Source organism: Bifidobacterium sp. MSK.17.10 (genome assembly GCF_019129655.1).
GTDB classification, from domain to species: domain Bacteria; phylum Actinomycetota; class Actinomycetes; order Actinomycetales; family Bifidobacteriaceae; genus Bifidobacterium; species Bifidobacterium adolescentis.
Map to the genome: position 1 here is coordinate 1 of NZ_JAHOJD010000003.1, position 57,671 is coordinate 57,671.

The 57,671-nt window shown below is 59.7% G+C and carries 44 protein-coding genes and 4 tRNA genes (1 of these 48 running past the window's edge); 26 read left to right on the forward strand and 22 right to left on the reverse strand.

Translation table 11 applies throughout. From position 1 onward, the window contains the following. Positions 1-484: hypothetical protein (locus tag KSX58_RS02825; protein ID WP_217752039.1), on the reverse strand; the 484-nt coding region annotated here is incomplete at its 3' end. A 25-nt stretch (positions 485-509) separates the two neighbouring features. Beyond that, positions 510-3,470, reverse strand: coding sequence for a glycoside hydrolase family 3 protein (locus KSX58_RS02830; RefSeq protein WP_217735761.1), 2,961 nt, complete (start codon positions 3,468-3,470; stop codon positions 510-512). Positions 3,471-3,721: 251 nt separating this feature from the next. Here KSX58_RS02830 and KSX58_RS02835 point away from each other — a divergent pair, with 251 nt between their 5' ends. The 7 genes from KSX58_RS02835 (at position 3,722) to KSX58_RS02865 (ending at position 11,403) form a co-directional block, all read left to right on the forward strand. Further along, on the forward strand, positions 3,722-5,776 hold the full coding sequence (locus KSX58_RS02835; protein WP_055309217.1) for a serine/threonine-protein kinase: 2,055 nt from the start codon (positions 3,722-3,724) through the stop codon (positions 5,774-5,776). 56 nt (positions 5,777-5,832) lie between these two features. Beyond that, positions 5,833-6,816 (forward strand): thioredoxin domain-containing protein, encoded by a 984-nt coding sequence (locus tag KSX58_RS02840; protein WP_003807126.1) that lies wholly within the window; start codon positions 5,833-5,835, stop codon positions 6,814-6,816. 112 nt (positions 6,817-6,928) lie between these two features. After that, a tRNA-Thr gene (locus KSX58_RS02845) sits at positions 6,929-7,002 on the forward strand. Between the two features lie 282 nt (positions 7,003-7,284). Next, the gene (locus tag KSX58_RS02850) at positions 7,285-8,808 is read left to right on the forward strand and encodes a G5 domain-containing protein (RefSeq protein WP_039776060.1); all 1,524 of its coding nucleotides are present in this window, start codon (positions 7,285-7,287) and stop codon (positions 8,806-8,808) included. Positions 8,809-8,874: 66 nt separating this feature from the next. Beyond that, positions 8,875-9,786 (forward strand): 16S rRNA (adenine(1518)-N(6)/adenine(1519)-N(6))-dimethyltransferase RsmA, encoded by a 912-nt coding sequence (rsmA, locus tag KSX58_RS02855; RefSeq protein WP_085392686.1) that lies wholly within the window; start codon positions 8,875-8,877, stop codon positions 9,784-9,786. Then, positions 9,783-10,709, forward strand: coding sequence for a 4-(cytidine 5'-diphospho)-2-C-methyl-D-erythritol kinase (locus KSX58_RS02860; RefSeq protein WP_021912893.1), 927 nt, complete (start codon positions 9,783-9,785; stop codon positions 10,707-10,709). Before rsmA ends, KSX58_RS02860 begins: the two co-directional genes overlap by 4 nt. A gap of 61 nt (positions 10,710-10,770) precedes the next feature. Next, complete coding sequence (locus KSX58_RS02865) at positions 10,771-11,403, forward strand: LytR C-terminal domain-containing protein (RefSeq protein ID WP_021912892.1); 633 nt, start codon at positions 10,771-10,773, stop codon at positions 11,401-11,403. 130 nt (positions 11,404-11,533) lie between these two features. Here the strand turns inward: KSX58_RS02865 and KSX58_RS02870 are convergent, their stop codons facing one another. Beyond that, positions 11,534-12,952, reverse strand: coding sequence for a CCA tRNA nucleotidyltransferase (locus KSX58_RS02870; protein ID WP_021912891.1), 1,419 nt, complete (start codon positions 12,950-12,952; stop codon positions 11,534-11,536). Between the two features lie 84 nt (positions 12,953-13,036). On the opposite strand from KSX58_RS02870, the gene KSX58_RS02875 reads away from it, so the two are divergent. The 5 genes from KSX58_RS02875 (at position 13,037) to trxB (ending at position 20,754) form a co-directional block, all read left to right on the forward strand. Then, on the forward strand, positions 13,037-13,714 hold the full coding sequence (locus KSX58_RS02875) for an NUDIX hydrolase (RefSeq protein WP_021912890.1): 678 nt from the start codon (positions 13,037-13,039) through the stop codon (positions 13,712-13,714). 86 nt (positions 13,715-13,800) lie between these two features. Next, positions 13,801-15,837, forward strand: a complete 2,037-nt coding sequence (locus KSX58_RS02880; RefSeq protein ID WP_237976386.1) for a DUF6049 family protein — start codon at positions 13,801-13,803, stop codon at positions 15,835-15,837. After that, positions 15,834-17,573, forward strand: a complete 1,740-nt coding sequence (gene murJ, locus KSX58_RS02885) for a murein biosynthesis integral membrane protein MurJ (RefSeq protein ID WP_003807145.1) — start codon at positions 15,834-15,836, stop codon at positions 17,571-17,573. The genes KSX58_RS02880 and murJ overlap by 4 nt, the downstream gene beginning before the upstream one ends. A 40-nt stretch (positions 17,574-17,613) precedes the next feature. Then, entirely contained in the window at positions 17,614-19,641 is a 2,028-nt protein-coding gene (locus KSX58_RS02890; RefSeq protein WP_217735764.1) for a hypothetical protein, read from the forward strand. A gap of 171 nt (positions 19,642-19,812) precedes the next feature. Beyond that, a complete protein-coding gene (gene trxB / locus KSX58_RS02895) occupies positions 19,813-20,754 on the forward strand; it encodes a thioredoxin-disulfide reductase (protein WP_085392687.1) in 942 nt (313 codons plus the stop codon). 54 nt (positions 20,755-20,808) lie between these two features. Here trxB and KSX58_RS02900 read toward each other — a convergent pair whose 3' ends face one another. From KSX58_RS02900 to rpmH, 8 genes are all read right to left on the reverse strand, one after another. After that, the gene (locus tag KSX58_RS02900) at positions 20,809-22,095 is read right to left on the reverse strand and encodes a ParB/RepB/Spo0J family partition protein (RefSeq protein WP_085392688.1); all 1,287 of its coding nucleotides are present in this window, start codon (positions 22,093-22,095) and stop codon (positions 20,809-20,811) included. Between the two features lie 2 nt (positions 22,096-22,097). Further along, a complete protein-coding gene (locus KSX58_RS02905; RefSeq protein ID WP_223895891.1) occupies positions 22,098-23,078 on the reverse strand; it encodes a ParA family protein in 981 nt (326 codons plus the stop codon). 242 nt (positions 23,079-23,320) lie between these two features. Continuing rightward, the gene (gene rsmG / locus KSX58_RS02910) at positions 23,321-24,055 is read right to left on the reverse strand and encodes a 16S rRNA (guanine(527)-N(7))-methyltransferase RsmG (protein ID WP_085345629.1); all 735 of its coding nucleotides are present in this window, start codon (positions 24,053-24,055) and stop codon (positions 23,321-23,323) included. Between the two features lie 78 nt (positions 24,056-24,133). Further along, the gene (locus tag KSX58_RS02915) at positions 24,134-24,661 is read right to left on the reverse strand and encodes a R3H domain-containing nucleic acid-binding protein (protein ID WP_011743917.1); all 528 of its coding nucleotides are present in this window, start codon (positions 24,659-24,661) and stop codon (positions 24,134-24,136) included. Positions 24,662-24,805: 144 nt separating this feature from the next. Further along, the gene (gene yidC, locus KSX58_RS02920) at positions 24,806-25,840 is read right to left on the reverse strand and encodes a membrane protein insertase YidC (protein WP_055309215.1); all 1,035 of its coding nucleotides are present in this window, start codon (positions 25,838-25,840) and stop codon (positions 24,806-24,808) included. Next, positions 25,840-26,145 (reverse strand): membrane protein insertion efficiency factor YidD, encoded by a 306-nt coding sequence (gene yidD / locus KSX58_RS02925; RefSeq protein WP_204367728.1) that lies wholly within the window; start codon positions 26,143-26,145, stop codon positions 25,840-25,842. Before yidD ends, yidC begins: the two co-directional genes overlap by 1 nt. Before the next feature lie 23 nt (positions 26,146-26,168). After that, positions 26,169-26,534: a ribonuclease P protein component gene (gene rnpA, locus KSX58_RS02930; protein WP_003807160.1), complete on the reverse strand. Its 366-nt coding sequence runs from the start codon at positions 26,532-26,534 to the stop codon at positions 26,169-26,171. 20 nt (positions 26,535-26,554) lie between these two features. Further along, complete coding sequence (rpmH, locus tag KSX58_RS02935; RefSeq protein ID WP_003807168.1) at positions 26,555-26,689, reverse strand: 50S ribosomal protein L34; 135 nt, start codon at positions 26,687-26,689, stop codon at positions 26,555-26,557. 317 nt (positions 26,690-27,006) lie between these two features. Between rpmH and dnaA the strand changes: the two genes are divergently transcribed. From dnaA to KSX58_RS02970, 7 genes are all read left to right on the forward strand, one after another. Next, a complete protein-coding gene (gene dnaA / locus KSX58_RS02940; protein WP_003807173.1) occupies positions 27,007-28,506 on the forward strand; it encodes a chromosomal replication initiator protein DnaA in 1,500 nt (499 codons plus the stop codon). 495 nt (positions 28,507-29,001) lie between these two features. Next, positions 29,002-30,126 (forward strand): DNA polymerase III subunit beta, encoded by a 1,125-nt coding sequence (dnaN, locus tag KSX58_RS02945; RefSeq protein WP_217752040.1) that lies wholly within the window; start codon positions 29,002-29,004, stop codon positions 30,124-30,126. A 78-nt stretch (positions 30,127-30,204) separates the two neighbouring features. Further along, positions 30,205-31,416, forward strand: a complete 1,212-nt coding sequence (locus KSX58_RS02950) for a DNA replication/repair protein RecF (protein ID WP_038443743.1) — start codon at positions 30,205-30,207, stop codon at positions 31,414-31,416. Continuing rightward, entirely contained in the window at positions 31,416-31,901 is a 486-nt protein-coding gene (locus KSX58_RS02955; protein WP_055054864.1) for a DUF721 domain-containing protein, read from the forward strand. Before KSX58_RS02950 ends, KSX58_RS02955 begins: the two co-directional genes overlap by 1 nt. 292 nt (positions 31,902-32,193) lie before the next feature. After that, complete coding sequence (gene gyrB / locus KSX58_RS02960; protein WP_117838105.1) at positions 32,194-34,320, forward strand: DNA topoisomerase (ATP-hydrolyzing) subunit B; 2,127 nt, start codon at positions 32,194-32,196, stop codon at positions 34,318-34,320. Positions 34,321-34,361: 41 nt separating this feature from the next. Then, positions 34,362-37,076 carry a DNA gyrase subunit A gene (gene gyrA, locus KSX58_RS02965; RefSeq protein ID WP_021912818.1) on the forward strand — a complete coding sequence of 905 codons (2,715 nt, stop codon included), beginning with the start codon at positions 34,362-34,364 and terminating at the stop codon, positions 37,074-37,076. 74 nt (positions 37,077-37,150) lie between these two features. Beyond that, on the forward strand, positions 37,151-37,687 hold the full coding sequence (locus KSX58_RS02970) for a DUF3566 domain-containing protein (RefSeq protein ID WP_085392691.1): 537 nt from the start codon (positions 37,151-37,153) through the stop codon (positions 37,685-37,687). Positions 37,688-37,919: 232 nt separating this feature from the next. Here the strand turns inward: KSX58_RS02970 and gdhA are convergent, their stop codons facing one another. Beyond that, positions 37,920-39,266, reverse strand: a complete 1,347-nt coding sequence (gdhA, locus tag KSX58_RS02975) for an NADP-specific glutamate dehydrogenase (protein ID WP_003807188.1) — start codon at positions 39,264-39,266, stop codon at positions 37,920-37,922. 190 nt (positions 39,267-39,456) lie between these two features. Between gdhA and KSX58_RS02980 the strand changes: the two genes are divergently transcribed. Next, on the forward strand, positions 39,457-39,900 hold the full coding sequence (locus KSX58_RS02980; protein WP_021912819.1) for an MscL family protein: 444 nt from the start codon (positions 39,457-39,459) through the stop codon (positions 39,898-39,900). A 163-nt stretch (positions 39,901-40,063) separates the two neighbouring features. Here the strand turns inward: KSX58_RS02980 and KSX58_RS02985 are convergent. From KSX58_RS02985 to KSX58_RS02995, 3 genes are all read right to left on the reverse strand, one after another. Beyond that, positions 40,064-40,136: transfer RNA gene (locus tag KSX58_RS02985), tRNA-Ala, on the reverse strand. Between the two features lies 1 nt (position 40,137). Continuing rightward, a tRNA-Ala gene (locus tag KSX58_RS02990) sits at positions 40,138-40,210 on the reverse strand. A 42-nt stretch (positions 40,211-40,252) separates the two neighbouring features. Beyond that, a tRNA-Ile gene (locus tag KSX58_RS02995) sits at positions 40,253-40,326 on the reverse strand. Positions 40,327-40,531: 205 nt separating this feature from the next. Between KSX58_RS02995 and KSX58_RS03000 the strand changes: the two genes are divergently transcribed. Next, a complete protein-coding gene (locus tag KSX58_RS03000; RefSeq protein ID WP_011742567.1) occupies positions 40,532-41,128 on the forward strand; it encodes a M48 family metallopeptidase in 597 nt (198 codons plus the stop codon). 13 nt (positions 41,129-41,141) lie between these two features. Here KSX58_RS03000 and KSX58_RS03005 read toward each other — a convergent pair whose 3' ends face one another. The 4 genes from KSX58_RS03005 to KSX58_RS03015 form a co-directional block, all read right to left on the reverse strand. After that, entirely contained in the window at positions 41,142-42,482 is a 1,341-nt protein-coding gene (locus KSX58_RS03005; RefSeq protein WP_041777183.1) for a hemolysin family protein, read from the reverse strand. Between the two features lie 77 nt (positions 42,483-42,559). Beyond that, entirely contained in the window at positions 42,560-43,255 is a 696-nt protein-coding gene (locus KSX58_RS03010; RefSeq protein ID WP_217752041.1) for a carbonic anhydrase, read from the reverse strand. A 384-nt stretch (positions 43,256-43,639) separates the two neighbouring features. After that, positions 43,640-43,840, reverse strand: coding sequence for a DUF6199 family natural product biosynthesis protein (locus KSX58_RS10580; RefSeq protein WP_034879698.1), 201 nt, complete (start codon positions 43,838-43,840; stop codon positions 43,640-43,642). Positions 43,841-44,543: 703 nt separating this feature from the next. Further along, positions 44,544-47,300: a phosphoenolpyruvate carboxylase gene (locus KSX58_RS03015; protein ID WP_217735765.1), complete on the reverse strand. Its 2,757-nt coding sequence runs from the start codon at positions 47,298-47,300 to the stop codon at positions 44,544-44,546. A gap of 201 nt (positions 47,301-47,501) precedes the next feature. Here KSX58_RS03015 and KSX58_RS03020 point away from each other — a divergent pair, with 201 nt between their 5' ends. After that, positions 47,502-49,334: a threonine/serine exporter ThrE family protein gene (locus tag KSX58_RS03020; protein ID WP_011742578.1), complete on the forward strand. Its 1,833-nt coding sequence runs from the start codon at positions 47,502-47,504 to the stop codon at positions 49,332-49,334. A 57-nt stretch (positions 49,335-49,391) separates the two neighbouring features. Then, the gene (locus tag KSX58_RS03025) at positions 49,392-50,987 is read left to right on the forward strand and encodes a sodium/proline symporter (RefSeq protein WP_172620208.1); all 1,596 of its coding nucleotides are present in this window, start codon (positions 49,392-49,394) and stop codon (positions 50,985-50,987) included. A gap of 309 nt (positions 50,988-51,296) precedes the next feature. Here KSX58_RS03025 and trpS read toward each other — a convergent pair whose 3' ends face one another. Continuing rightward, positions 51,297-52,397: a tryptophan--tRNA ligase gene (gene trpS / locus KSX58_RS03030; protein ID WP_217735766.1), complete on the reverse strand. Its 1,101-nt coding sequence runs from the start codon at positions 52,395-52,397 to the stop codon at positions 51,297-51,299. A gap of 126 nt (positions 52,398-52,523) precedes the next feature. Between trpS and KSX58_RS03035 the strand changes: the two genes are divergently transcribed. Next, complete coding sequence (locus KSX58_RS03035) at positions 52,524-52,895, forward strand: DUF3073 domain-containing protein (RefSeq protein WP_011742581.1); 372 nt, start codon at positions 52,524-52,526, stop codon at positions 52,893-52,895. A gap of 135 nt (positions 52,896-53,030) precedes the next feature. Here the strand turns inward: KSX58_RS03035 and KSX58_RS03040 are convergent, their stop codons facing one another. After that, entirely contained in the window at positions 53,031-53,468 is a 438-nt protein-coding gene (locus tag KSX58_RS03040) for a sterol carrier family protein (RefSeq protein ID WP_011742582.1), read from the reverse strand. 328 nt (positions 53,469-53,796) lie between these two features. Here KSX58_RS03040 and KSX58_RS03045 point away from each other — a divergent pair, with 328 nt between their 5' ends. Further along, entirely contained in the window at positions 53,797-56,253 is a 2,457-nt protein-coding gene (locus tag KSX58_RS03045) for a glycogen/starch/alpha-glucan phosphorylase (protein WP_138296899.1), read from the forward strand. A 327-nt stretch (positions 56,254-56,580) separates the two neighbouring features. Here KSX58_RS03045 and KSX58_RS03050 read toward each other — a convergent pair whose 3' ends face one another. Beyond that, a complete protein-coding gene (locus KSX58_RS03050) occupies positions 56,581-56,811 on the reverse strand; it encodes a hypothetical protein (RefSeq protein ID WP_021913506.1) in 231 nt (76 codons plus the stop codon). 140 nt (positions 56,812-56,951) lie between these two features. Between KSX58_RS03050 and KSX58_RS03055 the strand changes: the two genes are divergently transcribed. After that, a protein-coding gene (locus KSX58_RS03055; protein WP_003807241.1) for a rhomboid family intramembrane serine protease crosses the window boundary here: on the forward strand, positions 56,952-57,671 show its 5' portion. 69 nt of this gene lie beyond the right edge of the window; 720 of the gene's 789 nt are visible here — the first part of the coding sequence; it begins with the start codon at positions 56,952-56,954; its stop codon lies beyond the right edge, outside the window.

Genomic DNA, 57,671 nt, shown 5'->3' on the forward strand with positions numbered 1-57,671 from the left:
TTGAGTTCTCAAACCACCACCACTCACCCACCTCGCAATCCGGAACCATCCGGACCACTCGCTGAGCGGCAGCAAGAGATAAACTTACAGCACGATCGCGATCCGCGCAACCCGGGCCGCATGAACAACGCGTGAACCGTTGGAAATCCAACGTTCCATCGGCGTGTCGAAAACGAGCCAAACGCGACCTGAAACCGTCGATGACACCATCATAGGACGCTAAAACCACGGCCAGGTGAACGCGAAAACAACAACCCACGGCGTGTCGGAATCGCAAAGCCAAATGCGGATGAAGCGAAGACGCGAACAATGCAGCCATCTGCGCTATGACCGCGATATGAGATCCATAGCCTGACAACCGCACCAATGCAATATCAGGAAATACAGCGCCAAGAAAAAGCAGCACACGGATCCGAACGAAGGCAATGAGATACAAAAGCCGGGAGGCTCCATGTTCCACGGAGACTCCCGGCTTGGTATTCAATTATTGGTTTTCAGTTATCAGCCAATCACTCGGCCTGAGCGGGCTCTGCAGCCGGCTCAATCGTGGCGACGGCCTTCTTGCGGCTCAGGTAGCGCTTGATGGTCAGGAACTCCAGACCGATCACGAGCACCGCAACCACGCCCCAAGCCACGTACATGGCGGTCTTCCAGATCGGGGTGGCGACCTTCGGCTCGCCATTCGCGTACTGCCAGCTGTTGGCGGCCGTGTACAGGATGTTGTGCGCGGCCTGACGCATGGCCTTCACGGAAGTGGCGGACTTATCGGTGATGTGGTTGGTGATCTTGGTGGTGGCAAGCATCGAATCGTTGCCCGCACGCACTTCCTGATCGGCGTTCTGGTAGCCGTAGCCGCCGAAGTAATCGGTCAGGACGAAGCCTTTGAAGCCCCACTCGTCACGCAGCACGGTCTGCAGCAGGTTGCTGGAAGCGCCGGCGTAGGTGTAGCCGATGTAGTTGAAGGAGCTCATCACGGCCTGGGCGCCGCCTTCCTTCACGCTCATCTCGAACGGCTTCAGATAGGTTTCACGGATGGACTGCTCGTTGGCCCACGTGCACACCATGTTGGTGCGGTTGGTCTCCTGGTCGTTGAGTGCGAAGTGCTTCATGAAGGAGTACACGCCCTTGGACTTGGCGCCGGCGATTTCGTTGGAGGCCATCGCACCGGAGAGCAGGGAGTCCTCGGAGAAGTACTCGAAGGTACGACCGGAGAATGCCGAACGGTGGATGTTCATGGCCGGAGCGTACCAACCAGCCACGTGCATGTCGTGAGCCATGTCGCCGATCATCTCACCGAACTGCTTGGCGAGATCACGGTTCCAGGTGCAGGCGAACGCGGTGGAGGCCGGGAAGCCGATGGAGCCAACACCGGTGAAGTTGTTGTTCAGCGAGGCCGGGCCGTCGGCGTCGGTCAGCTGGATCTTGCCGACGGACTTCACAGCCGGAGTGCCGTAACCACCATTGGCGATCAGGTTGTCCATATCGTCGAAGGTGAGCTGGTCGAGCAGCTTGTCCCAATCGGCGTCGTCATAATCCTTGCCATACATCTGGTACAGCTTCAGGCCATTCTTGGCACCGGTGGTCGGCATCTCGTCCGAATCGTTGTCATACTTCTTCGGATCGTAGTTGCTGTTGTTGGTGAACTCGGCCTTGGCTTCGTCGCTCATCGAGAAGTTGGTCGGAGCGGCGGTGGCCTTGGCATAGTTCGCGAAGTGGCCCGCGCGAGACAGGTACGTCACGTCGCCGGCGGCGTAATCGAACTCGTTGGTGGCGGCCACGGCATCGCCGTTATGGGTGTTCGAGTCGGAATTGTAGGTGACGGTGTCCTTCACGGTGACCTTCTGATGGTCGATCACGTGGTGCGAATCGGACTGGATGGAGATGTCGTAATCGCCCTGCTCCAGCACGTACGCCTTAGCGTCCTTCTGGTCGTAGGAGGCCATGTCGTCATCGTCGAACTCGATCTTCACGGTCTGGGAAGCGCCCGGCTCGAGCTTCTTGGTCTTTTCGAACGCAACCAGGTTCTTGGATGCCTTCTCGATGCCGCCATCGGTGTACGGCGGGTTGTAGTAGACCTCGACCACGTCCTTGCCGGCCTTATCGCCGGTGTTGGTGACGGTCACATCGAACGAGATCTTGCCGTTCTTGTAGGAGACCTTGCCCATCTCCTGCTTGAACGTCGTGTAGGACAGGCCGTAGCCGAACGGGAACATGACGGTGTCGTCGTAGTTGATCAGACCTTCGTCGGCGGCGGTCTCATAGAACTTGTAGCCAACGTAGATGCCTTCGACGTAGTTGACGAACGTCGGGGTCACCGTGACCTTGTCGCCACTGAAGCCCATGTAGGAAGCAGTGAGATCATCCGCATTGTCGTAAGTGAACTTGCCGTTCGTGCCGACGGACGAAGCGTTGCCGGCGGCGGTGCCATCGGTGTTGTTGAACACAGCGGTCTTGGTCAGGTCCTTCGCGAACGTGTCGGAGGTCTTGCCGGACGGATTCACATCGCCGGCGAGCACCTCACCCAGTGCGGAGAAGCCGGTCTGGCCGGCCGGCGGGCACCACAGCACGGACTTGATCTGCGGATACTGGGACAGGAAGTCGAACTGGAACGCGTTGGCGCCGTTGTAGACGAGCGTCACCTTCTTGAAGTTCTTGGTGACCAGGTCGATCATGTCGCGCTCGGTCTGGGACAGCTGCAGGAAGTGCTCGCCATCCTTGAAATCTTCGTAGTCCTTGGAATTGTTGTTGTAGGTGATGCCCTTCGCCTTCATGTTCGTCGGCAGGTCAGCGCCTTCGCCGCCGACGCGGGTGATGGTGATGACGGCTTCGTCGGAGAAGTCCTTGGCGTCGGAGATCAGCTTGTCGGAATACTGCTTGGCCGGAACCTCAGGCAGGGTCCAATCCTGCGACCACATAGCCACCATCGGGCGGTCCTTGCGGTAGTCGGTGTACAGCTTGGTCAGCTCGGAATTGGTTTCGATGCCGGCCTGCTTCATGCCGTCAAGCATGGAAACGGTCTCGTACTGGTCGGACATGGAGCCGGAGCCGGTGCCGCCGTAAACCGGGTTGGTGGAGCCCCAACCGAACACGTTGACCTTCTTGTTGGACAGCGGCAGGTTGGAATCGTCGTTCTTCAGCATGGTGATGGCTTCCGACTGCACTTCCTTGGCCAGCTCGTTGGCTTTGGAAACGGTGGTGTCGGACAGCATGTACTTGGTGGTGGTCGCGTTGTTGAGCAGCGTGGAAAGCGGGCCGGTCAGCATCATGGACACGGCCACGACGATGCCGACAAGCGCCACCAGCCAGGATTCGGAATGGACGATCTTACGGGTCGCCACGTCCTTGACCGTCTTCTTGTTGACGGCAAAAGTGATAATCAGCGCGAGCGCGAACAGCACGCCAATCGCAATAAGGTACGGCGTCAATGAGCCGATGACGTTCATAACGTCAGCCATGTTGATTTGCAGCATGGTCTGCCTCCTCCTTGATTCTCATAACCAAACGACACGTAGGCTCCGATGCCTTTATCGGAACCGCGAAACCATTCAACACTGCCCCGCATCTCATGGTTTCGGTGAAGTGGCTGCAGATGCGTGCGGCAAGTGAAGACACTTCTTCATGTCGATGATTCGATTTCATCAGACTTCAACGTGCGGCACATGGCGTTTTCCCCAGCCTGTCAATTCGCGTGCATAATCTGCACGCCAAGTACGATGGAAGTATGAGCGACTTAAGCGCATTGAATCTGGAAGCAGGCAGCCTGGTTGGCGGCTACACATTGATTTCCCGGCTTGGTTCGGGTGCCATGGGCTCGGTATGGCGTGTGCGGGACGATGGCGGCCATCAATATGCGATGAAGATTTTGCGCGATTCCCTCTCCGACGACGATTCCCCGCAGCAGCAGCGCGACGAGTTGACCGCACGCGAGCGCCTGCGCAGGGAGGCGATGGCGTTGCAGAAGGTGCGGCATCCGGGCGTGTGCGGCATTGTGGATATGGAACTTGACGACGCGTTGGCTTTTATTGTGACCGAGTTGATCGAAGGCAAGAATCTGCGTGAGGATGTGCGCGTCAATGGCCGATATGTGGGCGACGATTTGGAACGGCTGGCACGCAAGCTGATTGAGGCGGTGCGTGCCGTGCATGCGGCCGGCATCGTGCACCGCGATATCAAGCCGACGAATGTGATGGTGTCGAGCACCGGCCCGGTATTGGTGGATTTCGGCATCGCTATGGGCGAAGGCGAAAGCCATGTGACGCGTACCGGTCTGGTGATGGGCACGCCGGGGTTCATCGCGCCGGAAATCATTGATGGCGCGGAATCGGATGAAATGACCGATTGGTGGTCGGTGGCGAGCGTATTGGCGTTCGCCGCTACGGGTGAGCCGGTGTTCGGCACGAAGCCGATGATGACCGTGTTGGAACGTGCGGCGGCAGGCAGCGCCAATCTTGCGGGACTTCCTGCGGGCACGATGGCCGCGTTCCGTTCGGCGCTTAATCCGGATCGGACGAAGCGGTGCACGCCGGACGATTTGCTGCAGGCGATCGCCGTGGATGCGTTGAATCCGCAGGCGTGGGTTGCGGCCGACAATGGTGGCGCAGCGGATGGCGATACGGAGGCGATGCCCCCTTTTGTTGAATCGCCCGACAATCCGCGCACGTTGTGGCGATTGCAGGACGACATAACCGGCGAAAACGCCATCAGCACGCGCACGATGCCAAGGCTCAGCGAAGCAACGCAGGCGATCGGGCAGCCCGATGTGAGCGCAACTCAAGTAATCGGGAAACAAGTGACCAGCCAATCCGACGCGAGCGCAACGCAGGTGATCGCACCTGTTGACGATGCCGAGACCAGTGTGCTTTCCGACGCACTTCCCAACGTGGACAACACGCGCACGATGCCGCAATCGCAAGGCACGCGGGCGATGCCGACAGGCACGCAGGTAATGCCGCAATCCATGCCGTCAACACAAATGCTGCCGGCCCAGAACGCATGGAATCCAGCGGAAGCGCCGACGCAAGTCGACCCGACCATCAAACCCGCGTTGCAACGCATCGCCATGCGGCAGCCACCGTCCGTCATACCGCAGGCCACGGTGGCCGCGGCGCAGCAATCGCCCGCAATGTCATTCCCGCCGGTACCCGGTATGGATGGGCCGAACGTTGCGGAAGCACCCAATCCCGCCGATGTGAAGCGTGGCGCGATGTTGGGCCGGGGCATGCTCCCCTGCGCGCTGATGGCGATTCCCGTGGCCGTCTGCGGACTGTTCTCACTGTGGACGGCGATGGCAGCCGCGTTGCTGTTCGCCTGTGCGCTGGCCACCATCGGATTCAACACGGAGGCGCAGCTCGAGCGCGAAGGCAAACGTGGCGGCGAGAAGAAAAGTTCCGACTGGCTGCTGCGATTGGCGGGACTGCCCTGGCACATCGTGAAGGGCTTCGGCGTCGCCATCGTGCGGACGCTGATCATGTTGGCCGTGGCCGCGCTGGGTTTGTCGCTCACCACGGTCGTGCTGCAGCTTCCGTATGCCGTGATGGATACGTGGATATTTGGATTGACGATTCCGATGCCGACGCTGCTTGGCGGTCCGCTTTCCGAAAGCGGGCTGGCGCAGGCTGCGTTCTGCGCGATCGGCTGGCTTGTGGCCGTGGCCGCTCCGGGCGCGATCGTACTGCGATTGGGCGGCGGCGCACTGCGTAAACAGCCGTATCTGCGCCACTTGAGCGAGCTGCCGACGCAATCGCAAGGCAATACGGAATTCCCGGCGAATCGATAGCAAGGCATCGCTAGTATGGTGCCCAGCATAACAACGTGAGGTCGAAAGGAATATCGATGGCCCAGAACAGCAAGGATGCGCAGAAGCGTACCAGCCGCGCCGAGCGTAGGGCCGCTGAGGCCGCAGCGATGAAGGCGCGCGCCGAGCAGATGGAGAAGGAACGCAAGCAGCAGACGATCATCGGCGGCATCGTGGTGGCGGTGCTGGTGATTCTGGTGGCGATCGGCGCGTTCACCGTGTACCACAACATGCATAAGAAGGCCGAAACGAAGGCTTCCACCGAAACCGTGCAGGAAGCGTACACGGCGTTGCAGAAAGTGAAGAACACTCCGAAGCTCGTCGATAAGAAGGGCGGCCTGCTGATTTCCAAGAACGGCTACGGCAAGGCTGTGGAGGGCGCGCCGACCGTCGAGCTCTACATGGATTTCCTGTGCCCGGGCTGCGGCAACCTGCACCGCCAGTTGGACGCCGACCTGCAGAAGATGGTCGATGCCGGCCAGATCAATCTGGACCTGCATTTCATGGCGTTCATGGACCGTTGGTCCACCGACGAGTATTCCAGTCGCGCGGCGAACGCGGCCATCTACCTGGCCGAGCATGACAGCGACCCGAACCATCTGATCTCCTTCCTGGAGAAGGTCTACGCCGAGGATTTCCAGCCGGAGGAAGGCTCCGCATACAAGTCGGTGAGCGACGCCAAGATCAAGGAGCAGATGATCGCCGCGGGTGTTTCCAAGGATGTTGCGGACAAGGCGTTTGGCCGCGATTATCAGGAATGGCTTGATGCGATCGACACTTACACGCCGAAGCGTTCCGAACTGTGGCATCAGTCCGGCAGCTACAAGGGCAGCATGACCACGCCGACCGTGATCATCAACGGCAAGTATTGGGATATGGACCAGCTGACCACCGCCCAGACGACGGTTAAGGACGGTCTGTTGGAATCGATCGGCCTGAAGGACAGCGAAGTCGGCGTTGCCGGCAAGATGCCGTCCATCGGAGCCAAGAAGGGGCCGATTTCCGTCACCACGGGCGAATAACCCCTTACGGGCAGCCGGCGCGTCTCAACCCGCAATGCTAAGTTGACTGCGGTGGAAGCGCTGGTTATGCTATTCATCGTTCCTCTGTTGTTTTCATAGCAAAAGAGGACATGCCTCCTTAGCTCAGATGGCCAGAGCGGCCGCCTTGTAAGCGGCAGGTCGTCGGTTCGATCCCGACAGGAGGCTCGAACCCGTATGACGGGCTTGGACCTCTTACCATGGGTAAGTGCTCCAGAAGTCTTCCCCCAACTTGAGACTTCTGGCAAAGCGGACGAGACGTCCCCCAACCTGTCTCGTCCGACCGGGGGCAGGACATCCCCTTCTCTCCTGCCCCCTTTTTATTTTTTCGCTTTTCGCACCTGCTTTCAAAAATGTGGCGGTATGGATAAAACCATCGGAAAGCACGGCGACCGTTCCAGCTGAGCCGTTACAATAACGGCGTTGTAGGCAGCGCTGAAAAGAGGATAAATGACGAGAAGGTGGACCCCTCGGAGATTCGTGACGCTTCGTCGTGTCCGCGTCATGGCATGCGTGGCCTCATTGACTTTGACTTCGGCGTTGGCGTTTGGTGTGGGCGCGCGCAAATCCGTGGCGTTGACCGTCAATGGGGAGACCACCACGGTGACCACATATGCGATGAGCGTGGACCGTCTGCTGCAGGAGCAGGGCGTGAAAGTCAAAACGCACGACCTGGTGGAATCGACCAGCCCGACCAGCATGCTGAAGAACCATGATGTGGTGAACGTGCAGAGCGCATACCAGACCACCATCACCATCGACGGCCAGGAAGTGCCGTTCTGGACGGTCGCGTCCAGCGCCGAGCAGTTGCTGGACTTCTTCAACCAAAACGAAACCGAAGCGGCGAAAATCACCGTCAATATCAGCAACGTCTACAACAAGCTCACCGGCGGTCTCATCATCAACCAGAAGGGGCCCGTCACCGTCATCGCGGACGGGAAAAGCTCGGTGGCGCCGAACGGCAAGCTGCCCGCTGCCTCCATTCTTGACGCCAAAGGCATCACGTTGGGCAAGGAGGATCGCGTCAGTGTCGAAAAGGACGGCAAGACGACCATTCTGCGCGTCCGCCGCGTGACGCATGGTGAGGAGACCCGCACGAAGGAAGTGCCGTTCGGCACGCAGACCATCATCGACCCGAACCTGCAGCCGGGCGAAGTCACGGTACGGCAGGAAGGCGAAAACGGCGAAATCCAGCAGACGTACGCCGTCACCTACGTGGATGGCGTGAAGGAAAGCGAGACGCTGACCGGAGAGAAAACCACGAAAATCGCCATCGACAAAGTCATTGCGGTCGGACCGGAAAAAACTACGGACGATACCGACAAATCCGACAAATCCGACAACAGCGGCAACGGCAACAGCAACGGCGATAACGGCGATTCCGGCAAGACGGACGACGGCAAGAACGATTCGGGTAAGAACGACTCGAATAAGTCCGATTCGAATAAGTCCGATTCCGACAAAACCGATTCGAACAAGTCGGATTCCTCGGATAAGAACAATTCGAACAACAACTCGAATAACAATTCCAACAACACCGAGAAGGACGATCCGGCACCGACCCCCACACCAACCCCTGCACCGCAGCCGACTCCCGCACCCCAGCCCAAACCGCAGCCCACGCCGCAGCCGAGCAATCCTTCCGCAGGCTGCCGCTTGTACCATCCTTCCGCGGCACAGGCACAGGCCTACGCTTCCGGCGCGGCGGCGCAGCGCGGCTGGACCGGCCAGAACTGGACGGATCTGGTCAAACTCTGGAATCGCGAATCCGGATGGAGCTGGAGCGCGGAAAACGTGTATTCGGGCGCATACGGTATTCCACAAGCGTTGCCGGGCAGCAAAATGGCCACGTTCGGCGCGAATTGGAAGGACGATGCCGCCGTGCAGATCGACTGGGGTCTGAGCTACATCGCACAGCGGTACGGCAGCCCGTCCGCGGCGTGGCAGCACTCCGAACAGACCGGATGGTACTGATCCGGCTAATCGCCAACGATTTTCGTACCGGCATGAACGGATAATGAGGGAATGACAGAAGAGGGAATGACGGAAAACGTGAACGAGCATACGCAGGGCCATTTGCTGGGGGCGGCCGACATCCGACGCATCGCCGCCGACGCGGGTATCAGCCCAACGAAGAAATTCGGGCAGAATTTCGTGATTGATCCGGGAACCGTGCGTCGCATCGTGCGCGAGGCCGGCGTGACCGCCGACGACCATGTGCTGGAAGTCGGTCCCGGACTGGGTTCGCTGACGCTGGCGATTCTGGAAACCGGCGCCACGATGACGGCTGTGGAAATCGACCCGCCGGTCGCCGAACGCCTGCCGAAAACCATCGCCGAATTCATGCCGGACGCCGTGGACCGCTTCCGTGTGGTCAACCGCGACGCACTTACCGTCAATCCGGAGAATCTGCCCGATTTCAAGGATGACGATTCCTTCACGCTGGTGGCCAATCTGCCGTACAACGTGGCCACGCCGATTCTGCTCACCCTGTTGGAACGTTTCGACAATCTGGGCACCTTCCTGGTGATGGTGCAGAAGGAAGTGGCGGACCGTTTGAGCGAGAAGCCCGGTTCGAAGATCTACGGCACGCCGAGCGTGAAGCTCGCATGGTACGGCACCGCGGAACGCGTGGGCGTCATCGGCCGCAACGTGTTCTGGCCGGCCCCGAACGTCGATTCCGCGCTGGTGCTGTTCAAGCGCTACCCGGGCGGTCACGCCCCCGCCGCGGACAATGCGGACGGTTCCGTGGTGGATCGCGAAACCGTGTTCCGTTTGATCGACGCGGCTTTCGGGCAGCGCCGCAAGACCCTGCACGCCGCATTGAAGAAAATCGTGCCGTCCGAAGCGTTCGAGAAGGCCGGCATCGACCCGACCCGTCGTGGCGAGACGCTCACCATCGACGAATTCGTGGCGTTGGCACGCGCGTTGGATGAGGTGTTCGCGTCATGAGCACCATTGATTCGCCCGCCATCGGAACGGCCACCATCAACGCCGTGAGCGTGGACTGCCCGGCGAAAACGAATCTGACCCTGCATGTGGGCCCGTCGCATGCCGAATGGGGCGGCCGTCATGAACTCGACACCATCTATTGCGCGGTCGGCGTATACGACACCGTCACCGCCACGCGCAAAGCGCCGGGAAGCGGCTTCTCGCTGAATCTCGAGGGCGCGTATCTGGGCGACCTGGCCTCTTCCGGCAGCGATATGCGCCGCAACCATGCCGTGCTGGCATTGTTCGCCATGGCCGAAGCGAGCGGCCATGAGCCGGACGTGGCGTTGAACATCGACAAGCGCATCCCCGTCGGCGCGGGCATGGCCGGCGGTTCCGCCGATGCGGCGGCGACGATTCTGGCATTGAACACGTTGTGGGATCTCGATTGGCCGATCGAACGCCTGCAGGAAGTCGCGGCCACGCTGGGCGCGGACATGCCGTTCTGTCTGACCGGCGGTTACGCGCGCGGCACCGGTTTCGGCGAACGCATCGAACAGCTTGATGACGATGGCGATATCGTACGCGATCTTACGGAACGTGGGTTTACCGGCCATCTGCTGGTCGGCGCATACCGTGCGGAACTGCGCACGCCGGAAGTGTATGCCACATTCGATCAGATCGGTGCCGGCGATGGCGATGAGAACCACCTGCAGAAGGCGGCGGTCTCCCTGCATCCGCGTAGCGGACAGGCGATCGAGGAAGCCTTGCGTGCGGGAGCCAGCCAGGCGTTCGTCTCCGGTTCCGGCCCATCCGTCATCGCGTTCGTGCCGACGGAGGATGCGGCGGACGCCGTGCAGCGGGCATGGCAGGACAGCCGTTGCGTCGATCGCATCATCGCCACGAACGCCCCAGCCCGACCGATTGTGCATATCACCGCATGACACATATCACCGCATGACAGTAAAGTTGATGGCAATTGGTTTGTTCAAAAGGAATTCGTAAATGACCCAGGCTAACGACGAGCGCGCCGCGCGCAAAGAGTACATTCGCCGCCGTCAGAAGACGGTGTTCAGCATCGTCGGAGCCGTCATGGTGGTCGCCATGGTGGTGTCCCTGCTGTTCTTTTTCCATGTCGGAGGCCTGGGCAACGTCAAGTCGGCCGCCGTACAGCCGAACTACGGCCAGCAGGCACCGTGCCCCATCAAGGAAGCCGACGGCAGCAAGGCCAAGTATGTGGAGAATCGCAACATCACGCTGCGTGTGCTCAACGGCACGAAGTTCTCCGGCTTCGCCAAGGCGGTGAGCGACGCGTTGCAGAACCGCGAGTTCAACCCCCAGACGCCGGACAACTACACCAAGAAGGTGGATCGCACGATGATCGTCTTCGGCAAGAACGGCGTGAATCAGGCGTACACCGTGGCAAGCAATTTCACCGACGCCATGCTGGTTATGGACGACCGTCAGGACCAGCTGATCGACGTCATCGTGGGCGCCACATTCGACAATCTGCAGGATACGAAGAAGGTTCCCGCCGCAGGCAAGGCGATCACCGGCATCCAGGGCTGCGTCGCGGTGGACAAGATGACCGACCTGCCCAAGGCGCCCGAGCATGATGCGGTGAATCCGCAAAGCTGACCGCCAATCGAAATCGATATAGGCAATATGAAAAACCCGCGCTCCCCCAATCGGGAACGCGGGTTTTCGTATTCGAGCTGTTCCAAGCACACTGTTCCATGCATGCGGCGAAACCACCGCATGTCAATCGCTATTCGCTCTGCTCCTTGTACCAGCGTTCCAGCTCGGCAACGGCCACGTCACGCTCCACCGGACCGTTATCGAGGCGGTATTCCAGCATGTGCTTGTACGCCTTGCCGACCATCGGGCCTGGTTCGATACTTAGCAGCTGCATGATCTCGTCGCCGTTGAGGTCAGGACGGATCGCGTCGAAGTCTTCCTTTTCTTTCAGGTCGCGTACACGCTGTTCCATCTCGTCCATGGCCGCCGAGAACATCATGGCCTTGCGCTTGTTCTGCGTGGTCGTGTCGGCGCGCGTAAGGCGGTTCAGACGCTCGTACAGCGGGCCAGCGTCCTTGACGTAGCGGCGGACCGCGGAATCCGTCCACGGCTCCTCCACGTAGCCGTGGAAGCGCAGATGCAGGTTGACCAGCTCGCTGACGTCCTCGACCATGTGGTGGTCGAAATGCAGTGCCTTCAAACGCTTGCGTGTCATCTTCGCGCCGACGGCGTCATGACGGTGGAAGCTCACCTTGCCGCCCGCTTCGAAACGACGGGTCTTCGGCTTGCCGATGTCGTGCAGCAGAGCCGCCAGACGCAGCGTCAGGTCCGGGGCCGGCACCGGACCGTCGGGACCGGTTTCGAGGGCGACGGCGCGTTCGATGACGATCATGGTGTGTTCGAACACGTCCTTATGGCGATGGTGCTCGTCGATTTCCAGCTGCAGCGCGGGAATTTCCGGCAGCACGATGTCGGCAAGACCAGAATCGACCAACGCTTCGATGCCGGCGCGCGGGCGATCGGACAGCAGCAGCTTGACCAGTTCGTCGCGCACACGTTCGGCGGAGACGATTTCGATGCGATCGACCATGTCGGACAGCGCTTCGGCGGTTTCCGGCTCGATGCGGAAGCCGAGCTGCGCCACGAAACGCACGGCGCGCATCATGCGCAACGGATCGTCGTCGAACGACTGCCGCGGATCGACGGGGGTACGCAGCACGCCTTTGGCCAAATCGTTCGCACCGCCGAACGGATCGACGAATTCGAGTTCCGGAACACGCAACGCCATCGCGTTGACGGTGAAATCGCGGCGGGAAAGATCGCCTTCCAGCGTGTCGCCGTAATTGACTTCCGGCTTGCGCGAGTCGGGGTCGTACGTGTCGGAACGGTAGGTGGTCACCTCCACTTTCACCTCGGTGCCGTCCTCACGCCTGCGCATCGCGCCGAGCGTGCCGAATTTGCGGCCCATATCCCAGAAGCCATCATGCCCAAAACGGCGCAGAATATGCTCAAACTGCTCGGGACGCGCCGATGTGCAGAAATCCAAATCATGCGATTTGCGATGCAGCAGCAGGTCGCGGACAGGACCCCCGACCAGTGCCAGTTCATAGCCTTCCGCAGCAAACATACGTCCTAATTCAATGGCCTCTGGCCACACTTCGAAGTTCACGCCATACCTTTCAGCACCACAAGTTTTCCGTTTACCAGCATACCGTTACCCCACCTGCACACAGAATTGAGTATGGTTGGAATCATGATTACGCCCGCAGACCTTGCACGCATGCTTGCCCATGCTGCGGACGACCATGCCCAAAATCCGCTGGAACCGGACGAACTGCTGTACACATCGCAGTCGGTTTCGCTGCAGCAGCTGCAACAACTACAGCAATTGCAGCAGCGCACGATCATCACGCCGAGCGCGCCTACGCCGGCGATGATGCCGCGCCGGCGCACCGCGGATGGTCCGACCACGTTCGCATCGCTTGACGCGCAGGAGCTGCCGGTGGTGCGCGAGTATTCGGCGGGCGGGCTGGTGTTCGACGACAAGGGTCGCGTGGCGATCATCGCACGTCATTCACGCAGCGGGCATTTGGAATGGTGCCTGCCGAAGGGACATATCGAAAAAGGCGAAACGCCGCAGCAGACGGCCGTGCGCGAAGTGCATGAGGAAACCGGCATTCTGGGCGAGGTGGTCGATTCCATCGCCACCATCGACTATTGGTTCACCGGTACCAGCCAACGCGTGCACAAGCTGGTGCACCACTTCGCGTTGCGGCAGATCGGCGGCGAGCTGACCGTCGAAGGCGATCCCGACCATGAGGCCGAAGACGCCATTTGGGTGGATTTTGCTGATTTGGACGATGTGCTGAGCTATCCGAACGAACGGAAGATAGCATGGTTGTACGCAAGGAAACTCAACAGACAGGCGTAATAGTGAATCAATCCGCACAACGGCACGTTTCGCGTGGCCTTCGCGCGTTATCATCCATCCTCGCCATGGTATTGACCATGGCGTTGATGTTGTTATACGCACCCACGCCATCGGCAAGGGCCATGGAATCGACCACATCGGCGGAGTCGACGGACGGTATGTTGTCCATCAACTCTTCCACGGCCGTATTGACGGACACCTCCGGATACCATCTGAACGCCACGGTGACCAACACGACCGGACAGGAGATTCCCGCGGGAACGCTGACGCTGGCCATGAACGCCTTCTACACGTTCGTTTCGCGCAACGACATCCAGGATTGGTCTGAAGGCAACGGGCGAATCCCCACCCCGCAATCCGTGGGACAGGCCGATGTGCCCGCGTTGCAGCCGGGAGCCAGCGCCAACGTGAGCATCGACGCGGACGCCCATCAGGAATCGCTCGCGGCCATCAACTCTTGGGGGCCGAAGCCGGTGCTGCTGAGCTATTCCGCCAACGGAACCCCCCTTGCTCAATCGCATACGTTCGTGACGCGCACCGGCGCGGGACTCCACACGCCCAGCACGCCGGCGCTGCACATCACCGTCGCCCAGCCGCTGGCCGCCAACGGGTGGACCACCGACAGCAAGCTGCTTGGACAGCTGGTCGATGAAGGGGGTATTTCCTCCTCGAAACTGGCGAAAATCGCCATGCCCAGCAAGGATGACGACGCACGGCTCAAATCGTTGCAGCAGACCTTCGCCAAGCACGACATGCTGCAGGTCGTAGGAGATCCGACCTACCTGCAGGCGATGGCGATGCCAACGCGGGTCGACGGCATCACCCAGCCCGCATTGTTCGACATGACCGCCTACAGCGCCATGAACAACGCTCCGGCCTACAGCGCAGCCGGTATCAACGACCGTCAATGGTCCGCAGCCAAAGCCCGGAAAACCTATCAATCGGCATTGGGCGACAGCAACGCGGACATCACCGCATACGCGTGGCAGGGCAACGGCAATTGGACCCTACAAGCGTTGACGAAGGCCCGCCAGCAGGGGTACGGCACCGTCATCGCCACGCATGACTTCGAAGAGGACGATGCGGCTACCGTACGTACCGGCAAGACGGTGGTCTCCACCGATGCCGGGGACATCACCGTGCTTTCCGCGCAGAATGTGCTTTCCGGCCTGGCCCAAGGCAAGGCGACCAGTGACGATGCCAACGCCGACAGCGAGGGAACCACGGCCGGCAGATTGGCGCGATTCGTCGCGCAAAGCGCGTTCTACCAGATGGAACAGCCTTATGCGGAACGCAACCTGCTGGTCTGTCTGAACGAGGATTCCGACCCCAGTGTTGTGGACGCACTGATGAGCGACATCGAGCAGTCGCCGTGGCTGAACCTCACCGATCTCGCCACGTTGAAGGATGCCGACATCTCCGAAGATGCGGCCAGCATGTCAACCGACCTTCCCCAAACGGACGGCCTTACCGATGGCATGCGCAGCGACGTCCAGCAGACTCTGAGCGCGCTGGCGAACTCATCGAGCAACATCAAACGTTTCAATACGTCGATCCTCGTCAAGCCGAACGGAAAAGACGAATCCGACGTCAACACCTGGAGCAGGCAGCTGACGAACGCCCACACCATCATGGCCCTGCACGCGTTGGGCGGCGAGAGCCCTTCCAGAAGCACGATGGCGGAAGGCGCGAACCAGCTCGCGGCCCTGCTGATCAACGGTGTGGCGATCACGCCGACGGAAAGCGTGAACGTGGTCAGCGAAACCGCGAAAATGCCGGTGACCATCAGCAACAGCCACCCGTACCCGGTAAAGGTGAAGGTCTCGTCGCTGACCGATTCCATGCAGATCGTCACGTCCCGATTCGACACCGTGCAGGTGCCGCCCCACGGCGAGGCACAGGTGGCGTTCACCATCCGTGTGTCCACGTCCGGCACCGCCAACGCCACCATCAGCCTGTTCGACAGGAATGGTGCAGCGTTTGGAGCCACGCAGGTCACCCACATCACCAGCGCGCTGCAGATCAGCGACAAGAGCGGTTTCGTCATCATCGGCTTCGCCGTGCTCTTGGGCGCTGTGGGACTGTGGCGTCAATTCAACCGTAAGAAGGATCCCGACGAATGAGTTCTTCCGTTGGCCGTAACTCACTGATCATGGCCTCCGGTACCGCCGCTTCGCGCGTGACCGGCCAAATCCGCACCATCCTGCTTGCCTGGGCCTTGGGCACCACCGGCTATGCCGCCAACGCCTACCAGGCCGGTTCGATGATTCCGCAGGTCATCTACACACTGGTTTCCGGCGGCATCTTCAACGCGGTGCTTGTGCCGCAGATCGTGCGCACGCTGAAATCGAAGGACGCCGAAACCAAGCTCAACAAGCTCATCACCCTTGCCATCACCTTGTTGTTGGGTGTGACGCTGCTCATGGCCGTTGCCACGCCGTTGTTGACCAAACTGTATGTCAACGGCAGCGCCGAAACCATGGCCCTCGCCACCTCCTTCACCTTGTGGTGCATGCCCCAGATCTTCTTCTACGGCCTGTATACGGTGATCGGGCAGATTCTCGCGGCGAAGGACCATTTCGTCACGTATGCGTGGAGCTCGGTCGGCGCGAACATCATCAGCTGCATCGGTTTCGGCGCGTTCATCGCGATGTTCGGCAGGGCCACGGAACGTCCGCTGGACTTCTGGACGCCGACGAAAATCGCGCTGACCGCCGGCACTTGGACGCTTGGCGTGGCGTTCCAGGCGCTGGTGCTGTTCATTCCTTTGACGAGAATCGGCCTGAAATACCGTCCGAAATTCGGCGTTCACGGCATCGGACTGCGTTCGATGGGACCGGTCGCCGCGTGGAGCCTCGGCATCGTCGGCGTCGATCAGATCGTCAACATCATCGTCACCCGCGTGGCCACCAGCGCGCCGTTCAAGGCTTCGGAACAGCTGCATATGAGCCAGTTGGACGTGGCCGGCAACGCCTCGTATCAGAATGCGTACACCATCTACATGCTGCCGTATTCGCTGATCGCCGTGTCCATCGCCACTGCGATCTTCCCGAAAATATCGAAAGCCATCGCGGACCGCAATATCGACGAGGCGCGCAAGGATCTGAGCTCGGCCCTGCGTAATCTCAATCTCATCATGTGCTTCTTCGCAGCGGCGTTCATCGTGCTTCCGTTGCCGATCATCCTCGCACTGCTGCCGTCCATCAGCGTGCGTGAGGCGCTGCTCATCAGCGCGCCGCTCGCCGCTTTGGGCATCGGCCTGCCACTTTCCAGCTCGTATTTGGTCATCCAACGCACGTTCTACGCGTTCGAAGACGGCAAGCATCCGTTTATTTTCATGGCGATCACCATGGCCATCCAGGGTGGCGTCATCATCGCGTCGACGTTCATTCTGCCGCCCACGCAGTGGATCACCGTCATCGGATTGGCGATTTCGGTGAGCTTCATCCTGCCGTATCCGCTGCTTACGCACATGCTCCGCTCCCGTTTCGACGGCGATGTGGACGACAAGCGCATCATCACCGCCTATGCGAAGGCGCTGGTGGCCACGATAGCCGCCTGCGTGATTGGCCTGCTGTGCCGCAACGGCGTCTACCGGCTGGTCGGAGCGCATATCGGCCCCGACGACGGCACTATGAACTGGGGTCAGGCGGTTCTGTCCGCGATACTGCTCACCATCGTCATCGCCATCGTCTATCTGGCGTGCCTGTGGGCGCTGCGTGCCGAGGAGCTCACTTCGGTCGTGGGCATGCTCGCCGCCCGCATACCAGGGCTTGGCAACAAGCCTAAGTCTGGCGGAACGGCCAGCCCCAACGGTAAACTTGAGCAAAGTACCGCCGAAAACGGCGACCAAGAATAACAGCGTAGGTAGAACAATCGTTACAGAGTTGAAGGAAACCATGAAACCTCAACTGGGAGATACCATCAGCAACCGCTATGTGCTGGTTTCGCCATTGCGCGAGGAAACCGGCTTGCAGGTTTGGAAGGCAAGCGATCACGTGCTTGCCCGGGATTGCCAGCTTTTTATCGTCAACAACCGCAAGGCTTTGCAGGACGTCAATGCGACGGCCTCCATGCTGGCGATTTCCCACGACGCCCATTTCACGCAGGTGCTGCAGCTTCAGCACGTGGGCGAGGTGGCGTTGGTGATCACGCAGCTCGATGCCGGCATGTCGTTGAGCGAGTATCTCACGCAGTCCAGCAAGCCGCTGAGCTTCACCGCGATCCGTTCCATTCTTGGTGAGGTCGTCGAAGCCCTGCACGTGTTGCAGAAAGACAATCTCACGCATTTCTCGATCAGCACGGACACCGTGCGATTGACCCGCAACGGCATTGAAATCGCCGACGCGCCGGTAAGCATCATGCTGGCCGATACTTCGCGCGTGCAATCCGTGGGAAACCAGGAGCAGCTTGCGATTCGCCAGGTCGCTTCCCTGCTGTATTCCCTGCTGACACGCACGCCGTCGACGCTGTCCACGAACTACCATCTTGACGCGATTTCACCGAACGTGCCGATGGAGTTCCGCGTGATTTGCAAGCGTGGTCTGGATCTCAAGGAGAAGGACGGTTTCCCGACCGTTCCGATGGCCACCATCGCCGAATTGGAGGCGTTGCTGGGCGACTACGAGCCGCTGGCGAAGCTTAACGGCCCCGATATTGCGTTACCGTCCGCGGATTCGGAATGCTCGATTGTGAACGTGCCCCTGCTGCAGATTCTCGAGCAGGATGCCATCGCCTTGCCCGATACGCTGGCTGAAACCGGAAGCATTCCGGAAATGACGTTCGAAGCGCCTGAACCACACACTGATTTCTCCGACAGCAAGGAAGCCTTGGCCAAGGGTATGGCCGCGACCGGCGGTGCCGTGAAATCGCTGTGGAACAACAGCCGCGAACTACTCAGCGAAGAGGACCTCGACGGATCCTCCGAAGATGTGGATTCGCCGTTCTCCTTCCCCATCCGTGTTTCCACGCCGTCGCCGCAGGGCGATTATCATACGGACGATTCGCAATTGGAGAAGACCGGTCGCATTCCGGTGATCGGACCTGACGGACGGGTCATCGAGCCGGGCGAGGAATCCGCACGCGCGTTGAAGGCGGAGCAGGAAGCGATCGACGCGGCATATCAGAACGAAAACGGAGCCCCCGTTGCGGTGCCGCCGAGCTTTGCCCCTAAAGCCTCTTCCTCCAGTCCGGCCGAGGTCGCCAATGCCAAATTGTTCGGCAAGCTCACCACCAAGGTCGTGGCCATTGTGGTCGCGTTCATTGTGGTGGCCGTCGCATTGGGATTCGCCATTCATGGTTTGACCAAGAAGCCGGATGACGGCATCACCAATACGAATTCCAACAATCCGTGGCCGGAAATGAACCTTGACGACGTGCCTTTCGGCAATAATGGCGATTCCGGCAATGGCAGCAGCTCCGCCAGCGATGCAAACAACGATTCCAACGATGCCAACAGCTCCGACAACGGCAGCTCCGATTCCAGCAAGCCGAAGAAAACCACGAAGAAGAGCCATTCCGCCAAGAAGGACGTCGACAAGGTGGTGACTTCGGATAAGAAGGTGCGGAAGGTTCCGGAACCGAAGATGCCAGAGAACACGACTCCGTATGAGATCGACAACCGCCAGTTCCTGTCCAATCCGGACGGACAACAGGGTTACGGTTATTACCTCCACCTCAGCCAGCCCCAGAAAGCGTATCGCATGGTCATCAAGATCCGTTCTTCCGGCGGCCAGGGCTACATTCGCGTGAACGCCAAGTCCAGCCCGAACCAGGGTGAACAGGTCGCCCAGTTCGAGTTCGACGCCAGCGGCACCACCGAAATCAAGTTCAACAAGGCCGTGGAGACCCAGGACATCCTCTTGTGGGTGCCGTTCGACAGCCTTCCCGGCAACCAGCTGTACATCGATTCGGTGCAGATTTTCTGACGCATCGGCAGACAAGGAGGGTGTGCGGATTGTTCCGCACACCCTCCTTTTGTTTCACGTGAAACAACGTGACGGATAGCTGACTTTTTTGAACGCCTTTTTGACGCTTTTTTGAACGCCATCTGCAAAACCGCCCGCAACCGTCGTGGAAACTGCATTACAGTAGCAACCATGAATGATATGCGTGATGTGGTGATTATCGGTTCCGGCCCGGCTGGCTATACTGCCGCGATCTATCTTGGCCGCGCCGGCTTCGAGCCGCTGGTCGTCGCCGGCGCGCTGACGCCCGGCGGCCAGTTGGTCAACACCACCGAAGTGGAGAATTTCCCAGGCTTTCCCGATGGCATCATGGGTCCGGATCTGATGGACAATATGCGCAAGCAGGCGGAACGGTTCGGCACGCATATCGTTTGGGACGATGTTGTTTCGGTTGCTTCGAATGCCGATTCCGGCATCAAAACCGTCACCCTTGACGGCGGAGACGTGTACGACGCACGCGCGCTGGTCATCGCAACAGGCTCAAACTATCGTAAGCTGGGCGTGCCAGGCGAGACGGAATACGCAGGCAAAGGTGTCTCCTACTGCGCCACCTGCGATGGTTTCTTCTTCCGCAACAAGCCGATTGTGGTGGTCGGCGGCGGCGACAGCGCTTTCGAAGAAGCTGATTTCCTGTCCCGTTTCGGCTCGTCCGTCACCCTTATTCATAGGCGTTCCACGTTCCGTGCTTCCCGCATCATGGTGGAGCGTGCGCAACGCAATCCGAAAATCGATTTCATGCTTGACGCTGTGGTGCAGGAGATTCGCGGCGACGAGAACGGCGTACAGGAGGTGGAGGTGCGCAACACCGCCACCGAAAAGACCTCTGTAATCCCCGCTAACGGCGTTTTCATGGCGATTGGGCACACTCCTGCCACTGCTTTTCTTAACGGGCTTGTAGACGTCGATTCCGCCGGTTATATCACGGTCGATGGCGCCAGCACGCGTACCAGCGAACCCGGCGTTTTCGCCGCGGGAGACTGCGTGGATAGCGTCTATCGGCAGGCCATCAGCGCGGCGGGCATGGGGTGTCGCGCCGCGCTGGACGCGCAGGCTTATCTCGATTCGCTCAAGTAAGGCTCAAATCGTTCAAATCATTATCGCTCGCCGAGCTCGATTGGCTCGGTTCGTTCAGCTCTGCTGCTGCATAAGCAGGTCGACGATGCGTTTCATATCGTCTTCCGATTTGAACACGATTTCGATTCGCCCGTGCTTCTTCGATCCCTTGATGGAGACCTTGGTGCCGAAACGCCGCTCCAGACCAACCTGAACGGGGGTACCAGCCCACGGATTGAGCTTGCTGGCCTTCGGCTTCTTGGGCTGGTCGCTTTCGGCGGCCTTCATCGACACGATTTCCTCGGTGCTGCGTACGGACAGTCCCTCGGCGATGATGCGCGTGGCCAGCTGTTCCATATCCGCTTCCGTCGGCAGTCCCAGCAGCGCACGCGCGTGGCCCGCGGACAGCAGTCCGGATGCGACCTTCTTTTGCACGGCGGCCGGCAGGTTGAGCAATCGCAAGGTGTTGGCGATTTGCGGACGGGATTTTGACACCGACTTGGACAGTTGGGCCTGCGTCAGGCCGAAATCGTCGATCATCTGCTGGTAGGCAGCCGCCTCTTCCAGTGGATTCAGCGCGACGCGATGCAGGTTTTCCAGCAGTGCGTCACGTAGCATGTCGTCATCGGCGGTGGTTTTGACGATGGCCGGAATCGTTTTCAGGCCGGCGATCTGCGATGCGCGCCAACGACGTTCGCCCATGATGAGCTCGTACATGCTATCCATGCGCCCGTCGAACATGTTGTGCGGTTCGGCCGGTTTGGCTGCGGCTTCCCTGCGGGCGGCTTCGATTTGCGATTGCGGACGCTTGCGTACGACGATTGGCTGCAGTACGCCGACTTCCTTGATGGATTCGGCTAGCTCGCGCAGGTCGTCTTCATCGAAAATGGTACGTGGCTGATGCAGATTGGGACCGACGTCGCTCAAACGCAGTTCAACCAGATATCCACCCTGCACGGGAAGCAGTTCCGGTTCGTCCTTCTTATGTTCGGTCGGCGTGGTTTCACGTGAAACACTCCCCTGCTGCTCGCCCTGTTCGGAAGCTGGCTGAGCGGTGGAGCCGAAGAACATGTCCGCGGGATGCGCGCTTTCGTTCAACGAAATCGACGGCATGCTGGCACGACGATGCTGGTTTTTCTTGGTTGTTTCACGTGAAACAGCATGCTTCATCCCCTGCACGGCGTTCACCGATGCCTGTGCGGTAGCGGACGCGCTCTTGGATTCCACATGCCCATCAGTCTTGGAAGCCTTGACTTCCTTGGCGGCAGCGGCAGGCGCCGCATGCTCCTGATGCTGCGGCTCCCCCGGAAGAGAAGGAAACAGTGCGCCAAGACCTTTACCCAAACGCGACTTAGTTGCCATGATCAGTTCTCATTCCTTCTTGCATCGATTGCCTGCAGCACCGTATCGGAACGACGCGAAAGTTCCAGCGCGGCTTCGCAGTACGCGATCGCACCCATGCCCTTGGGGTCGTATGCGATCACGCTTTGGTTGAAGCTTGGCGCTTCGGAAATCTTCACCGTGCGCGGAATGGTGGTGTCGAGCACGATTGTCGGATAGTGCTTCTTCACTTCCCCATGCACTTCGCGGCTCAGCAGCGTGCGCTTGTCGTACATGGTGATGAGCATCGTGGAGACCAGCAGCGACGGATTGTAATGTTCCTGCACCAGTCCGATGGTGTTGATGAGCTGGCCCAAACCTTCCAAGGCGTAATACTCGGCCTGAATCGGAATCAGCATTTCGTGCACGGCGCACATGGCGTTGATCACCAGCAGACCCAGGCTCGGCGGGCAGTCGATGATCACGTAATCGTAATGCTCTTCGCTGGTGGCGAGGAACTCGTCCACCGCGTTCTTCAGCAGCGAGTTGCGATCCGCCATGTCGGCGACCTCAAGTTCGGCGCCACTCAAATCGATGGATGCGGGGACCACGTCGAGGTTGTCGAAATCAGGGCACGTGCACTTGACTTCCGCGATGCGCTTGCGTCCTTCGATGACGTCATACACCGAAGGCTGACCGGAGGCGTGCGGGGCACCCAATGCCGTGGAGGCGTTGCCCTGCGGATCCATATCAATAAGCAGGACCTTGCATCCGAAACGGGCCAGGGCCGCGGACAGGTTCACCGCGGATGTGGTTTTGCCGACGCCACCTTTCTGGTTGGCGACTGCGATCAGGCGCGTTTGGGCCGGCTTCGGGCAGACCGCATGCTCCAATGCCTTGTATCGCGTCGATTCATCAGCGATTTGCGCGCCTACGGGGGATGTCGAGCCTTCGAAGATTCGCTTGATGGTTTCCGTGGCGGATTCCATCGACGTCAAATTGTCTGGTTCTTCAGGTCCAGTCATGAACTAGCCTTCCTATACATATTCAACAATCAAGTTTCATCATTTGGGTGGACAGATTTTCACCTGTTCACGGCCATGTGCACCATTGTGAACAACGGTGGATAGTTGGTGGATAACTCATCCGACTACCCAAAAGTTATCCACAGAACAATCGTTGCAATTCCAAGCTCCTTCAAGATGCTTCGTAACACATTTCCGCGATTGTGGATACTGTGGATAACTCACGCGATTTTGTGGATAACTTATCGCTTGTCCACCATCAGCACATGCGTCGGTTCCAGACCCGGACCGACCTCGGCCTCCACCACGAGGGGATGGATACCGCCGTTTTTGGAGATCTCTTTGGTGGCCTTGACGATTTCCTCCTGCGCGGATCGTCCTTTCAGGGCAACCAGCCGTCCGCCTTTGTCCAGCAACGGCAGCGTCCATCCGGATAGTTTGGTCATCGGCGCGACCGCACGGCAGGTCACCACGGCAAACGGATGCCTGACCGGGATGGGATTTCCGTCGAGATCGACGGCATCCTCTCCCCTGCCCTTCCGGCCACCGTTCGAACCGCGGACGGCTTCGATTACGGCGTTGGCTCGGGAGCGCACTATCGAGACATTGTCCAATCCCATTTCGTCAACGCACTCATGAAGCCATTCGATACGGCGTTCCATCGGTTCCACCAAAGTGAACTGGTGGTCCGGCAGGCAGGCGGCCGCCACGATACCGGGGAATCCTCCACCACTGCCGATATCCGCCACCGTCTTGAATTGCCTCTTGGCCGTTGCTTCACGGATGAACGGTACGATGGCCGCGGAGTTCAGAATATGCCGTTCCCAAATAATGCCGACATCGCGTGGCCCTATCAGCCCGCGCGGCTCTCCTTCCGCAGCAAGTTTCACGTGAAACACCTTCAACTTGCCCAATGCATCGCCAAGCACTTCCTCAAGAATCGGCGACCCATCCAATTCGTCATTCACATCACTCATGCACACCATCCTAATCTACAGGCATCAAAAAAGCGCCGCGAGAAACTCGCGACGCTTCATGTTTCACGTGAAACTATTTCAGGCTTCGTCGATCTCGTCGGCGTCATCGGCTGCGGAAGCCTTGACGTACACCGTGACGTAACGATGCGGTTCTTCGCCATGGGACCGAGACTTCATGCCTTCCTCGCGCACCACATCATGGATGATCTTGCGTTCGAAGGAGTTCATCGGCTTCAGATCCACCGGCTCGCCAGTCTCGCGCGCCTCGTCGATGGCATCCAGCGCAAGGTCGTGCAGGCGCTGGCGCTTGCGCTTCAGATAGCCGTCCACGTCCACGATGAGGTGGGACCGCTCGCCGGTCTTCTGCTGTACGGCGAGTCGGGTGAGCTGCTGCAGGGCGTCCACGACTTCGCCGTTACGTCCGATCAGATGTTTGATGTCGGTGTCGTCGTCGGCAACGATCTGCACGGTCGGACGGTTGTTGCGCACGCCCATTTCGATATCGCCCTCGTAGTCGACGATGTCAAGCAATCCTTCAAGGTAATCGGCAGCGATGTCAGCTTCGTCATTGAGCTGATCGATGGTTTTCTCAGCATCCTGCGCCATGGTGTTTTACTCCTTTGAGCGGGGTTCGTATTATTTCAAGTCTACTGAAAGTCTACTGATTGGGTTGTATCATATGGGCGATTCGCCCGATACAAAAGCGGTGTGTCCTGCGTTTCACGTGAAACACAGGACACACACTTGATGTTATTTCTTCTTCTTTTTGCGGCTTGGCTGCTGACGCTGGAAGCCGTTCTTTTCCTTCGCCTCCGCGGCCTTCTTGGCTTTCTGCAGCTCCTCCTCTTCGAGGGACGGCAGACCGGCCTTGGCGCGACGGGCGTTCTCGTGGGCGTGGTCGCGCTTTTCCTTCGCTTCGGCGGCCGGGGATCCCGGAGTCGGGAAGACGTGGATCTGCCAGACGGAACGCAGCAGGTTGCAGATGTTGTTGGTCAGCCAGTACACCAGCACTGCGAACGGCATGGCGACGCCGGAGAAGATGTACATGATCGGGAACATCCACAGCATCATCTTCTGCATCATTTCAGTCTGCTTGTTCGCAGCGCTCTGGGCCATGTTGCGCTTCATGCTGTTGTACTGCATGAGCCACAGGCAGAAGCACATCAACGCCACGAAGATGCCGATGATGATCTTGCCGTGGATGTCGGCGGTGGTGAAGTTCTCGGCCACGTTCACGCCGAACACGTTGGTGGAGGTGAACTGCTTGGCGGTGGCGATGTCGAAGGCGCCGAGGCCGGAACCGTTCCTGAACTTGCCACGGGCGATGTATGGAATGGCCGACAGGGTGTAGAACATGCACATGAACACAGGACCCTGCACGAACATAGGCAGCATCGATGTGCAGCCGCCCATCGGGTTCGCGTCATTGTCCTGGTAGAGCTTCATCATCTCGCGTTGCAAAGCCTCTTTGCTGGCGGGATCGTTCTTGCCCTTGTACTTGTTTTGGATGCGCTGCATCTTGGGCTGCAAAACGGCCATCTGGGCCTGCATCTTGCGCATGCCCTTCATGGACTTGTAGAACAGCGGGAACACGCACGCCTGGACCACAATCACCAGGAACACGATGGACATGACCCACGAGAAACCGATCTCGTTCATGCCCAGCATCACCATGAATCGGTGGAATCCGGCCATAATCTGCGTCATGAGCCACTCGACGGGGTACAGGAGCTTGTACAGCCAGCCCCAGAAACCACTATCGAGGAGGAATTGATCTTTATTCATTACAGGCCATTCTCCTTATCGCCTATAGGTTCATCTACATCCAGAGGCGTGAGACGAGGCTCCTCGTGTGCCTTCGACCACGAACATCTGTAAAACAAGGAATAGAGCTGTGGAACGTCGTCGATTCCTCCACGGTTCCACTGGTTGCAACGAAGAAGGCGTAATAACGCAAGAAGGCCACCTTTAAGGCAGCCAAATCGTTCAATCGCCTGAATCGCATAATTGGAGCAGCTGGGATAATACCGGCACCGAGGTGCGGTATGGGCGGAAATATGTTTCTGATACCAGCGGATGAGCCGCACCATCCAATTGCGATGATGCCCCTTGCTCATTGCCGGGAAGCGGTTTTACGTTTCACCGCTTCGAAACACGATGCCATCTGCTGCTCAAGCGACAGGAAATCGGCACGTGCGGCACTTGGCTTGGCACGCAACACGATATCGCAGGATTCAGGTAATAGTGATTCGTACTTTCGTGCAAGCACACGGAAACGCCTTTTCACGGCGTTGCGCGTGACCGCGTTGCCAACAGCTTTGGAAACGGCCAAGCCGACACGGCGGCCTTGCACCGTCGCTGTATCGCCCGTTACGACATCGTCGTGCATCAGATAATGCACGACGATGTCTTCTCGCGATACCCTACGACGGCGTTTGAGCACCGCAACAAAATCGCGATGGCTTTTCAGCCGTTCCACCGCTCTATGCCACTAAAAAATCAGGCAGCGAGGGACTTGCGGCCCTTGGCGCGGCGACGGTTGATCAGAGCGCGGCCTGCGCGGGTGCGCATGCGCTGACGGAAACCGTGCTTCATGTGGCGACGGCGGTTGTTCGGCTGGAATGTCCTCTTCATAATTAATGCTCCCGGTGTTTTTAGCCATGCCAAGGCACGGCTCCTCATGAGTCAAGCTCTACTAAACTACTCTGACCCCTGAACAGATTGTCGCGTCGTCCATTTTTCTTCACATTTTCATGGGGATTCCCCGCATAAAACAATCCACATAATCGTTGCGATTCCGCCGAATTCCCCACAAAAGTTATCCACAAACTACAACAATGTTATTCACATTTCAATCTTTTCAACACGCATGCCGGTGGATAACTCGGGGAAAAGAGAGTACAAATATACAGTTGCACATCAGTGGTACGTCTGTCGAGAAAGGATTATCCGTGGCTGATAACACGACAACAGATCCTCTCGAGCAGGCTCGTGGGGTGTGGTCCGACGCTTTGGCCCTGCTGCACCAGAATCCGTCGCTGTCCGTACGCGACAAAAGCTGGCTGGAGAACGTCTATCCCGAAGGCATGTGGGGTCCGACCATCATGCTGTGCGTGCCCAGTGAGGCGGCTCAGCAGGCTTTGCAGACCGAATTGAACAAGCCGTTGATGGAGGCGTTGCGCGAATCCGCCGAACAGGACATCTTCCCCGCCTTCAAAATCGTTGAAATGAAGCCGAAAACGGAGGAACAGCCGGAGGAAACCTATCCGCGCTTCTCCCCCGCGAAATCGCCGGCGAAGTCCCCTGCGAACGAGACGATGCAGGGCCAGTTGCCGATTCCCGCGACGATGCCGCCGGAACAGGACCATTTCCAGAGCGGCCAGAACAGGCCGCTGCTCGACCCCGAAACGCATTTGAACAAGAACGCCACCTTCGACACCTTCGTGCCCGGCGATTCCAACCGTTTCGCACGTACCGTGGCGCTGGCCGTGGCGGAGGGTTCCGGCCATGATTTCAATCCGTTGTGTATCTACGGAGGCTCCGGCCTGGGCAAAACCCATTTGCTGAACGCCATCGGCAACTACGCGCTGGTCAAGGACCCCAATCTGAAGGTCCGCTACGTCACCAGTGAGGAATTCACCAACGAATTCATCGAGGCTCTGGCCGATACGAACCAAAGTTCCGGCCAGATCAAGGAATTCAACCGCCGCTACCGCGAGGTCGACGTGCTGCTCATCGACGATATCCAGTTCCTGAGCGGCAAGGACGCGACCCTTGAGCAGTTCTTCCACACGTTCAACACCCTGCATCAGGCCAACAAGCGCATCGTGATCGCCTCCGATGTGCCGCCGAAGGACCTGCAGGGCTTCAACGAACGTCTGATCTCCCGCTTCGAATCGGGCCTGACCGTGGACGTCAAACCGCCGGATCTGGAGACGCGAATCGCCATTCTGCGCATGATCGCCACCATGAACGGCTCCAATATTCCCAACGACGTGTTCAACCTGATCGCGGAACGGTTCACCGAGAACATCCGCGAGCTGGAAGGCGCGCTGAACCGTGTGACCGCCATGGCGTCGCTGAGCAACCAGCCGGTCACCAAAGCCCTTGCGGAGCAGACTTTGCAGGACTTCTTCACCACCGACGTGGAAATCAAGCCCGCGGACATCATCACGCAGGTGGCCAAGTACTTCTATTTGACGTTCGACGACATCGTCGGCCGTTCGCGTACCAAGAAGATCGCGCTGGCACGCCAGATCGCCATGTATCTGGTACGCGAGCTGACCAGCATGAGCCTCAACGACATCGGCCTGGTCTTCGGTGGCAAGGACCACACCACCGTGATGCACGCGTATACGCGCATCAACGACGAGATGCAGGAGAAGCAGGAGATCTACAACTACGTGACCGAGTTGACTCTGCAGCTCAAGCAGCGTTCCAACGACAAGTAACGGAAGCAACCACAACAAACGGCGTATTTCCAACGGTTTTCCTTAGGCTGGTAAATTATTTACCAGCCTTTTTACTATCCGCGTGACACGCCCGGACAGAATTTCTTGTACATCGAGTTTTCCACATACATATCCACATTTCGGGGAAAGGTCTGTGGAAAAGCCGTTGGAAACACGGAAAACGGCAGTGTATAGCTCGTGGATTATTCACAGTGAATTGTGGATAAGTTTTGCGCGGCCATGAGCCTGTGGATAACCCATGCCCTTATCCACATTCGACTCAGAAGTTATCCACAGATGTCGCCTCGTACTGAGACGTTGCTGCGCTTGGGCTGAACGAGCTTATCCACACTATCCACAGGGCTTATTATTACGAAAGTACGTTTTTCTTACTTTCATCGTCATTCTCGTAATGCGGGGAATTCCCCACGCTTTCGTCGTCGTTGCTCTTATCGCTAGAATGGCATGTGGATCGAACGAAACGAGGAATACCCCATGAAAGTCGAAGTCAATTCCCAAGCTCTTGCCGATGCCGTGGCATGGACCACACGTGTCATCGACGCACGTCCCGCAACCCCGATTCTGGCGGGCATCCGTCTGGAAGCCATTGACGGCACACTCCAGCTTTCCGCCTTCAACTACGCCATTTCCGCACGCCATCACATCGAAGCCGGCGTGGATGAGGCCGGTAGCGTTCTGGTGCTGGGCAAACTGCTTGCCGACATCACCAAGTCGCTGCCCGCTGCGAAAACCTATCTTTCCACTGATGGTTCCACGATGACCATCACGTCGGGCAAGTCGACCTTCACCATGCAGCTCATGCCGGAAAGCGAATATCCGGATCTGCCCGTGGTGCCGATGAAACTGGGTCAGGTGGACTCCCCCACCTTCGCTCAGGCCGTCAACCAGGCGTCCGTCGCGGTCTCCCGTGAGGAGAACCGTCCGGTGCTCACCGGCATCCGCGTCCAGTTCCAGGGCGACAAGGTCATCATGAGCTCCACCGACCGTTTCCGTCTGGCCCGTTCCCGCTTCACCTGGACGCCGGAGGATGCGACCATCAGCACCACCGCTTTGGTCCGTGGCTCGCTGCTGCGCGACATGGCGCGTTCGCTGGACGAGCATCAGAACGTCACCATCGATTTCGATGCGGACAACCCGTCCCTGCTGGGCTTCGAGAACGCCGGCCGCGTGTCCACCTCCCAGCTCATCGACGGCGAATTCCCGGCCGTTGACCGCCTGTATGCCGATGAATACCCGATTCATGCCGTCATCAACAAGCAGGCCCTCATCGACGCCATCAAGCGCGTTTCGCTGGTCGCCGAACGTAACGCCCCGATCCGCATGGTCTTCTCCGGCCAGGAGCTGACGCTGTCGGCCGGCACCGCCGACGAAGCACAGGCGAAGGAGATTCTCGACATCGACATGGACGGCGAGGACATCACCGTGGCGTTCAACCCCTCCTATCTGGTCGACGGCCTGAGCGCCATCAGCGAGCCGTTCGTGCGCATGAAGATGACCACCGCGGTCAAGCCCGTGGAATTCAACGGCCAGCAGGAAGCGGATTCCGACGAATCCATGGACTACCGTTACCTGCTCGTTCCGATGCGCTTCAACAACTGATTTCGTTCCACCTGTGGCCCGGACGGCAAGTTCCCGTCCGGGCCACCATGCCATCACCTTCAAGGAATTCCGGTTTTCATGCATATCTCCCGTCTCGCGCTCGACCATTACCGGTCATGGGACCATTGCGTGCTTGATTTCGAACCGGGAATCAACATTCTCCAAGGCTCGAACGGCCTAGGGAAAACCAATATCGTGGAAGCCGTGGAAGTGCTGTCCACCGGCTCCAGCCACCGCACCTCGTCATCGCTGCCGCTGGTCGAAAAAGGCCACCCTTCCGCCACTGTCCGGGCCAACGTCGAAGATGCGGGCGAACAGCGCACATATGAGATTACCATCGCCGCGCGAGGCGCCAACAGGGCGCGCGTGGACGGCGGAAAATCGCAATATATGAGGGATATCGTGGGTTTGGTCCCCTCCGTGTCCTTTACCCCCGAAGACCAGCGGTTGGTGTCTGGCGATCCGGCCACCCGAAGGAACTTCCTCAACCAGGCGGCTTCGCTGCTGTTGCCCCGTTATGCGCAGTCGTTGCAACAGTTCACGCACGTTGCCAAACAGCGTGCCGCATTGCTCAAACAGCTGTCCGACGGCTCCGGCATCGATCCCGAATACGGGCGTCAGGCCGTGCTGAGCGGTCTGGAAGTGTGGACCGGCCAATTCATCGCCCTCGGCGTGCAATTGACCAAGGACCGGAACGATGTGATCGGACTGCTGCGCGAGCCGTTCACCCGTATCTATGCTTCGTTGGCGGGCGAAGAGGAACAGGCCGACCTGGTGTATGAGCCGTCCTTCGACGAGGTGCTTCTGTTCGACGAGCCGGCCGCGGAAATCAGCCGTCATTTCCAACGCATTTACCCCGGCGAAGTGGCCCGTGGGCAGAATCTGATCGGACCGCAGCGCGATGATCTGACATTGCGGCTCAACGACATGCCAGCCCGCGAATTCGCTTCGAACGGCGAGATGTGGACAATGGCGTTGGCCTTGAAAATGGCGCTGTACGAAGTGGTTTCGGCGCAGCGCGACGTCAAGCCGATCGTGATACTCGACGATGTGTTCGCCCAGCTCGACGAGTCCCGTCGCGGGCAGATCCTCGACTTCGCGCGACGGCAGGACCAGGTGCTGATCACCGTCGCCGCGGCAAGCGATATTCCGCAAGGCGAGGCGCATGTCATCGACGTTGCCGCGCTGCGTGCGCAATCGCAGGAGACGGACGGTGATATCGCGGCGATGGCGGCCATGCTTGCCGCCGGACGTGGCGCGCAATCGCAAGGAATCGAGGCCGAATCCTAATGCCGAAACCACCAATCTGCGAACTGCTGAACCTCGACCAACGCAAACTGCCGGCCGAAGTGTTCGACCGCATCAGCGACCGTGCCGGGCGGCTCAAGGAACGCGAGGAACGCGCGCGCAAGGCGTGGGAAAGCTTCGGTAAACCCGGACGCGATCCGGAAACCGTCGGCAGCCTGTTCAATCTGCTGGCATCGAACGGCGCATGGATGCCCCACCTCAAAATGGCGCAGATGCGCGACCATTGGGACCAGGTGGTGGGCGTGGAGAACGCGAAGCACTCCTACCCCGCCAGCCTGCGAGACGGCGTGCTGACGATACGTTGCGACAGCCCGGCCTGGACCACCACCCTGTCGTATATGACGCCGTTGCTGACGGACACCATCCGCAGGAAACTCGAAGGTCTGACCATCAATGAGGTGAGGGTCACCGGCCCGCAGAGCCAAGGGTTCAGCCGTGGGCGTATCTCAAGGAAGATTCGCTACTGAGGGCTATTGCGAAGTCGACTTACAATCGACCTCTCTGACAGGAGAGATCGATTGTGGCGCGCGTGAAACAGGCCGTTGCGACGGGGTTTACGGAGGTTTTCCGGCTCGTCGGACGCGTTCGGAACCATGCCGAAGCCGTTGAAAACCGTTGAATTCCAAGGACAAATGTCTATAGCGCGCTGTCCCCCTCCATGAGTAGAATATCCAGCAGTGTATGTAAACGCCTAGAAGGGGCCTTTATTTGCGTTCTAGGTGGTATCACCTGCGGAAATGACCCTTGATGGCGGGAAAAATGCAGGAAGGAATCTCTGTGGCAGACCTTGATGCGGATTCGCTGAACGAATCAGCTGAAAACACGCAGGAAGATCAGATTCAGGATCAGATCCAGAACGACCAGCTCGAAGATGCGCAACTTGACGATTCGCTGTCTCCGGAACACTACGACGCGTCCGATCTGAGGGTGCTGGAAGGCCTTGAGGCGGTGCGTATCCGCCCGGGCATGTATATCGGCTCCACCGGCCCCCGCGGCCTGCACCATCTGGTGTATGAGATCGTCGACAACTCCGTCGACGAGGCGCTTGCCGGCTACGCGTCGCACATCGAAGTGACGATTCTGCCGGACGGCGGCGTGCGCGTGGTGGACGACGGCCGAGGCATCCCGGTCGACGAAGTGCCGGGCGAAGGCATCTCCGGTGTCGAAACCGTGATGACCAAGCTGCACGCTGGCGGCAAGTTCGGTGGCGGCGGCTACGCGGTCTCCGGCGGCCTGCACGGCGTGGGCATCTCCGTGGTGAACGCGCTGTCCACCCGCGTGGACATCGAAGTGCGCCGTCAGGGCTTCCACTGGACCCAGACCTACATCGACCAGAAGCCGACCGCGCGTCTGCTCAAGGGCAAGCCGATGGAGGAAGGCGAGTCCACCGGCACTTCCGTGACCTTCTGGGCCGACGGCAAGATCTTCGAAACCACCACCTACGATTTCGAGATCCTGCGCAACCGCTTCCAGCAGATGGCGTTCCTGAACAAGGGCCTGAAGATCTCCCTGACCGACCTGCGCGAGCCCGACCAGGCTGGCGATGAAGTGTCCGGCGAGGATTCCGAAACCGAAGACAAGTTCCAGACCGTCACCTACCAGTACAACGACGGCATCAAGGACTACGTCGACTACCTGGTGAAGTCCCGCAAGGCCACCCCGGTCGAACCGGACGTCATCGACTTCGAGGCCGAGGACCTGAAGATCGGCATCTCCGCGGAAATCGCCATGCAGTGGACCACCGCGTATTCCGAAGCCGTGCACACCTTCGCCAACACCATCTCCACCACCGAAGGCGGCACCCATGAGGAGGGCTTCCGCGCCGCGCTGACCTCGCTGGTCAACCGTTACGCCCGCGAGAAGAACATCCTCAAGGACAAGGACGAGAACCTGTCCGGCGACGACGTGCGCGAAGGCCTGACCGCCGTCGTGTCCGTCAAGCTCACCAACCCGCAGTTCGAAGGCCAGACCAAGACCAAGCTCGGCAACTCCGAAGCGAAGACCTTCGTGCAGCGCGTCATGACCGACAAGCTCGGCGACTGGTTCGACGCCCACCCGAACGAGGCCAAGAACATCATCCAGAAGGCCATCGAGGCCTCCCGTGCGCGTCTGGCCGCCAAGAAGGCACGTGAGAACACCCGCCGCAAGTCGATCTTCGAATCGGCCGGCATGCCGGACAAGCTCAAGGACTGCCAGTCCAACAACCCCGAAGAATGCGAGCTGTTCATCGTGGAGGGTGATTCCGCAGGCGGCTCCGCCATCCAGGGACGCAACCCGATCACGCAGGCCATCCTGCCTCTGCGAGGCAAGATCCTCAACACCGAGCGCGCAAGCCTGGACCGCATGATGAAGTCGGACACCATCGAATCGCTGATCACCGCCGTCGGCGGCGGCTACGGCGAGGACTTCGACCTCAACAAGGTGCGCTACCACAAGGTCATCATCATGGCCGATGCAGATGTGGACGGCGCGCATATCGCAACCCTGAACCTGACGCTGTTCTTCCGTTACATGCGCCCGATGATCACCGCCGGCTACGTGTACGTGGCCATGCCGCCGCTGTACCGCCTCAAGTGGACCAAGGGCCCGCACGACTTCGTGTACACCGACGCCGAACGCGACCGCGTGCTCGCCGAAGGCAAGGCCGCCGGCCGCCAGCTGCCGAAGGGCGAAGGCATCCAGCGCTACAAGGGTCTGGGCGAGATGAGCTACCAGGAACTGTGGGAGACCACCATGGATCCTGACCATCGCATTCTGAAGCAGGTGCAGATCGAAGACGCGGCCGCGGCCGACGAGACCTTCTCCATGCTCATGGGCGACGAAGTCGAACCACGTCGTCTGTTCATCCAGCGCAACGCACGCAACGTCAGCTGGATCGACGCGTAAACGCGTAGGGTTTCGCAGGACTTCAAAGCAAGGATTAGAAATTGGCAGACGAAAACAACAGCAACGAAGACGGCCAGTTCGTGCCTGACGGCTCCATGGAACCGTTGAGCCCGCAGGAGGCCGACAACACCGATTATGGCCTGATGGTCGGCGAACGCGTCCAGAAGAAGGATCTGCAGCAGGAAATGCGCGAATCCTATCTGGCGTACGCCATGTCCGTCATCGTCGATCGTGCCCTTCCGGACGTGCGAGACGGCATGAAGCCGGTGCACCGCCGTGTGATCTACGCGATGTACGACGGCGGCTACCGCCCCGACCGCGGCTACTCCAAGTGCGCACGCGTCGTCGGCGAAGTCATGGGCAAGTACCATCCGCACGGCGATTCCGCCATCTACGACACGTTGGTGCGTATGGCGCAGTCGTGGTCGATGCGATACACGCTCGTCGACGGCCAGGGCAACTTCGGCTCCCCCGGCGACGACCCGGCAGCCGCAATGCGTTACACGGAATGCCGTATGGCGCCGCTCGCCATGGAAATGGTGCGTGACATCGACAAGGACACCGTCGATTTCCTGCCGAACTACGATGGCAAGACGCAGGAGCCGACCGTGCTGCCGGCCCGCTTCCCGAACCTGCTGTGCAACGGCTCGTCCGGCATCGCCGTCGGCATGGCGACCAACATTCCTCCGCACAACATGCGCGAGGTGGCAGAAGGCGTGCATTGGGCGCTCGACCATCCGGACGCGAGCCGTGAGGAACTGCTCGACAACCTGATCCGCATCATCAAGGGACCGGACTTCCCTACCGGCGCCACGATTCTCGGCCATAAGGGCATCGAACAGGCGTACCGTACCGGCCGTGGCCTCATCACCATGCGAGCCGTGGTGAACACCGAGGAGATCAAGGGCCGCATGTGCCTCGTGATCACCGAACTGCCGTACCAGGTTAACCCGGATCGTCTGGTCGTGTCCATCCGCGAAGCGGTGCGCGACGGCAAGATCCAAGGCATCGCCGACATGCGCGACGAAACCTCCGGCCGTACTGGCCAGCGCCTCGTGCTCGTGCTCAAGCGCGACGCCGTGCCGAAGGTCGTGCTCAACAACCTGTACAAGCATTCCCAGCTGCAGCAGACCTTCGGCGCGAACATGCTGGCACTGGTCGACGGTGTGCCGCGCACGCTGTCCCTGGATGCGTTCATCCGTCATTGGGTAAACCACCAGCTCGAAGTCATCGCACGCCGTACCGCCTACCTCAAGCGCGAGGCTGAGGAACGCGACCACATCCTGCAGGGCTATCTGAAGGCCCTTGACATGATCGATGAGGTCATCGCCCTCATCCGTGCCTCCGAGTCCGCGGAGACCGCCCGCACGGGCCTTATGGACCTGCTTGACGTGGACGAGGTGCAGGCCGACGCCATCCTCGCCATGCAGCTGCGCCGACTGGCCGCCCTGGAACGTCAGAAGATCCTCGACGAGCACAACGAGCTCATGCGCAAGATCGCCGACTACAACGACATCCTCGCCAAGCCGGAACGCCAGCGCAAGATCGTCGGCGACGAGCTGGACGAAATCGTCGCCAAGTATGGCGACGAACGCCGTACCAAGATTCTGCCGTACTCCGGCGAGATGAACGTCGAAGACCTGATCGCCGAAGAAAACGTGGTCGTCACCGTGACCCACTCCGGTTTCATCAAGCGCACCAAGGCCGACGAATACCGCGCGCAGCACCGCGGCGGCAAGGGCATCAAGGGCGCCAAGCTGCGCGAGGATGACGTGGTGGACCACTTCTTCCTGACCAGCACGCACAACTGGCTGCTGTTCTTCACCAACAAGGGCCGCGTGTACCGTCTGAAGGCATACGAGCTGCCGGAAGGCTCCCGCGATTCCAAGGGACAGCACGTGGCGAACCTGCTGCAGTTCGGCCCGGACGAGACGATCCAGACCGTGCTGTCGATTCCGAACTACGACGTGGCCAAGTACTTGGTGCTCGCCACCCGTTCCGGCAAGGTCAAGAAGACCGCGCTCGCCGAATACGACTCCCCGCGTCAGGGTGGTCTGATCGCGGTACGACTCATGACCGACGAGAACGGCGAGAACGCCGACGAGCTGATCGGTGCCGCGCTGTGCAACGCCGACGACGACATCATCCTCGTCTCCAAGCAGGGCATGAGCCTGAAGTTCGAAGCCAACGACGAGCAGCTGCGCCCGATGGGCCGCCAGACCGCCGGTGTGCAGGGCATGAAGTTCCGCGACGGCGACGAGCTTTTGGCCATGGATGTGGTGCAGGGCGATTCCGACAGGGATCTGCTCGTGGTCACCAACGAGGGCTTCGCCAAGCGCACCGCCATCAGCGAATACCGTCTGCAGGGCCGTAACGGCTACGGCGTCAAGGCCGTGCAGCTCGCCGAAGGCCGTGGCTCCCTGGTGGGTGCCGTGATCGTGGAGGAATCCGACCAGATCATGGCCATCATGAAGTCCGGCAAGGTCATCCGCTCCAACGTCGCCGAAGTCAAGCGCACCGGACGTACCACCCAGGGTGTGACGCTCGCCAAGCCTGACAAGAACGACGAAATCATCTCCATAGCACGTAACGAGGAGACCGACGAGGATGACGCCGAGCAGGCCGCCGCGGAAAACGGAGCAGTCCAGAACGACGCAGCCGCGCAATCGCAAGCCGAAACCACTACTGAAAACTCCGCTGAAACCGGTACGGAAGCCACTTCCGATGCCGGCGATGGCGAGAATGTAGAGGCCTGAGACACAGGCGGGGAATCGTCTGCGAAAACTGGTAGCCTCGGCTAGAAGTAGGCAAGATTCTGCAAGGAGCAACGATGAGCGAGAACAATGAAAGCCATCAGGCGCAGGCAGGGGCGCAGGCCCCACGCGTGGCCCGTTCCGCATCCAGCCAGCCGTTGAGCGGTACGGAACAGTCTCAGGCGCATGAGAACATGGCCGCCGCGTCCGGCGGTGTGAAGGTTCGTGAAAAAGCGCGTCGTGGCGCGCCTCGCGCCCGCCGCATGAGCCTGTCCCTGACCCGCATCGACGCATGGTCCGCGGCCAAGGTGGCGTTCATGCTTTCCATCGCGGGAGGCATCATCCAGATCGTCGCGGTGACGCTGCTGTGGCTGCTGCTGAACGTGGTCGGCGTGTTCGATCAGGTGACGCAGATCGTGTCCTCCACCGGTCTTGACGCCGGCGGATTCGACCTTGCCAACGTGCTTTCGCTGAGCACCGTGCTGAGCGCGGCCACCATCTTCTCCATCATCGAAGTGGTGCTGTTCACCGTGCTGGTGGTGATTCTCACGCTGCTGTACAACGTGGTGAGCACGCTGGTCGGCGGCATCCACGTGACGCTCGGCGACGACTGATCGATTCGTCATACGGCGTTCGTACGGCGCTTGCGCAACGTAAGCCGTTCGTGCAACATAAGAAGACGGCGCTTCCCTACTTCGGGAGGCGCCGTCTTTTCTTATGTAATCGCGATTATGCGGTCGCTTTTATGCAATCGTCATACTGCGTTGCGCGTTATGCCGTAACGCATATGAAAACGGTCCGTGCGAACGAATCGCACGGACCGTTGAAACGGATTGTGAAAGACGATCAGAGCACGCCCTGGGCGACCATGGCGTTGGCGACCTTGACGAAGCCGGCGGCGTTGGCGCCGAGCATCAGATCGCCCTCATGGCCGTACTCCTTGGCGGCGGCCAGGGAATTGGCGACGATGTTCTCCATGATGGACTTGAGCTTGTTGTCCACCTCTTCGAACGTCCAGGAAAGGCGGTAGGAGTTCTGGCTCATCTCAAGGCCGGACACAGCCACGCCACCCGCGTTGGCGGCCTTAGCCGGGCCGTACAGCAGGCCGTTGTCCTGATAGACGGCGATTGCCTCCGGGGTGGACGGCATGTTGGCGCCTTCGCACACGACCTTGCAGCCGTTGGCGACGAGGGCCTTGGCGGACTCCTCATCGATTTCGTTCTGGGTGGCGCACGGCAGCGCGATGTCGCACGGCACGGTCCACACGCCCTTGCAGCCCTCGTGGTATTCGGCACCCGGAACACGCTCCGCGTACTCCTTGATGCGGCCGCGGTGGCCGAGCTTGATGTCCTTGACGATGTCGAGCTTGATGCCGTCCGGATCGTAGACGTAGCCGTTGGAATCGGAGGCGGTGACGACCTTCGCTCCGAGGGCCTGGGCCTTCTCGGTGGCGAAGATGGCTACGTTGCCGGAGCCGGAGATGACGACGGTCTTGCCTTCGAAGGAATCGTTCTTCAGGACGCGCAGGGCTTCCTGGGTGTAGTAGCACAGGCCGTAGCCGGTAGCCTCGGTGCGAGCCAGGGAGCCGCCGAATTCGAGGCCCTTGCCGGTGAGCACGCCGGAGTATTCGTCGCGGATACGCTTGTACTGGCCGAACAGGTAGCCGATCTCACGGGCGCCGACGTTGATGTCGCCGGCCGGAACGTCGGTGAACTGGCCGATGTGACGGCACAGCTCGGTCATGAACGCCTGGCAGAAACGCATGACTTCGGCATCGGACTTGCCCTTCGGATCGAAGTCGGAGCCGCCCTTGCCGCCGCCCATCGGCAGGCTGGTCAGGGAGTTCTTGAGAATCTGCTCGAAGCCAAGGAACTTGATGACGCCCTCGTTCACGCTCGGGTGGAAACGCAGACCGCCCTTGTACGGGCCGATCGCGGAGTTGAACTGGATGCGGTAACCGCGGTTGACCTGCACCTTGCCCTCATCGTCCGTCCAGGCGACGCGGAACTTCACCACGCGCTCCGGCTCGACGAGGCGCTCGAGCACGCCCGCCTTCTCATATTCCGGGTGCTTCTCAACAACCGGCTCGAGGCTTTCGAAGACCTCGCGAACGGCCTGCAGGAACTCCGGCTGGTCGCCATCGCGCTTCTCGACCTGCGCGTACACGCGCTTGACGTACTCATCAGTGAGCATATTTTTCCCCTTCGGGATAGTTGGGTTATCAATACGGCGATTTCATTCTATGTGCTTGATTGTGAGACGCACAAGATATTGCTCAAGATTTGGCTGGAGGCGTTTGGAACGCCATAGGATAGTGTGTGGAAGGCGAGGAGAGAGCGTCGTCCGCAACATCAACTCCCTCATTTCCCACAGGAGAAAAACCATGCTTGAAGGATTCAAGAAGTTCATTGCACGCGGCAACATGATCGACATGGCTGTCGGTGTTGTTATGGGCGGTGCCGTCACCACCGTGGTCAATTCGATCGTGAACAGCGTGATCAACCCGTTCATCGCCATGATTTTCGGCAAGCCAAATATGGACGGCCTGCTGGCGATCACGTTCAACGGCGCGACCGTCTCGTTCGGCGCTGTGCTGGGCGCGATTCTGAATTTCCTGATTATCGCGGCCGCCGTTTATTTCTGCATTCTGGTGCCGATTAACAAGTTCCGCGACATGACCGAAGCGCTGCTTGCCAAGACCAAGCTTGCCGAGCAGAAGGAAGCCGAGGAAAAGGCCGCTGAAGAGCCGTCTGCCGAAGAGCAGACCGTCCAGCTGCTGCAGCAGATTCGTGACGAGCTGGCCAAGCAGAACGCGGCCCGCAACTAGTTGCGATTCGTGGTGCCACTCCCCTATTGATTTGATGATTCCGGCCGCTTGCGGGTATGCAGGCGGCCGTTTTATTTGGTTTGCGGGCGACCGCGTCCGTTGGATGGTCGACAAGAGGCTGAATACGAAAAGGCTTCCGATTACTCGGAAGCCTTCAATTCTGTGGAGCTAAGGGGATTCGAACCCCTGACCCTCTCCATGCCATGGAGATGCGCTACCAGCTGCGCCATAGCCCCGTGGAGCTAGCCGGGTTCGAACCGGCGACCCTCTGCTTGCAAAGCAGATGCGCTACCAGCTGCGCTATAGCCCCATAGGTGAAAAAAGCGGCTATGCCGCTTCCTTACCATCTACGTGGGCCCGGGAGGACTTGAACCTCCGACCTCATCCTTATCAGGGATGCGCTCTAACCACCTGAGCTACGGGCCCAACTTGCTGTGTCTTGAACACAACGAATTGAAATGATACTTGAATCACAGGGAAAGTCAAGTGCCGCCGTGTCATCGGCGTGTCGTGGCATAATGCAGGCATGACATACGGGCAGCGCAACGGCGGTAACGGCCGTTACGGCAGGGGAGTGGGGCATCGCAACCGCAATCGCGTGATTTCCGAAACGACGGCGAGCATCGCCGGCATGCGGGTGGCCATCGTGCGCAAACCCATCAAAAACATGTACCTGCGCATCAAACCGCCGAACGCGGATATCGTCATCTCCGCGCCGCAACGAATGTCGCAAAGCGCTATCGAACGGTTTGTGACGGAACGCAAGCCGTGGATCGAACGGGCGCAACGCAGCATGCGACAGGCCAGAGACGCGCAACTCAACGCGCAGCGTGCGCAAAACGGCAATATTGGCGATACTGGCGCTTCCGCCAACCCGCCCGCTTTCGTATGGACGGACGAGGCCAAGGCGCGGGCGCAACGCAACATCGAATCGCAATTGCCTGTGTTGCTTGCCAAATGGGGTCCGATCGTTGGCCGTACGCCGACGCATATCACGTTGCGTCTGATGAGTTCGCGTTGGGGATCGTGCACGCCGAAGACCGGACGTATCCGACTTAACCTGCAGCTTGGTTTAATGGCCCCTAGATTCCTCGAATACGTGCTGGTGCATGAGATGACCCACCTGTGGGAGAACGGCCACGGAGAGGGCTTTCAAAGGCGTATGAGCGCCTATCTGCCGCAATGGAGGCAGTTGCGCCGCGACATCAACCGGCAGGTGGTGCTGTAAGAGGCCGCTTGGGTTACTTGGCGTCCGCCGCGGAATCGCCAGCCGCGGAACCGTCCTCATCGGCGGTGTGCCGGCGCACTTCCAGCGTTTCGATACGACGGCCGTCCACTTCGGTGACGACCATGTCATAACCGTCATCGGATGACAGCACGTCGCCGACCTCGCCCATTTTGCCGGTGTGCGCCAGGAAATAGCCGGCAACCGTCTCGTACGGGCCGTCTTCCAGCTCGATGCCGGTCAAATCCGCGAAATCCTCGATCGTCATGCCACCTTCGATGGTGGCCACGCCATTGACGAAAGCGGCGCGTTCTGTGCGTTCGCCGCCCTTTTCCTCCGGCAGGTCGTATTCGTCGCGGATGTCGCCGACCAATTCCTCGGTCATGTCTTCCAACGTGACGATGCCGTCGGTGCCGCCGTATTCGTCGATTACCACGGCCAGGTGAATGCCTCGTTTGCGCAGCAGTTCAAGGCTTGGCAGCAGCTTCGACGTGCCCGGCAGGGAAATGCCCTCACGCGTCACGTCGGCAACGGTTCTCGCCTTCGGATCGCGGATGTCGAGCAGGTCGCGCACGTGCACGAAGCCGAGCACATCATCGAAATCCTTGCCGGTGACGGGGTAACGCGAATACGGCATTTCACGCACGTACGCGGCGGCTTCCGCAATCGGCATGGAGCCGTCCAGGAACGCGACGTCGGCACGCGGACGCATGACCTCCGCCACGATGGTTTCGGATGCGTCGAACACGTCGTCGAGGATGGTGCGCTCGTCCTTGCTGAGGTTGGTGTTGGTGTTGACGAGCACGCGCAGTTCGTCGTCGGACACCTCGCTGTCGGTTTCGTTCGGATCGAAGCCGAGCAGCCGCACGATGCCGTTCGTGTTCTTGCCGATCAGCCAGATGATCGGCTTGCACACTTTGGCGAACACATGGATGGCCGGCACCACGGCACGCGCGATCTGCTCGTTGCGTTGCATGGCGATACGCTTCGGCACCAGTTCGGAAATGACGATAGAGCAATACGAGATGATCAGCGTCAACGCGATGGTGGTCAGGGGAGCGGCGACGTTATGCGGCACACCCCAGTCTTCGATGACCGGCACGATATACGGGGCGATTGAGGATTCGCCGAACGACGCGGACAGGAAGCCGCACAGCGTCACGCCGATCTGCACGGTGGACAGGAACGTGTTCGGGTCGCGTGCGATCTGCGCCACACGCTTGCCGCGCGCATCCTCCTGTTCCATCTGGTCGATCTGCGATCCGCGCAGGCTGACCAGCGCCAGTTCGGTGCCGGCGAACACGGAACCGAGCAGCAGGAAAATGAAAATCAGAAGGATGTTCAAACCAAGCGACATGATTCCAATCTAAAGCAACGGCATGTCAAAACAGCGCGACGCAACGGATCCGGAAGCCGTCTTTTTCCGGAAAATCGTCAGAAGCTCAGCACTTCCACCTTGCCGGTGTCGAGCTGGTAGCGTGCTCCGGTGATCATCAGCCGGTCCTCCGCCAGCGCGTGCTGAATCACCTCGGACTGTTCCACCAGTTGCTCGATGGTGCGTGCGATGTGCACGCGCTCGAAATCCTCCGTCGATTCCAGCTCCGACTCGTGCGCCTGCCAGATCGAAAAACCGACGGTGCGCAGCATCAGCGATTTCGCGTTCAGAATACGTTCGTCAAGGTCGGCAACGCTGTCAGCGGCCATCAGCGAATCCTCTGCGTCGGCGGTCAACTCGTGCAACAACGCCTCGTATTCCTTGCATGCCTGCTTGATCGCGCCGCAATTCTGATGGCCGAGCACCACCAAAAGGCGCACGCCGAGCACGTCCACCGCGTATTCCAAAGAGGCGATCACAGCATCGTCTATGACCTGCCCTGCCGTGCGCACGGTGAACAGATCGCCGATGCCTGCGTCGAAAATAATATCGGGGCTGACACGCGCGTCGGAGCAGCTCAGTATAGCCGCTTCCGGTGCGTGTGTGTCCACAAGTGCCTCGCGTGCTTCAGCGCCACGATTCGGATGTTCCGGTTTGCCCTCCGCAAACCTGCGATTACCTGCCAGCATGCGGCTCCAAACGCCGCTTGCCGTGCCTTCGACCTCGTCTTGGTCTACAAACAGTTCGTCTGCCATTGACTCCACCCCTCATTGTTCAGGCTAGCCAACATCATACGTTTTGGTCTGACCGTTCGCTGGGAAATAGAGCGATATCTCGCTTATGTATGGCAGATTTCGTGTTCTGTCCGGTGATATTTCGCTTATGTATGGCAGTCCCAAAGGTGAAAAACCGGAAAAATGTACCCCCGAAGTGGGTTTTTCGCATGATGGTCTGCCATATATAAGCGAGAAGGCTCATGGCAAGGCTCCGATTCTGCCATATATAAGGCAGATATAGGTATGAAAAAGGGTCCCCGATCGGCAGTGCGAACGGGGACCCTGAAAGAAACTGGCTAAAATCAGCCGGTGTTCTGCAAGCCTGCTGCGACACCCGACATGGTGCACAGGATCAGGTAGGTGTTACTGCAGTCTGCAGAAGATGAAAAGAATAAGAGCTAAAACAAGAAAGGCGGCACCGCTTATTCTCATTAAGGATGTGTATAGATTGCTCGGATCTCCTTTTTGAGTCCAGAGGAAATTGCTTATTTTCCAGAGTTGCCTTGGAAAAATAAGCATACATAATCCTAGCAGGGCAAGTGCTGTGAGATATATGTACTGCACTGTTCTCCTTATTTTAGGTAGTCGGAGATGCAAGGGTATGGTCCTTGTTTATTAAGAGTATTCTAATGGAAAATGAGTAGGGGTGCACTTTAGGGTGTGATTTTCTAGTGAAAATAGCAAAGGTTCTCTCTCGTGGAAGTTGCAAACGAGGGCTTCGCTATGTGTCTGTGTTTCAGGAGTCATGCAGTTGTTACTGAATCATGAGTGGATTGAGGATAAGTATGCTAGTGCTGCATGTTAGGCGCTGAACAAAAACCTTCGAGTGCGGCGTCTTCCGTCAACAACACAACTCGTTCAGAAATACACCCAATATGGTCAAACAGTAAGACAGCGCTATGATGCGAACAATCTTCTTCCAAGACAGTTTGTCATGAAGGAAAGCCGTAACCAAAAGGGTTGTCATTGGGGTTATAAGCAGGACGAGGAAGAAATAGAGAAATGTGGACTAGGCTCAATCTGCCGAGAATATAAGTCTGACCGAACCAGTTGTATAAGCCCACGATGGCTGTCGTGTCGCGGCGTGGGTAAACGCGGATAGGCGCCGGGTTACGTCGGATGATTGGGAGTCTGTCGCTCGGCCTGCGTGCCTGTTTTGTGCGCTGTCGCCGGCCAGGCTAGGGCCGCGCGACGCGAACGGGGAGGCCCGCGCCGTTTATCGGCACGGAACCTCCCCGCTCGCGTCATCTAGGCAGTCAGCCCGAAATCAGCCCGTGTTCTGCAGGCCTGCGGCGACGCCCGAAACGGTGCACAGGATCAGGTAGGTGTAGTTCTCCTTCTGGCCGTGCGTGAGCTCTTCCTTGTCCACGCGCTTGCGCAGCGAGCCGAGGGCGAGCACCTGGGTGACGGACAGCGCATCCACGTACGGCGAGCGGATGCGGATGGCCTGGCCGAGCACGTGGCGGTGCTGCAGCGGCCATTCGTCGCCGACGATCTTGAGCACCCACTTGCGGGTGAGCTCCATCTCGTCGAGGACCTTCTTGTTGAGGTCCTCACGGTCGCCGAGGGCGAGGTACATCTTGGCGATGCGCTCGTCAGTCTTGGCCAGCGACATTTCGATGTTGTCGATGAACGTGGAGAACAGCGGCCACTCCTCGTACGCCTGACGCAAGGTGTTCAGGTCGCCGAACTGCTCGCACGCGGTGCCGAGGCCGTACCATGCGGCCAGGTTGATGCGGGCCTGGGCCCAGGAGAAGATCCACGGAATGGTGCGCAGGTCGTCGAGGGACTTGGCGCCCAGACCACGCTTCGCCGGACGGGAGCCGATCGGCAGCAGGCCGATTTCGGTCAGCGGCGTGACGGTGGAGAACCACGGTGCGAAGCCGTCGGTGTTCAGCAGGTCGAGGAAGCGGTTGTGCGCGGCCTCGTCGAGCTTGCTGGCCATGTCGGCGTACTTCTTGGTCATGTCCGTGTTGCGCTTCTCCACGCTCGGAGCGGACTGCAGCAGCGTTGCGGCTGCGACGGACTCCACATGGCGGATTGCAAGCACCGGGTTGCCGTAGCGGGCGAAGATGACCTCGCCCTGCTCGGTGAGCTTGAAACGGCACTTCACGGAGCCGACCGGCTGTGCGAGCACGGCGCGGTTGGCCGGGCCGCCGCCACGACCGACGGCGCCGCCGCGGCCATGGAACAGGGTCAGGTCGATGTCGTGCGATTCGGCCCACTTGGCGATGCGCTCCTGCGCGGAGTGCAGGGCAAGGGTGGCGGAGGTCGGGCCGGCGTCCTTCGAGGAGTCGGAGTAGCCGAGCATGACTTCCATCTTGCCGCCGGTGGCCTTCAGACGAGCCTGGACCTCCGGGATCTTGATCATTTCCTCAAGCACGTCCACCGAGTTCTGCAGATCCTCAAGCTGCTCGAACAGCGGGATCACGTCGATGGTCGGAACATCCTCGGGGTGGGAGAACGCCAGACGGTTCAGTTCGTACACGTCCTTGATGTTCTGGGCGCTCTTGGTGAAGGAGATGATGTAACGGCGGGCGGCCTTGATGCCATTGCGCTTCTGGATGGAACCGAGCGCGCGGAAGGTGTCGAGCACCTCGTGGGTCATCGGCTGCAGCTCGCCACGCTCACCGTGCAGGCCATGCTCGCGGATGTCCTCCAGAGCGCGGGAATGCACGACGGAATGCTGACGGAACTCCATCTCGACCATGTGGAAGCCGAAGGTCTCGGCCTGCCAGATGAGGTCCTGCAGCGGACCGTAGGCGGAACGCTTGGCGTTGGCTTCGGCGAGGGAGCGCTGCACGGTCTTCAGATCGGCGATGTAGTCCTCGCAGGAGTGGTACATGAGGTCGGCGTCGCGGTCGATGGTGGCCTTCAGACGGTCTGCCATGACCAGCATGACGGCGCGGTGCAGCTCCTTGGTGGAGATCAGCGCGGCCTTGTCGGTCAGACGCTCGCTCATTTCCTTCTGGTGGTTCCACAGGGACTTGAGCTCGGCGCTCGGCGGGGTGGTCTCGGCCTCCATCGTCAGGTTCTTGCCGACGCGGCGGGTTTCGATCTCCAGCGCGCCCAGCACATGGTCGCTGAACTTGCGGGCCACCTGACGGCTCACCTTGGCGGTGACGTTCGGGTTGCCGTCACGGTCGGAACCGATCCAGCTTCCCGGATGGAAGAACGCCGGGCACACCGGCGGCACGAGGCCGGCCTTGTCTCCGAGGACCCAGTCGTCGAAACGACGGTAGACCTGCGGAATGGTGTAGAACAGCGTGTTGTCGAAGATATCAAGAATGGTGTCGGCTTCCTCAACCGGAGTCGGCTTCTTCAGCGCGATCGGGGAGGTGCGGAACAGCGCGTCGATCTCGTTGAAGAGTCGACGGGAGTTTTCCTTCTTGTCCGAGCCGCCGAGCAGCTTATGCGCTTCGAGCAGCTGGGAGATACGGCGGATCTTGCCTTCCACGGCCTTACGGCGGGCTTCGGTCGGATGCGCGGTGAACACCGGATGGAACTCGAGCTGGTCGAGCAGCTCCTTGGCCCTGGCCGGACCCATCTCGTTGATGAGCTGGTGGTAGGCGCAGGTCATTTCGTTCACCGGGTCGACGGCCTGGGCGTCATCCACGGCGGCCTCACGGCTGTGTAGTACGGAGACACGGTAGTTCTCCTCGCACAGATTGGCCAGATGGAAGTAGGTGGTGAAGGCACGGGCCAGCAGCTGGGCCTCATGCACGTCCGTCTTGTCGATGATGTCGACAACCTTCTGCAGGTCGTCCTGATCGGGATTCGTGTCGGTCAGAATGCCGGAGAAACGTTCGTCGCTGGCCTTCAGCGCGTGTTCGCGCACTTCATCGAACTTGGCCAGCAGGTTTTCATCGAACTCACCGAGCACCTCGCGAAGAATCTGCAGACACAAATCCATTTCCTCTTTGAGGGATGCGGGAAGATCACGCTCCTCAGGGCCCTTGGTGCCGGTGCCGGACGAGACGATAGCCGCGTCCGCAGGCGTGATCTGTTCGTTTTCAGTTGTCATCAGACCTCCTTCTCCAAACCATCGGGTTGCTCGGTCTGTCGGTCCTTCGCGGCACCTCCGCGATTGTTTTGACCGTCTGTTGCGAGCCCACAGCCCTAAGCTTGGTGGGTAAATGCTCGACCATTGTAGGCGCGGCAAATCGACAGTTTGGTTACGGAAACGCCGGAATGGTTCGCATCGTGGACATTGAATGTCCGGAAAATGGGCATGTGGGAATGTTCGGAAAATATCCGACCAGCCCACACGTTAGACCTGAATAGTGTGAGCGCACTACATGAACATGATGAGAACACCGAACGCGTTGACAGCAGCGCGAAGGCGGTCAGCAAATTCCACACCCACTCCATTCCGCTCGATATGGAAGACATCGAACGCGATTGGGACAAGCCGGTAACCGAAGCCGGCATCGCGGCGAAAGCCAGCGTGATCGTCCGCGTCGGCATGCTTGACCTCGGCGCCGGAACAGGCAGCTTCCGCGTCCGCGAAATGATGCACCGCATCGCCTATCCATTGGGCGTGCACGTGCGCGCCGACGTGAACCTCACCGACATCGAAGCCTCCTGCACGGACGGCAAGGACCGCATCACCGAAGTCGTCGACCTGCCGACCACCGGCGTCAACACCGAGCGCATCTGGCTGCTCGAGCACTTCGCCGACTGGTTCAACGTCAACCTCGGCAAAGGCTCTATGTACCACAGCCAATCCGACGTTTCCGAAGGGCTGATGCAGCATCTCGACAAGCGCGACGCCTCGCAGGTGTCGGCCGAACTGTCCAAGCAGCTCAAGGAACGGCAGAAGGCCGAGCAGAACCAGGAAGGTTCCGACGATCCCGTGCTCGACGCGCTGGAAATGGTCACGGAACGCGCGCAGGAAGGCGATTCCACCGCACGTCCGCTGCACATGCGCGATATCGAGGCGGCGGCCGCGGCCGGACGTAGCAATGGCGATTCGGTCGCGGAAAAGCCGCGTAAGAACCGCAACTGCAAACCGCCGAAGGAATATGCCGAGCATTTCGACCATATCGGGAAAGCCGCGGGCGAATCGCAAGGCGTCACCGTACGGCAGGCGCACGAGCGACTCGACATGATCGAACGTCGCAAACCGCTGTATTCGCCGGCCTTCGCGGGACTCGCGTCCGCCTGCGCCTGCGCATCCTTCGTGTTTCTGCTCGGCGGCGGCCCGTACGACATGATCGGCGCGTTCGTCGGCGCCGGCCTCGGCCACTGGCTGCGTCGCCGCCTGTTCGCCCACCATCTCAACCAATTCTTCGTGACGTTCGTCTGCGTGGCCGTCGCCGCGCTGGCATGCACCGGCATGCTGCGACTGATTGGCCTGTTCGATCCGATCGCCTTGCAGCACGACACCGCGTATATCGGCGCGATGCTGTTCGTCATCCCCGGATTCCCGCTGATAACCGGCGGACTTGACATGGCGAAAATCGACTTCCCATCAGGCGTGCAACGACTCACCTACGTGCTGTGCATCATTCTGATGGCCACGTTGGCAGGCTGGATGGTCGCTTCGATCGTGCACCTGAATCCGCAAGGATTCGAGCCGCTTGGACTGAACCCCGTCATCAACTGCCTGCTGCGCATGCTGTTCGCGTTCATCGGTGTGTGGGGCTTCTCCGTGATGTTCAATTCGCCGCAGCGCATGTGCCTCGTCGCAGCCACCATCGGCGCCATCACCGATACCTTGCGATTGGAGATCGTCGACTTGGGCGTGCCCGCGGAAGCCGGCGCGTTCATCGGCGCGTTCCTTGCCGGCCTGCTCGCCTCCGCATGGCGTTCGGCGGTGCGCCACGGCCTGCTTGCTCCGCATTTGGGATATCCGCGCATCTGCCTGACGGTTCCGTCTATTGTGATCATGGTGCCCGGTTTGTATATGTACCAGGCCATGTTCCACCTCGGCCAGTTCGATACGCTGAACGCGCTCGATTGGGCGTTCCGTGCGTTCATGGTGATCATCTGCCTGCCGATCGGCCTGGCGATGGCACGAGTAGTGACCGATAAATCCTGGCGCTACGACATTTAATAACCTGCAGAAGGGTAAAAACACTTGGTAACCAAAGATTTCTGGGTGCTGCTGGCCATGGTCTTGTACTTCGCGGCCATGCTGACCATCGGCTTCGTCTACTCCAAGAGGTCCAATTCCTCCACCAAACAGTATTTCGCGGGTGGGCGTGGCGTCGGACCGTGGCTGACGGCATTGAGCGCGGAAGCCTCCGACATGAGCGGCTGGCTGCTTATGGGCCTGCCGGGCGTCGCCTACTTCACCGGCGCGGCCGACCCGATGTGGACGGCCATCGGTCTGGCGCTTGGTACTTACCTCAACTGGAAACTCGTCGCACGCCGTCTGCGCCGCTACTCCGTGGTGGCCGGCGACGCGATCACCATTCCCGACTTCTTCTCCAAGCGCTTCCATGACGATCGCAATATCGTATCCACCATCGCTGCGCTCATCATCCTCGTATTCTTCTGCGTGTACGTCGGCAGCTGCTTCGTGACCGTCGGCAAACTCTTCTCCACGCTGTTCGGCTGGGACTACCACCTGACCATGGTGATCGGCGCCGCCATCGTGTTCGCGTACACCATCATCGGCGGCTATCTGTCCGTGGTCGTGACCGACTTCATCCAGGGCCTGCTCATGTTCTTCGCGCTGGCCGTGGTGTTCATCGGCTCCGTGGCGTCCGCCGGCGGCATCGACAACACCGTCGCCTTCCTCAAGGGCATTCCGGGATTCCTCGACGGCACGCATGTGGCCACGCCGATCCTCAACGACGCCGGCGAGCAGATCGTCAAGGCCGGACAGGCCATGTTCGGCGCGCCCGCCGACTACGGCATCATCACCATCATCTCCATGCTCGCGTGGGGCCTGGGCTACTTCGGCATGCCGCAGGTGCTCGTGCGGTTCCTGTCCATCCGCAGTTCCGAGGAAATCAAGAAATCCCGCATCATTGCAACCACGTGGTGCGTGATCTCGCTGGCGTGCGGCGTGTGCATCGGCCTGGTCGGCCGTGCCATGATGCCGACGCAGTTCGCCACGCAGGCGGCCGCGGAGAACATCTTCATCGTGGTGTCGCAGGCGCTGCTGCCGAGCTTCATGTGCGGCATCGTCGTGTCCGGCATCTTCGCCGCGTCCATGAGCTCCTCGTCCTCGTACATGATCATCGGCGCCTCGGCCGTCGGCGAGAACATCTTCCGCGGACTGCTGCACCGCAAGGCCACCGACCGCCAGGTGATGATGGTGGCGCGCATCACGCTGCTCGTCATGTTCATCTTCGGCATCGTGGTGGCGTTCGACCAGAACTCCTCGATCTTCCAAGTGGTCTCGTACGCGTGGGCCGGCCTCGGCGCATCCTTCGGGCCGCTGATGCTCACCTCGCTGTACTGGAGGCGCACCAACAAGTACGGCGCGATCGCGGGCATGCTGTCCGGCACGGCCACCGTGCTCATCTGGCACAACCTCGTCAAGCCGCTCGGTGGCATCTTCGCCATCTACGAGCTGCTGCCGGCGTTCATCGTCTCGCTGCTGTTCATCGTGGTGGTCTCGCTGCTTACGCCCGCGCCAAGCGCGGAAGTGCTGCACGAATTCGACCACTATCTCGACGATCCGGACGACCGCCACGTGGACGACGACCTCGTGGCCGCCGAAATCGCCGCAGGGGAGAAGCGCTCGCAGATCTGAATCGCCCCGCGGTGGGTGTTGCACCTCCTGCAACGCCGAAGGTCGGCCTTTGGTGCCGTGTCGCTTGTTTATGGCAGATTCCGACAACAGGGAAATGTCAAGTGGCTTGTTTGTGGCACCTGATTCAGGAAACCCCGTGTATGTCCATTGGAATTCCGACGGACATACACGGGGTTTCCCGTTTTCCATGCCACAAATAAGCCACCTAGCAGAACGGTAGCCTCTGAATCTGCCATGAATAAGCGGATTGGCCGTGCTCCCGGAGGAACACGGCCAATCCGCTAACGCGTCAGGATGCCGATTGCAGACTTAGTAGCGCATGCCCATGGCGTCGCGCACCTGCTGCAGCGTCTCATTGGCGATTTCGTTCGCGCGCTTGTTGCCGTCATGCAGGATGTCGCGGATGGAATCCATATCCTTGGCCAATTCGGCGCGGCGCTCGCGGTGCGGGGCCAGGAACTCGTTCACGGATTCGATGACGTACTTCTTCAGCGCGCCAGCGCCGGAGTCGCCGATTTCCTCGGCGATGTCCTTCGGATCGCGGCCGGTCACCAGACCGGCGGTGGTCAGTAGCGCGGAGACCTGCGGGCGGGCAATCGGGTCGAAGGTGATGCGGCGCTCGGAATCGGTCGGGCTCTTCTTGATGAGCTTGGCGGTCTCCTCCGCGGTGGCGCCCAGCATGATGGAGTTGCCGTAGGACTTGCTCATCTTGCGGCCGTCAAGACCCGGAATCTCCGGCGCTTCGGACAGGATGGCGCTCGGCTCCGGGAACACCGGGTTCTTCTTCGCGTAGCGCTCGTTGAAGCGGCGTGCGATGGTGCGGGTGATTTCGACGTGCGGCAGGTTGTCCTTGCCGATCGGCACCACATTGGCCTTGCAGAACAGAATGTCGCATGCCTGATGCACCGGATAAGTCAGCAGCAGGCCGGTCAGCGCATGGCCGGAAGCTTCCATTTCCGACTTCACCGTAGGATTGCGATGCAGCTCGGCCTCAGTCACCAATGACAGGAACGGCAGCATCAGCTGGTTCTCCGCAGGAACGGCGGAATGCGTAAAAATCATGGTCTTTTCCGGATCGATGCCCGCAGCCATGTAGTCAAGTACCAAATTGAGCACATTGTCTTCGATATGCTCGGTCGTGTCACGATCGGTGATCACCTGATAATCGGCGATGATGATATTCGAATTCACGCCGCGGTTCTGCATGGCGACGCGCTCGCGAATCGAACCAAAATAATGGCCGAGATGCAGACGTCCGGTCGGACGGTCGCCGGTCAGCATGGTGAACTTGCCCGGATTCTGTTCGATTGCGGCGAGCGTTGCGTCGGAACGCTTCTTTGCGGCGAGGAAGCTCGCGCTCATTTCATTGCCGACAGCAGTGATCTGCTGCTCCTGGGTTTCGTCCGTCATACGTGTCCTTTTCTTAAGAAAATCAGCGATTTTATCGTAAAAGTCTGAGCCGACAACGAAATAATGCGCAATAAGTGGTACTCTCTTGTTTGATGAATTGATAGCACAGTAATTTCAGGGGGTCAGATGGGCCGCGGACGTCAGAAAGCCAAACAGCAGAAAATAGCCCGAAAGCTCAAGTACCTGACCACCGACACCGATTACGATGAGCTTGCCAAGGAGCTCGGTGCGCAGGAGCCCGGTTCTGGTTCCTTCGACCCGTTTGCCGATATCGAAGCCAAGTATTCTCACGATGTGGACGCCGAAGATGAGACCGTTGGGGACGGTCAAACGTCTTCCGATTCCGCCGATGACCTTGACGAATACGCCAAGTGGGCCGCGGAAGCCGCGGCGAAGGCCACGAGTGGCGAGTTTCCGGCGGCAAAGGCCGCGCCGAAGCCGCACAAGCCCATCCCGATGCCGGTGCCCAGCGCGCTGAAGCCGAAGAAGCAGGACTGACTGCACAGATTTTTTCAACGAATGGCTCGTGGTTTCAACCATGAGCCATTTTTTATTATTTCGATTGCGATTGTCGGGCGATTGTCGTGCTCGTCCCGCCAACCATCGCCGGTCGCGCCGCGCCGCGACCTATTCCTATGCCAGCGGCAGCAACCCGCTCAGATCGTCGCGTTCGCCGACGGCGGTGATGCGTCCGGCGTCCTTTTCCTCGCCCCAGCTGGTGATGCCGGTGGCGAGCCTCATCCACACGTCGGGGTCCAGTTCGATGACGTCCGGCGGCGTGAGATTGTGCGGATCGGACGCCGGCCCGTCGAGGATCTTGATGGCGCCCCACGGTGCCACGCGCACCTCCACGCCTTCGCCCGGCGCCTTCTTTTCCAGCAGGTATAGCGAGTAGCGCACCGCCATCGCCCACAGCTGGCGCGGCAGACGCGGCGAGAAGTTGAGCCGGAAATCGAAAGCGGCGTCGTCATCGGCCGGCAGCTGCTCGCTGAAAATGTTGTGCGCCGCGTCCTGCCACTGTTCGAAGGCGGCGCGTCCTTTGCCCAAGTCTTGTTCTCGTATGACAGCCATACCGGTATTGTGCAGCCCGCAAACGACTATGATGGAACTTTGCAAACGATGTAGTCGTAACTAAATAGGGGTTTGAGGGGCGATTTTCCTGCGATTGTGGTGCCCTCGCTTAATGGGCGCCATACGTTGCGTTGCAGTTTTTGCAATGTTTTTTGCAAACGAATGCCGGCTTACGATTGCTAGGAATTTCGTCTTTTTATGATTACGTAGTATGCTGTACATGAGAACGTATGCATGATGTTACTTAGTGTTCATGCGGCCGCAAATGCAAGGACGCTGGGGTAAGGCATAATGTTCCTGGAGAATATCCGTCAAAGGGAGTCAATCAATGACTGAAATTACCGCACCGAAGTCCGCGGTCACCGCGGAACAATTCGCTGACGAAATCCGTGAGCAGCTGAAGTACACCCAGGGCGTCACCGTCGAGCAGGCCAAGCCGGCTGATGTGTACGTCGCCGCGTCCGCCGCAGTGCGTCGCCATCTCGTGGATTCCTGGATGAAGACCCAGGCCGACATGGTCAACGGCAACACCAAGGCCGTGGGTTACCTGTCCGCCGAGTTCCTCATGGGCAAGCAGCTCGAGAACGCGCTGCTCAACGCCGGACTGACCGACCAGTTCAACAAGGCCGTCAAGGACCTCGGATTCTCCGCCCAGGAAATCATCGACGCCGAATACGAGCCGGGCCTGGGCAACGGTGGTCTGGGCCGTCTGGCCGCCTGCTTCATCGACTCCCTCGCCTCCCTTGGCGTGCCGGCGTTCGGTTACGGCATCCAGTACAAGTACGGCATCTTCAAGCAGGAATTCGACGAGAACGGCAAGCAGATCGAGACCCCGGATTACTGGCTGGCCAACGAAGAGCCGTGGGGCCACATCGATTACAACCGCGACCAGAAGGTCTCCTTCGGCGGCGAAGTCGTCGAAGAGAACGGCAAGAAGGTTTGGAAGCCGGCTTGGTCCGTGCGCGCCGTCCCGGTCGACTACATGGTTCCGGGCTACGCCTCCGGCCGTGTGAACACCCTGCGTCTGTGGACCGCCAAGAGCTACGACGAGTTCGATCTGCTCACCTTCAACAAGTCCGAGTATCTGGACGCCGTCAAGCCGCAGGTCGAGGCTGAGAACATCTCCAAGATCCTGTATCCGGAAGACTCCACCCCGCAGGGCAAGGCTCTGCGCCTCGAGCAGCAGTACTTCTTCGTGTCCGCCTCCATCCACGACGCCATCCGCGTCTTCTACCCGGGCCAGGACAAGCCGGATCTGACCACCTTCGCGGACAAGATCACCTTCCAGCTCAACGACACCCACCCGGTCATCGGCATTCCGGAGCTCATGCGCGTCCTCATGGACGAGTACGGCTACGATTGGGACACCGCTTGGAAGATCACCAACAAGACCTTCAACTACACCTGCCACACCCTGCTTCCGGAAGCCCTGGAAGTGTGGCCGTCCAAGCTCATCGGCGAACTGCTGCCGCGTCACCTCGAGATCATCGAGAGGATCAACGACCAGTTCGAGGCCGAGCTCAAGGCCAAGGGCGTTGACGAGGCCACCATCAAGGACATGGCCATCTACACCGGCGACTCCGTGCGCATGGCGTTCCTGGCCTCCTACGGCGGCTCCCACGTCAACGGCGTGGCCGAGCTGCATTCCCAGCTGCTCAAGGACGTCACCCTGAAGAACTTCTCCGACGTCTACCCGGACAAGTTCACCAACGTGACCAACGGCGTGACCCCTCGCCGCTTCATCAAGCTGGCCAACCCGCGTCTGTCCGACGTCATCACCGAGGGCCTCGGCACCGACAAGTGGCTGTCCGACCTCGAGCTGCTCAAGGGCCTCATCCCGCTGGCCGATGACGACGAGTTCGTCAAGAAGTTCGCCGCCGTCAAGCAGGCCAACAAGGTCGACTTCTCCAACTTCGCCAAGCGCAAGTACGGCTTCGACATCGACCCGAACACCATGATCAACACCATGGTCAAGCGTCTGCACGAGTACAAGCGCCAGGCCCTGAAGATCCTGTCCGTCATCGCCGACTACGCCGACATCAAGTCCGGCAAGGTCTCCGCCGACGACATCATGCCGCGCACCATCGTGTTCGGCGCTAAGGCCGCTCCAGGCTACTACCTGGCCAAGCAGACCATCCAGCTGATCAACAACGTCGCCCGCGTCATCAACAACGACCCGGACGTCAAGGGCAAGCTGAACGTCTACTTCCCGTGGAACTACAACATCGAGCTGGCCATGAACCTCATTCCGGCCACCGACCTCGACGAGCAGATCTCCCAGGCCGGCAAGGAAGCCTCCGGCACCGGCAACATGAAGTTCGCCCTCAACGGCGCTCTGACCGTCGGCACCCTCGATGGCGCCAACGTCGAGATCCGTGAGCGTGTGGGCGCCGAGAACTTCTTCCTGTTCGGCATGACCGAGCCGGAAGTCTCTGCGCTGTACGCCAAGGGCTACGACACCAAGGGTCTGTCCCGCGAGTACTACGAGAAGGACCCGCAGCTCAAGGCCGCCATCGATATGGTTGCCGACGGCACCTTCTCCGACGGCGACAAGGACACCTACAAGGACCTCGTCAACGATTGGCTGAACAAGGATTACTTCATGACGCTCGCCGACTTCCGCGCGTACATGGACATCCAGGCCCAGATCGAGGAAACCTACCGCGATCCGATGAAGTGGAGCCGCATGGCCGTGCTCAACGTGGCCAACTCCGGCTACTTCAGCTCCGACCGCTCCATCGAGGATTACCTCGAGCGCATCTGGCACACCGGTCCGCTCAAGTGATTATGGAGCGGTCATGAAACGTCGCCGGCATCGCCGACGCACGCATGATCGCTTCCGCTCCGTCCGTTTCGCAATGGGCGGATAAGTGATGACGACGAAGGCCCTTGGGATTTTCCAAGGGCCTTTTCGTATGTTTTTCGCATGTCCGATTGCGTATGCCGGTAGTGCCCGAACGTACGTGCCGAACGTACGTGGCAATACAGCGACAGTGCGACGGAAGGCCGCAAGTCAATCGCAATCGAAAAAGCAAAAGAAAAACCCTGTATCGCAAGATACAGGGCGAAGCAACAAACCCAACGCGGCATAGGTGTGCCGGGAAAGGCGAAATCAGGCGGCTTCCGGCTCAGCGGCAGGAGCGGCGGCAGTGGCGTCGGCCTCCGGCTCGGCGTCCTTGGTCAGGCCCAGGTCGACCGGCGAGGAGCTGTTCTCCCACGGTTCCTCCCACGGGTCATAGTCGGGATTCTGCTGCTTGTAGATGTACAGACCGACGACGCCAGCAAGCAAAGCTCCGAAGAGCAGTGCGAAGAACTTCCAACCGTTAGAAGACTTGTTCTCCATGACGGCTCCTTTCAAGGTTTCCAAACACTGGCTGACCTGCTCGTTCAAGCCAGCTCTGTTCCCTATCTTAATTCGTGGAATGTGTCGATTGGGTGGATTTACGCGCCGGAAAATACCGCATGTGCCGGTAGTGTTGAGCTATGGCATACCAACGATTCAGTCTGTTTCCCGATTCCCCATCGTTCAAGGATCTGTTCTCCGCCCGATCGCTGCGATACCGGTGGCGCAACGGCGACCCGGTCATCACCACCGCCATCATGGCGATCTGCATCGTGGTGTGGGCCATCGAAGCGGTTCTCTTCCTCGTCTGGCCCGAAGGCGGCAACGCGTTCGTGAACGCCGGCATGCTGCTGCCCGCCACGGCCGTCCGGCACCCGTGGACCTTCATCACCTCGATGTTCCTGCACCAGCCAACCTCGCTGTGGCACATCCTGTTCAACATGCTTACTTTGTGGTGCGTGGGACCCGTGCTGGAACGCATGATGGGGCATTGGCCGTACCTCGCGCTGTACGTGCTGTCCGGATTGGGCGGCGGTGCCGGACTGATGGTGTGGGCCGTGTGCTCGCCGTCGGGATGGATGACCGCCGCATATGGCGCGTCCGGCGCGCTGTTCGGCCTGTTCGCCGCGATTCTGGTGGTGTACAGGAGAATAGGCATCGATATTCGTTCGATGCTGATTTGGATGCTGATCAACTTCCTGATGCCGGTGATCACGCCGGGCATTGCATGGCAGGCGCATGTCGGCGGATTCATCGTCGGCGGCGTGCTTGCGTGGCTGCTGGTCACCGGCCTGCATGCGTTCCGCGGCAAAAGCCTGACGTGGCGCACCACGGTGTACGGCATCACGGTGTTCGTGGTG

Excerpts from the sequence above, each read along its gene's own strand:
- KSX58_RS03040 (WP_011742582.1), bottom strand. The coding sequence starts at position 53,468 with ATGGCTGTCATACGAGAACAAGACTTGGGCAAAGGACGCGCCGCCTTC.
- KSX58_RS03035 (WP_011742581.1), top strand. The coding sequence starts at position 52,524 with ATGGGCCGCGGACGTCAGAAAGCCAAACAGCAGAAAATAGCCCGAAAG.
- KSX58_RS02950 (WP_038443743.1), top strand. The coding sequence starts at position 30,205 with ATGCATATCTCCCGTCTCGCGCTCGACCATTACCGGTCATGGGACCAT.
- KSX58_RS02915 (WP_011743917.1), bottom strand. The coding sequence starts at position 24,661 with ATGGCGCAGGATGCTGAGAAAACCATCGATCAGCTCAATGACGAAGCT.
- yidC (WP_055309215.1), bottom strand. The coding sequence starts at position 25,840 with ATGAATAAAGATCAATTCCTCCTCGATAGTGGTTTCTGGGGCTGGCTG.
- KSX58_RS03010 (WP_217752041.1), bottom strand. The coding sequence starts at position 43,255 with ATGGCAGACGAACTGTTTGTAGACCAAGACGAGGTCGAAGGCACGGCA.
- KSX58_RS02840 (WP_003807126.1), top strand. The coding sequence starts at position 5,833 with ATGGCCCAGAACAGCAAGGATGCGCAGAAGCGTACCAGCCGCGCCGAG.
- KSX58_RS02890 (WP_217735764.1), top strand. The coding sequence starts at position 17,614 with ATGAAACCTCAACTGGGAGATACCATCAGCAACCGCTATGTGCTGGTT.
- KSX58_RS03020 (WP_011742578.1), top strand. The coding sequence starts at position 47,502 with ATGGGCATGTGGGAATGTTCGGAAAATATCCGACCAGCCCACACGTTA.
- KSX58_RS02835 (WP_055309217.1), top strand. The coding sequence starts at position 3,722 with ATGAGCGACTTAAGCGCATTGAATCTGGAAGCAGGCAGCCTGGTTGGC.
- rsmA (WP_085392686.1), top strand. The coding sequence starts at position 8,875 with ATGACGGAAAACGTGAACGAGCATACGCAGGGCCATTTGCTGGGGGCG.
- KSX58_RS02865 (WP_021912892.1), top strand. The coding sequence starts at position 10,771 with ATGACCCAGGCTAACGACGAGCGCGCCGCGCGCAAAGAGTACATTCGC.
- KSX58_RS02980 (WP_021912819.1), top strand. The coding sequence starts at position 39,457 with ATGCTTGAAGGATTCAAGAAGTTCATTGCACGCGGCAACATGATCGAC.
- rpmH (WP_003807168.1), bottom strand. The coding sequence starts at position 26,689 with ATGAAGAGGACATTCCAGCCGAACAACCGCCGTCGCCACATGAAGCAC.
- yidD (WP_204367728.1), bottom strand. The coding sequence starts at position 26,145 with ATGGTGCGGCTCATCCGCTGGTATCAGAAACATATTTCCGCCCATACC.
- KSX58_RS03045 (WP_138296899.1), top strand. The coding sequence starts at position 53,797 with ATGACTGAAATTACCGCACCGAAGTCCGCGGTCACCGCGGAACAATTC.
- KSX58_RS02830 (WP_217735761.1), bottom strand. The coding sequence starts at position 3,470 with ATGCTGCAAATCAACATGGCTGACGTTATGAACGTCATCGGCTCATTG.
- KSX58_RS03015 (WP_217735765.1), bottom strand. The coding sequence starts at position 47,300 with ATGACAACTGAAAACGAACAGATCACGCCTGCGGACGCGGCTATCGTC.
- KSX58_RS02860 (WP_021912893.1), top strand. The coding sequence starts at position 9,783 with ATGAGCACCATTGATTCGCCCGCCATCGGAACGGCCACCATCAACGCC.
- KSX58_RS02875 (WP_021912890.1), top strand. The coding sequence starts at position 13,037 with ATGATTACGCCCGCAGACCTTGCACGCATGCTTGCCCATGCTGCGGAC.
- trxB (WP_085392687.1), top strand. The coding sequence starts at position 19,813 with ATGAATGATATGCGTGATGTGGTGATTATCGGTTCCGGCCCGGCTGGC.
- KSX58_RS02970 (WP_085392691.1), top strand. The coding sequence starts at position 37,151 with ATGAGCGAGAACAATGAAAGCCATCAGGCGCAGGCAGGGGCGCAGGCC.
- KSX58_RS02900 (WP_085392688.1), bottom strand. The coding sequence starts at position 22,095 with ATGGCAACTAAGTCGCGTTTGGGTAAAGGTCTTGGCGCACTGTTTCCT.
- gdhA (WP_003807188.1), bottom strand. The coding sequence starts at position 39,266 with ATGCTCACTGATGAGTACGTCAAGCGCGTGTACGCGCAGGTCGAGAAG.
- KSX58_RS02905 (WP_223895891.1), bottom strand. The coding sequence starts at position 23,078 with ATGACTGGACCTGAAGAACCAGACAATTTGACGTCGATGGAATCCGCC.
- murJ (WP_003807145.1), top strand. The coding sequence starts at position 15,834 with ATGAGTTCTTCCGTTGGCCGTAACTCACTGATCATGGCCTCCGGTACC.
- dnaN (WP_217752040.1), top strand. The coding sequence starts at position 29,002 with ATGAAAGTCGAAGTCAATTCCCAAGCTCTTGCCGATGCCGTGGCATGG.
- KSX58_RS03005 (WP_041777183.1), bottom strand. The coding sequence starts at position 42,482 with ATGTCGCTTGGTTTGAACATCCTTCTGATTTTCATTTTCCTGCTGCTC.
- KSX58_RS03050 (WP_021913506.1), bottom strand. The coding sequence starts at position 56,811 with ATGGAGAACAAGTCTTCTAACGGTTGGAAGTTCTTCGCACTGCTCTTC.
- KSX58_RS02850 (WP_039776060.1), top strand. The coding sequence starts at position 7,285 with ATGACGAGAAGGTGGACCCCTCGGAGATTCGTGACGCTTCGTCGTGTC.
- rsmG (WP_085345629.1), bottom strand. The coding sequence starts at position 24,055 with ATGAGTGATGTGAATGACGAATTGGATGGGTCGCCGATTCTTGAGGAA.
- KSX58_RS03025 (WP_172620208.1), top strand. The coding sequence starts at position 49,392 with ATGGTCTTGTACTTCGCGGCCATGCTGACCATCGGCTTCGTCTACTCC.
- KSX58_RS03000 (WP_011742567.1), top strand. The coding sequence starts at position 40,532 with ATGCGGGTGGCCATCGTGCGCAAACCCATCAAAAACATGTACCTGCGC.
- KSX58_RS02955 (WP_055054864.1), top strand. The coding sequence starts at position 31,416 with ATGCCGAAACCACCAATCTGCGAACTGCTGAACCTCGACCAACGCAAA.
- KSX58_RS02880 (WP_237976386.1), top strand. The coding sequence starts at position 13,801 with ATGTTGTTATACGCACCCACGCCATCGGCAAGGGCCATGGAATCGACC.
- gyrB (WP_117838105.1), top strand. The coding sequence starts at position 32,194 with ATGCAGGAAGGAATCTCTGTGGCAGACCTTGATGCGGATTCGCTGAAC.
- trpS (WP_217735766.1), bottom strand. The coding sequence starts at position 52,397 with ATGACGGACGAAACCCAGGAGCAGCAGATCACTGCTGTCGGCAATGAA.